A 46,597-nucleotide genomic window follows, 5' to 3' on the forward strand; every position below is an offset into this window, starting at 1 on the left:
TCGTCCGTCGGTCTGACGGACGAGTTCGATTCATCGTCTGCAAGGATCTACAGGAGGCCGACGAAGAAATCGCAGCCTACGGCGATGGCAGTGTGATTCTCTGTACGGATGGCTATACGATCTACGAAGATATCGAGGAAAAGGAGGGGGTGAACGGCCATCTGGCCGTCACCCACTCCGATACCTACGTCATCGGTGACGCTCACACGAACACCTGTGAGAACCGGCATAGCTTCCTTCGCCAGTGGCTGGCGAATTTCAGAGGCGTCTCGAAGCATCATCTGCAGAAATATCTCAACTTCCTTGCACTGAAGCTCAATTCACCCGAAGATTGGTTCGAGAAACTCCTATGTTACAATGTATCGGGATGAGCGTTGATACTACACGCGGTAGTTACTGAACGGCAGTCGGCTACAGCGATCGCCGAGAACCAGAGATAACGCCCAACACCCCGACGACTACACCGACCCCGATCGACGGAAGCCCGGCCTCCGGTGGCATCCAACCGGCGACCCAGAGCAGGCCGGCGGTAATGATGACCACCGCACCACCGGCTGAGGGAGCGACTCGCATAGCACCGCTGCCGAGAACAACGACTGCGAAGATCGACAGCACTGCACGCACCACCTCCTCTCGGCGTTCCTGACGTGTTGGATTCTGGATGGCCTGCTGGCCGCTGATCGTCGCATCGTTCGTGTTCGTCGCCTCGTAGTCGGCGTTCCAGTTCGAGCTGGTGGTGTCGTCTGGCACCGGTACATCCGCGGTCACGTTTTGCCCGTAGGAGCCATTTAAGACTGTATTCGACGCATTGCCCGCTTCCGAGAGCGTCAGCTCAGCGGCACGCACATTCGAGAGGTTGACCGCGAGTTGGTCGCCGCCCTCGGGGCGACGGTACGCCGTCGAGATGTTGATGCCGGCGATCGATTCGGTCGTGGTGTATTCGACCGGATCGATCGGCAGCGCGGTCGGTTCGCTCCGGCGAGGCGTGACAGTGGTGACATGGGTTTGCTGGGCGGTCGGATCGACGATCACCACGCGATACTGCTGGTTGCGCTTGAGTGCGGTCTGAAACCCATCGTCGCCGAGGATATCGCCGGCGACGGTCTGATACTGGGTGCCGGCGGCTGTTGGCACGGGCCGCTGAAGACGGAGTTCGGATCGTTCCGCACCGAATCGGCCAGTTTGATCAGCCAGCTGTAGCCGTGGAGTGACGGCTGCCACCGACTCGTCGGCTGGCAGCAGATACGCCGGCTGTTGGTCGATCCGGGCAGGCAGCCGAACGCGGCGGTCGTAGTAGCCGCCATCCGACGTGAGTTCAGCAGCAAACCGTGTGTTGGCCGGGAGGCCGGTCATGTTGATCGTTCCATCACGCGTCGTCTGCCGGGTGATCGGCTCGCCGGAATCGACAGGTGTGAGCGCCACAGCGGTCTCACTGCCGTCGATCAATGAGCCGTCAGTGACATCCCGGATCGATAGCTCAGAGGGGAGCTCAGCCACGCGAATCGTCTGTTGGCCGCTCGGAAGATCCTGAAACGTCGCTGTCCCACCCGGGTTCGGGGCGGCGTCGGTGGCGACAACCCGGTCGTCAACGACGGCGGCAACGCTGTTGTTGGACGAGACGCCGTTGACCGAGACGGTAACCGGCTCGGGAGCCCGGTAGCTGAAATCAGGGCGGTCGTCGGTCAGATCAACCCCGGAGGTCGTGAACTGGTCGAACTGACCATCCAGCGTGACCGGGGCCATGTCGCTTCGATTGACGGTGACGGGGTTGCGTGTAGCGTCGACCGATTCGATACCGACCTGTGTGGTGTCGAAGGCATCGTCGCTGACGGTGGCCGATGCCGGGCCGCCACTGCTGAGTTCGAGGGGGCCGCTCGTCCAAGAGTCGTTGCCGACGGCCGGTTTCGACTCGACGGCCTTGCTTTCGGTGACCGTGACCGCAAAGCCAGTCTCGGTCTCATAGGTGAGGTCGCTGACGGCCGTGTTTGTAATAACGGAGTATGAGATCACAGAAACCGGAATCGCCAGTAGCGCGACGGCGATCACAACGACCAACAGTTCATCCCGATTCATTAATTGAAACTGACAATAGTGGCGGATGGGTTGCCGTCGAGCTGTACACACACCAATAGCTTGCGAACGCGGTTAACACCGTCTATTAGCCTGCTAACGTGTGAATTGGCTGTCTTTTTTCATCCGTTGTATCCCAAACAGCCCGAACGAATGGTATAATTCACGCAACGCCACCGACTACTCAATAATTTGTCAAAAATAGTCCCGGGCGGATTCGAACCACGGTCGCAGCAAAGCTGCTCCCTGTTCCAAATCCACGTCGGGAGATGACCGCTCGCTATCGCTCGCAGAAGTAGTCCCGGGCGGATTCGAACCGCGAGGACTCGCTACGTTCGCCCTCTGGGTATCAAATCCACTGTAAGTATTCGTTCTCATTTCGTTCGAACAGAATAGTCCCGGGCGGATTCGAACCGCCGTCATAGGCTCCAAAGGCCCACATGATTGGCCACTACACCACGGGACTGCATTAGGATATCAAACCGGCGATTACATTAGTCCTTCCTTTTCGTGACACCCCGGTAGGACGGCGACGCCCACCAGCGATATACGCCATCGGTGTCAGAGACCAGCATGGGACTGCAACGCGTCGGGGTACTTTGTGTCGCCCTTGGGCTCGCAGTGGCGGTGCTGACGGCCGTACTCGTCGGCCCGGCTGCCGGCGGGACTGAGGCGGCCTGCTTCGACCACAACCCAAGCTACGCGCTGGAGGGGGTCGATGTCGACTCGCTAACTATCAGCTACACCGACGGCTGCAACGATTTTACCCTCCAACCATTCATTACCGGCGGCGTCGGGCTGACCGGGGTTGGAGCCCTCGTTGGCCTACTCGGGATCGGGCGGGCACGTGTCAACAGATCGTAGCTGTCGAGGTTCAAGCTGTCACCCAAGTCGGCCGAAAGGGGCGGATTTAAGCGTCAGTCCGTCTCGCGTACACACGTATGCGACTGCATGAGTATCAGGCGAAGGACATCTTCGGGGAGGCCGGGATTCCGGTGCCGGAGTCCCAACTCGCAGACAGCGTCGAGGGCGTCCTCGATGCGGTGTCCACGATCGGCTACCCAGCAGCGATCAAAGCGCAGGTACACGTCGGCGGCCGCGGGAAGGCCGGCGGGATCAAGATCGCCACCAGCGAGGAGGAAGCACGCGACGCCGCTGAGTCAATCCTCGGAATGGATCTCAAAGGCTACACCGTCGACCGCGTCCTCGTCGAGCAGGGCGTCGACTTCGTTGACGAGTACTACGTCGGCGTGACGATGGATCGCGGTGCGGGCGAACCCGTCGCCATGGTCTCGACGAAAGGCGGCGTCGACATCGAGGCCGTCGCCGAGGATGACCCAGAGGCCATCGCCCGAGAGCACATCGACCCCGCCTTCGGCCTCCAGCCGTATCAGGCCCGCAAAGTCGTCTACGACGCCGGCGTCCCCGCCGAGTACGCCCGTGACGTGTCGTCGATTCTCTCTGCGCTCTACGAGCTCTATGAGGCCAACGACGCCAGCGACATCGAGATCAACCCCGTCATGATCACAGGCGACGACGACGTGATCGCCGCCGACGCGGTCATGAACATCGACGAGGACGCCCTCTTTCGGCAGCCCGATCTCGCCGACATGGAGGAGGACGCCTCCCAGAACGACCTCGAACGCAAGGCCGGCGAGTACGGCTTTGACTATGTTCGCCTCTCCGGCAATACGGGCATCATCGGCAACGGCGCGGGCCTCGTGATGGCAACGCTCGATCTCGTCGACTACTACGGCGGCACGCCCGCGAACTTCCTCGATGTTGGCGGCGGCGCGAAAGCCGATCGCATCGGCAACGCCCTCGATATGGTCTTTGCCGACGAGAACGTCGAGAGCGTCGTGTTCAACATCTTCGGCGGGATTACCCGCGGCGACGAGGTCGCGAAGGGGATCAACGAAGCCCTCGAAGATTTCGAGGAGATCCCGAAACCGGTCGTCGTCCGACTGGCTGGCACCAACGCCGAGGAGGGGATGGAAATCCTGAACACTGACCTTGTGCAGGTCGAAGCGACACTTGAGGACGCCGTCCAACGCGCCGTTGCCAACGCCGAGGAGGTGGCTCAATGAGCGTCTTCGTTGACGAGGACACCCGCGTCGTCGTACAGGGAATCACCGGCGGCGAAGGGGAGTTCCACACCGAGCAGATGCTGGCGTACGGCACCAACGTCGTCGCCGGCGCGGTGCCGGGCAAAGGCGGCCAGGAGGTCGCCGGCGTTCCGGTCTACGACACCGTCGACGAGGCCGTCGACGCCGAGGACGCCACCGCCTCGGTCGTCTTCGTCCCGCCGGCGTTCGCCGGCGACGCGGTCTTCGAAGCCCTCGACACCAACCTCGATCTCGTCGTCGCCATCACCGAAGGGGTTCCGACCCAGGACATGGCGACGGTGAACAAGCGACTCTCCGAGGTCGACACGAACCTGATCGGCCCGAACTGCCCGGGGATCATCACGCCGGGCGAAGCCAAACTCGGTATCCTGCCAGGCAACATCTTTGAGGCCGGCAACGTCGGGCTCGTCTCCCGCTCGGGGACGCTGACCTACCAAGTTGTCTCGAATCTGACCGACCGCGGCATCGGCCAGACAACGGCGATCGGCATCGGCGGCGACCCGATTATCGGCACCTCCTTCATCGACGCGCTGGAGGCCTTCGAGGCCGATCCCGAGACCGACGCCATCGCCATGTGCGGGGAGATCGGCGGCGAGGACGAGGAGCAGGCCGCGAAATACATCGCCGAGAACATGGACACACCGGTCGCGGGCTTCATCGCTGGCCGCACCGCGCCGCCGGGCAAGCGGATGGGCCACGCGGGCGCGATCGTGTCGGGTTCCGGTACCGGTACCGCCGACTCGAAGATCACCGCGCTCAACGACGCCGGCGTCCCGGTCGCCGACACGCCGGGCGAAGTTGCCGAAGCGATCGACGACTTCCTGTAGCCGGGGCTGTCGGCGGTTGTATTTTCTGCGACGCGCTATTCGGTAGCCGAGTGGATAGCAGCGTACGACCGCGGTCTGCTGGCGAATACCTGTCACTGAACATAAGATAGTATAATGAACAGTCAGTTGTAACGATATACATATGACAGACGCTTCGCCCCCGGATGACACCGGTGAGAGAAACCCAGTAGCGATCGCCTTCGGCGAGGGCGGCGTCCCGGATGACTGCCAGGTCGCCAGCAACCGGGTTCGCTGTTCGCCGCTGTCCCACCACGCTGGGCTGTTGCCGATCAAGACTGGCCTTGAGATCGGCAAAACGTTCGATCATGACGGACGCCAAGGCGGTGGGATGATGACCGCCAAGCAGATCATTCAACCGGCCTACCAGCTCAAAACTGAGTTTGGCGACCGGGTGATCGGCGGGTTCTTCGCCGACGTGATGACTCCGGATCACGATGCGTACCCGATGACCGTGTACTATGGGTTCCGGCTGAAAACGGTTCGCGATGGGTTCAGGTTCAACAGTTCGGTCAGCCAGCAGATAGAGTCCCACTTCGAGAACGCGGCTGTCGTCAACACCGGGGCAACCGAACTAACCGTTTTGACCACCACCGATCCGTTCCCGCATCAACTGGTTGCATCGCTGCGTGGCTAAGCGGGGAACAAGGGTCTAAACCTGATCACCACCCAACCACGGATGTGACCAGCGAGTCAGATCGAAACTGGGAGCCGTATTTCGGCTTCTCCTCGCCGTACGAAAACCAAGCCGACGCCATCGAGCAGGCCATCGAGACCGTCGGCGACCGTGGCTATCTCGCCATGGAAGGCCCCTGTGGCACCGGGAAGACGATGGCGGCGTTGACCGCGGCGGCAACCCTGTTGCGAGAAACCGACAGCTTCGATAACATCTTCGTCGCTACACCGGTCAAACAGCAGCGCCAGCAGTTCATCGACGACCTACGAACCATCAACCGCGGGATCGAGGAGCCACTCGCCGGCGTTGCCCTTGTCGGCAAAACCGATCTCTGCCCATACGGCCGCGAAGACCTGTTCCCGGACGACGCGAGCGTCCACGATCGGTGTGAGGAGCTCCGAGAGTCGACAGCTGACCTCATTCGCGACGACGACAATGACGGCGCGGGCGAGACGACAACGCAGTCCTCGATCGCCTCACAACTGCTGGGCAGCGTTGCCGGCGGGAGCGGCGATGATACTGACGCCCCCAAGCCAGCAGCGCGCCTCACCGCCGGCCGTGAGGATACCGAACAGTGGTGGGATACTGAGCGGGCGCTTGAACTCGTTCGGACGGCCCAACAGGATCTTCGCGCGGCCCAACAGTCCGGCGGGGATGTCGACACCACGCCACTGGAAACAGCCGGCGCGAGCGCGCCGTACGGCACCGCTCAGCCGGCCGCGCCCGAATCGATGACCGACGGGGAGGCGACACCGCTGTACTGCCCGTTCGAGGCCGACTGGTACGCCCGCGACAAGGGGTCGCCCGTCGGCTTCGAGCAGGGCGTCGATCACGTGCTGTCGGCCGATAAGTTCCTCCCGGCGTCGGTCGAGGCCGGCACCTGTCCCCACCGGGCGATGGGCGTGCTGTTGGAACACGCGGATGTCGTCATCGGCAACTACAACCACCTCTTTGATAGTCGCACGCGCAACCTCACCGAGCCGATCCTTGATGAGCGCACACTTGTGATTCTCGATGAGGCCCACCGGATCGAGGAGCGCGTCCGCGATCTCGTCAGCGACACGGTTGGGCGGGTGACACTCACACAGGCCCAGCGCGATCTCGGCGAACTGCTGGATCGTGCCAGCCAACATCCCGACAACAAGGAACTGATCGAGAAACACCTCGCCGAACACGACGTGCCCTACGAAGCCGTCGAACAGGCCCAAACATTCTACCGCGAGGCGGTCGCGTGGCTGGACGACCACGTCGACAACGCACTCACCGAACGGTTTGAGGGCTACGCCGCCGGCTATCCCGACGATCTGCCGGACGAGCGGGTCGAACTCGAGCTCCGTGATCCGGAAACCGAGGAGCGAGATAGCTTCACCGAGTGGGCTGAAACGGCCGGCTACGACGGGGCGTTCTTCCGAACGCTCGGGACGGTCGGGGGTGCGGTCGAAGACGCGCTCAGCCAACTCGGGATCGATCGCGACTGCGTGTGTACCGCCGTCGGCGCGCGGTTCGGCCAGTGGTGGACGCGGGATCACACCGCCTTTTTCAGAGAGATCACACTGGAGCCGACCGACGCCGACAGAGAGCGTCTCGACCCCGGGTGGCGAACCGCCTACAACGCCTCGCTGGTGATGTACAACTGTATTCCAGCCGAGCAGGTGGGCGAGATCCTCGATGGGTTCGGCGGGGGCGTCCTGATGAGCGCGACGCTGGAACCGCTAGATGTATTCGAGGCGGTCAGCGGGCTGTCGTCGGTCGCAGATGGAAGCAGCACGGCCGGCGACAGCAACAGCCGACCACCTCGTCACGTTGACCGCCGCAGCTATGATCTCCAGTTCCCCGCCGCCAACCGCGAAAGCTGGATCGTCGACGTGGAACCGTTCACCGCCCGCAATCGCGGCGACCCGACCGGCCCCGACAACGCGACCCGTGATCGCTACGCGTACGTCGCCCGCGAGATCGCCCGCAGTCACGGGAATATCCTGCTGTGTTACCCCAACTACGCCGAGGCGAAGTGGGCCGCGGGCCGGCTGCGCGAGGAGATCGACAAACCAGTCTATCTCGATGAATCATCGAGTCACGAGGTGACCCACGCGCTCCGCGAGGGGTTTGTCGACGACGATCACGCGGTGTTGGTAACGAGCACGCGCGGCACGCTAACCGAGGGCGTCGACTACGAGGGCGAGGAGTTACACACCTGTGCGGTCTTTGGGATTCCGCTTGTCAACATCGGCTCGCCGCGCGTGCAAGCGGTACGACACGCCTACGGCGATCGGTTCGGGCGCGACAACGCCTTTGACTACGCGCTGACGGTGCCAGCCGTCCGCCAGGTGCGGCAGGCGATCGGCCGGGTGTTGCGCGGACCGGAGGAACACGGCGTGCGGATCCTTGTCGGCGAGCGGTATCTCCCGGATAAGCCACGGTCGGTCGCGCCGTTTTTTTCCGAACAGGAGCGTACAGAGTTCCGACGGTTGACGCCGGAGTATCTCGGTGGGCAGTTCGGGCAGTTCTGGGGCTGACGCTACCTGTGTGGTAGCATAAAACAAGGAGCAGCCGGTGGTTCCGCAGCGACCGTCGCCGTCGATCAGTGATCGACCCGGTCTGGCGTCGCGCCGCCGCTCACGCGCGCAGTTCGTCGAGCGCCGCTTGCAGATCGGCCTTATCCTGGACGCCGACAACGCGGTCGGCGGCCTCGCCGTTGTGGTAGAACTCGATGGTCGGGACGCTGCGAACCCCCTTCTCGCCAGCCAGTTCCTGTAGCTCGTCGATATCGACCTTCAGGACGGCGGCGTCGGTTTCGGCGGCCAGCTCTTCGACAGTCGGGGCCAGCATCTTACACGGGCCACACCAGTCGGCGTAGTAGTCGACGAGTGCAACCTCATTATCCGTAATCAGTTCCTCGAAGTGGTCGTTGTCGGACACGTGGATCGGCTCGGTAGCTGCTTGACTCATACCATCTTCTTCGGTAGCACTACATATAAGCATGAAGGGCCGATGTTGACAGCACACACAACCGCACCGCTCGACGGCCTGCTCAGGCCTCGACCGTGTATTTCAACACCACGCCGTCGTCCAACTGCTCGATGTCGTCGAGCGTGAGCACGGGGAACTCCTCGGTGAAGCCGTCGCCGTCGGCCAGCGTCGGCGCGTCCCGACCGCCGATGAGCTGTGAGCCAACAAAGACAGAGAGTTCGTCCACAAGCCCAGCGTCGAAGGCTGAAAAGATGAGCTCGCCGCCGCCCTCGATCATCAGCCGTTCGATCCCTTCATCGGCGAGGCGGTCGATCCCGGCGGCGAGATCAACGCGGTCGTCACCGACGACGATGACCTCCGCGCCGGCATCGGCCAGCTTGGTTCGTCGCTCCTCGGATGTCTGTTCGGAGACAAGCAGGTAGGTCGTCGCCTCGTCGTCAAGAATGCGGGCATCGAGTGGGGTTCGGGCCGTCGAGTCGGCGACGACGCGGGCCGGGTTGCCCGGCCGGCCGTGTCGCTGTCGCTGCACGCGGCGGTCAGTCACATCGAGCGTGAGATGCGGATCGTCAGCTACCACGGTGCCGACGCCGACTATGACGCCGTCCGCGGCCGCACGGATTCGGTCGACGCGGTCGAAGTCCTCGGGGCCGCTGATAGCGAGTTGCTCACGGCGATGGGAAGCGAGTTTGCCATCGACGCTCATCGCGGCGTTGACGACGACATGCATACCGGCTATCAGCGCGTGATCGATATCGGGGTTTCGGTCGTGAGGCGTGGCTGCGGCACCAAGCTACTTGCCCGCTGAACCCAAATACGGGGTATGGTTACCCTGTACGCGCTCGATGGGTGTCCGTACTGTGAGGCTGTTCACGATGCCCTCGCCGACCACGGGATCGACTACGAGACGATCTGGACCGACCCGCTTCACTCCGATCGCAACGAGGTCAAACGCGTCAGCGGGCAGCGAAGCGTGCCTGTCATTACCGACGAGGAACACGGTGTGACGATGGCCGAAAGCGAAAACATTCTCAGCTTCATCGAACGGAGCCTCGCATGACGATCTACACCGGCCGCGGTGACGAGGGGCTCACGGATCTACGGGATCGCTCCCGGGTGTCGAAAACGAACGTCCGGATCGAGGCCTACGGCGTTGTCGACGAGGCCAACTCGTTGATCGGCCGGGCGCGACCGACCGGCTACGACGATGTCGACGACTGGCTCGCCGGCGTGCAAAATCACCTCCATATCATCCAAGCGGAGTTCTCAATGCCGGAAGCCGACGATCCCTCGATCGAGGCGGCTCACGTCGAGGCGATCGAAGGCTGGATTGATACCGCCGACGAGGAGCTTGAACCGCTCACCGAGTTCATCCTGCCGGGCGGGGGTGACAGCGGGGCAGCCCTCCATCACGCTCGGTCGGTGACCCGGCGCGCCGAACGGCGGGCGGTCGAACTCGCCAACAGCGAACCGATCAACGCCGAGGCGTTGGTGTATCTCAACCGGCTATCGGACGCGCTGTTTACGTTCGCGCGGCTGGTCAATGCACGCGATGAGATCCCAGAAGAGTCGCCAAGCTACTGAGTATTGCTGATCAGTACTCGCCACACAGTCGAAGAGAACCCCGCGACGACCGACGGGACAGACGGGAGGATGCGGTCGTCGTGGTGCGGATGATGCCAACGATGCCGTCGGTAACACGACGGAGGCGATACGATGCGGTCACAACGGAAGCGGGTGTCCGTTGCCAACCGTATTTTTAGGTTTGCCTAATCCAATGTATATGTTTCGATTTAGGCCGACCTAAATAATGGGCGGCGGATCGGGATCTCAGGCTGTCAGTTTTTATTGGGACGGTAGTAGTCCCGAAAGAAGCTTTTAAGTTCAACCGAGTGCGACTTCCTATTGTCGGGTCGGTGGTCTAGTCTGGTTATGACGGCTCCTTCACACGGAGCAGGCCGACGGTTCAAATCCGTCCTGACCCACTAAATTACTGTAACTCCCAGAATCCACAGACAGCGTAGGGTATGTTATATATGACACCGGTCTACTATCAAGCGGATTCTTCCGTTCACCGTATGGCACTCTGCTCTGTCCGCTGGTTACTCATAATTAACGCGCGGATTTATCTATACACCAGAGTCTAGACCGGACATTGGAACCAAATTATGAGAATTTTCCTCAGTGACTATCATACGGTCTTACCTCGAAAAAGAAGACGTAGCAAGGGGCTGAGTAGGAGAGCATATCTATCCCCTCAATCCACTATGAAATCCTGTATATTCGAAAGGATGGTTCGGAAAATTATATCCCCGGACTCAGGATGGTTTATGTTTGAGTAGGGTGCGAATCAACTCCTCACCGTTTCTTGGATCGGACATTGAAGCTTGGCTTCTTCATTAGAACATAGCTCAAGAGCAGCACCGATTAATCTGCGTCCGAATCGGCTGTATTCTGTTGCTGGTACCACTGATGTTGTTTCACTGCGCAGGGGAGACTGATGGTTTTACCAGTAGTAGAGATTTTGTCTCAATCGAATAGCACTACTCGATTCTCCAGGAGCAGGCCGACGTTCCCGCGAGCGAACGAAGTGAGCGAGTGGGAAGCAGCGAGAGTCGAGCGAAGCGACGACTCTCGCCCGCGTTCAAATCCGTCCTGACCCATTACCGCGTACTGCGTTTTGAAGAGTAGAAATCAACCAATATCGTATCTGGGATTCCTACTCCGACTCCTAAGTATCTACCAGCAGTCCATAGCGTCTCGCGTCGTCCTTCGCTACGAATGCTGTATTGAAAACCGTCTTTGAGCGGCCGCTAAGCCGACAGTACACAGAACCACACGCCGACTGTACCCCATGGAGATCGGTTTTTGCGACAATCGGCTGTCGATAGCGTCTCCACATACCAATTGTGGCGCTATTCTTCCGGTATAAGCTCATTTGCTTGGGTCGTGACCACTGTGATCGTATTTTCCATAGTTTGTGTTGAACGTATGTATGGTATTTCTATATAGATTCAGATATACATTCTTCTCAAATAGAATATTCATTGTTTTTTAACGATGCAAAACGATTATTACGCAAGATTTGAAGTATTCATACCATGGGTGCTCAAACTGGGAACCAAAGCAGTGGGAAGCTACAGCGATTTATCAACAATACCCCGGATGGCAGCCGGATCACAGACGACTCCTTTGAGACCCGTCACCGGAACGTGCTCATTGCGATCGCATTGCAACTACCCTTTATATTCGGGGTGAGCCGTCTGACCGGCGTTGAGTCGGTGACCGGAGCCGAGTTGCCAGCCATCCCGTTGACGCACTCAATCGCTGGCATCGTCTTTCTTGCAATCCCCCTTGGAATCGCTATCGTTTCATCGTTACCACGACGGGTACGAACCTCACTTGCGTCGTTTGCGTTCATGAGTACCGCGGCGATACTCGCATACTTTACCGGCGGCTTCATTGAAGCGCATTTTCTCTACTTTGTTGGTGTTGGCGTTGTCGCACTCTACGAGGACTGGGTTCCGTTTGCGGTTGCGATCGGCTACGTCGCTACACAACACAGCGTCTTTGGGCTCATCGAGTGGTTTACCGTCTACAATCATCCCGCGGCGATGGCGAACCCGGTTGTCTGGGGAGGTGTTCATGCGTTTTTCGTCAGTCTACTCTCGGTGGCAATTTTGGTCAACTGGCAATCACTGGCGATCGCACGCAACGAAATCGAAGCACAAATGTCGGAAGTTGAGCAGGCAAAGGAGACTGTTGAGCAGAAACGTGCGGAAGCAGAAAAGCAGCGAAAACAGGCTGAAACCCAGCGTGAGCGCATGGCTGAGCTCAACACGCAGTTGGCTGATTCCTACGGTAGTGTGATCGAAGCCTGCGCACAGGGCGATCTGACACAACGGCTCGATACGGATGTCGACAACGAAGCGATGGCTGAGATCGCGACCTCGTTTAACGCCATGGTCGACCAGTGGGAAGACACCGTAGAGGAGATCCAATCGTTTGGCGTCGCCGTCTCGGAGGCAAGTGAGGAGGTGTCGACAAGCGTGACTGAGATCGAAACAGCAGGCGAGGGCGTTGCCCGCTCGGTCGAGGATGTGTCCCGTCGAAGCGATACCCAAAATGAGCAACTCCAGAGCGTTGCCGGCGAGATGAGCGATATGTCGGCGACAATCCAAGAGATCGCCTCCTCAGCCGAGGAGGTGTCGACGACAGCAGCGGAGGCGGTCGATCTGAGCGACACCGGTCGCGAACGGGCCGCAGACGCCACAGCACAGGTCGATGCGATCGAACAACAGGCGGAGGCGGTGGCCGCACAGGTGAACACACTCGATGAAAAGATGGCAGAGATCGACGCGATCGTCGATATGATCGACGAGATCGCCGATCAAACAAACCTACTCGCGCTCAACGCCTCAATCGAGGCGGCGCGAGCCGGCGAGGCCGGCGAAGGGTTTGCGGTCGTTGCCAACGAGGTGAAATCGCTAGCTGAGGCAGCCTCCGACGCAACCGACGATATCGAACAGCAGATCGCCGAAGCGCAGTCGGTGACCGATGACACGGTGACAGGAATCGAAACGATGACCGAACAGGTCGCCGAGGGTGCCGACACGATCGACGCGACGATCGACATCTTCGATGAGATCGCCGACAAGATCGAGGAATCCGGGAGTGGCATCGCCGAGATCTCCAGTGCGACTGACGATCAGGCAGCGTCATCAACGGAGGTCGCGTCGATGGTCGATGAGGCGGTGACGCTGAGCGACGAGACAGCGGGCGATGCCGCGGATGTGTCGGCAGCAACCGAAGAGCAAGCAGCCTCGCTGGCTGAGGTCACAGACAGGGTACAAGACCTCTCGGAGCGAGCCGGTGACCTTCGCGATGAGATCGCCACCTTTGAGACATCGAGCATGGTCGATGCGCCGAGTCCAACCGCGAGTGCGCCAGCCCCCAGGGCTGCTGACGGCGGCCACCCCAGTTCACAGGGCTGATCAGCGAAGGTATTGCCAAGCGCAACCGTAAAACACACGTTGCACGCACCGGCCTCGTTTCGCGTGCCCGCACAACCGACCCGCAGAAGCAGCCGTTTACTGCACCCCCGTCACGGTGTGAGGAGACGATTCATCCCTGATTTCTCCGAGTAGAGCCGATCTACCCGAAGATTTTTAATTGTTGAGGACGTGGTAACTGTTGTCATGTGCCACCACGTCGACATGGACATTGACTGGGAAGAGGCCGTCACCGAACAGGATGCTGACGCACAAACAGAGACACCTGCTGCCGACGCCGAGGAGCCGGAACTCGACGCCGAAGAGTCGCCCCAAGAGGTCGCACCACCGGCTGACGATTAGGTAGCCCGCGGTCGCCCGCGAGGGTGGCGATCGTTCCGGTAGCAGCGTCGTCGGTGTATTCCGACGCCGTTTGCCGTCGTCGTCCATTTTTACCGTGGATCGCGCTGTCCAGAGATCGACTCACTCAGGAGCGATGGCTTTATTACTGGGGTAGACACTTAGTGCAGGTACATGTCTTACCACGACACGGAGGACACGTCGGACTCCCCGGCGGATCGAGTTCTTCGAGGGCACATTGACTAACACTGACGAATTAGAGTCAGTACGACTTTTCGACACGACGCTGCGTGATGGCGAGCAGTCACCACGCACCTCGTTTGATTACAACGACAAACGCGCCATCGCCGAGCTGCTCGACGAGATGGGCACCCACGTCATCGAAGCCGGGTTCCCCGTCAACTCCGACCCCGAGTTCGAGGCCGTCTCGGACATCGCGGCGGCGACCGATGCGACGACCTGCGGGCTTGCCCGCGTTGTCGAGACGGACGTTCAGGCGGCGATCGACGCTGGCGTGGACATGGTACACGTCTTCGTTTCGACGAGCGACGTGCAGCTCCAGGATTCGATGCATGCGAGCCGCGAGGAGGCGGTCACCCGCGCGGTCAAAAGCGTCGAGCAGGTTCGCGATGCGGGCTTGGAGGTCATGTTCTCCCCGATGGATGCGACTCGCACCAACGAGGCGTTTCTCGTCGAGGTCGTCGAGGCGGTCAGCGAGGCCGGCGTCGACTGGATCAACATCCCCGACACCTGTGGCGTCGCAACCCCCTCACGGTTTGCGAAGCTCATCAGGCTCGTCGGCGAACACACCGACGCCCGGATCGACGTCCACACCCACGATGACTTTGGGCTGGCGACCGCTAACGCGATGTCCGGCTTCGAGGCCGGTGCCCACCAGGCACAGGTCTCGGTCAACGGCATCGGCGAACGCGCGGGCAACGCGGCCTTCGAGGAGGTCGTGATGTCCGCCGAGAGTCTCTACGACGTTGACACGGACATCGATACGACCCGGATCACCGAGCTGGCGAAACTCGTCGAGGAGAAATCGACGATCCCGATACCGGTGAATAAGGCCGTCGTCGGCGACAACGCCTTCGCCCACGAGAGCGGCATCCACGCCGCGGGCGTCATGGAGAACACCGATACCTTCGAACCCGGCGTGATGACCCCCGAGATGGTCGGGGCCTCCCGGGAGTTCGTCCTCGGCAAACACACCGGCACCCACTCGGTGCGGAAGCGGTTAGAGGAGCTCAACTACGAGCCCAGCGATTCCGAGGTGCGGGCGGTCACCAAACTCGTCAAGGAGTTCGGGGCCGAGAAGGAGCAGGTCACCGACAGCGTAATCGCACGCTTCGCCGAGGAGGTCGGTGTCAGCGGGGTCGACTCAGAGGAGGTACGGGTCTAATGTCCGTTCCCTGCTCGTTTGCAGCCGGTGAGCGGCAGCCCCAGCCAGCCGAGCGGGCAACTGCATCCTCGTGGTCGATGACAAGCCTGGCACCGGGAACACGCAACTATTATTATGAACCGTGTCATTCCTACGGATATGATGCCACGGCAACTCCCGCTCGGCGCGTCGGTCGACCGAGTCGGTGCTGTCGGCGTACGCGGTATTGTAGGGGTCTAACCCCGACTCCACCTTTTACTCCTACCCCCGGCGTTCGATACACACCCCTAGTAGGTGTCGAACTCACACAAACCCGACAGCAAACCATGCATTCACAACCACACACAGCACGCGACCGACCGACCACAGCAGCAGGCCAATGAGCGAAACAGCCAAATCACACCCCGACGCCGACGAGGAATCGACAACTGAGAAACCGCCCGCCGAAGCGGCAAGCGAGGCCGACGACAACGCCACGCCCGTCACTGATGGCTCGACAGCTATCGTCCGCGCGCTCGAAAACGGCGGCGTGGAACATGCTTTCGGCGTTCAGGGCGGGGCGATCATGCCCGTCTACGACGCGCTGTGGGATTCCGATATCGAACACATCACCATGGCTCACGAGCAGGGCGCGGCCCACGCGGCTGACGCCTACGGCGTCGTCGCCAACGAGCCCGGCATCGCACTGGCCACCTCGGGCCCCGGCGCGACCAACCTCGTTACCGGCATCGCCGACGCCAACATGGATTCGGACGCGATGGTCGCCCTCACCGGCCAAGTCCCCAGCGATATGGTCGGCTCCGACGCCTTCCAAGAGACCGACACCACCGGCGTCACGATGCCGATCACCAAGCACAACTGGTTTGCGGCCTCCGCCGACAGCATCGGCGACACCGTCGGCGAGGCGTTCGCGCTCGCGGAGTCCGGCCGCCCTGGCCCGACGCTTGTCGACCTTCCGAAGGACGTGAGTTTCGAGGAAACCGACGTTGAGCCGGGTGAGCCAGCGCTTCCTGCCGGCTCCGAACCGCCGACGACAGCCGATCAAGAGAGTGTTGCGGCGGCCGCCAGCACGATCGAGCGCGCAGAAAAACCGCTGTTGTTGCTCGGCGGCGGCGTCATCAAGGCCGAAGCCACCGACACCGCCCGCGAGTTCGCGCGCGAACACGGCATCCCTGTCGTGACGACGATGCCGGGCATCGGAACCTACCCCGAGGACGACGAACTCTGTCTTTCGTGGGCTGGCATGCACGGAACCGGGTACGCCAACATGGCGATCACCCACACCGACTGCCTGATCGGCGTCGGCACCCGCTTTGACGACCGGCTGACCGGCGGTATCGACACCTTCGCGCCGGAGGCTGAGGTCGTCCACATTGATATCGACCCTGCCGAAATCAGCAAGAATATTCACGCTGATTATCCCTGTATCGGCGATGCGGGGACGGTGCTCGATCAACTCACCGAAGCGATGGATCGAGAGCCTGACGCCCGCGAGTGGCGCGAGCAGTGTCAGACGTGGAAAGACGAGTATCCGATGGATTACTCGATCGACAAGGACGCCCCGCTGCGCCCGGAGTTCGTTGTCGAGGCCTTCGACGAGGCGACCGACGACAACACCATCGTCACCAGCGGTGTCGGCCAACATCAGATGTGGGCCTCTCAGTACTGGGAGTTCACCGAGCCGCGAACGTGGGTGTCCTCCCACGGTCTCGGCACGATGGGGTACGGGCTGCCCAGTGCGATCGGCGCACGGTTCGCCGCTGACGACGATCAAGGTGTGGTCTGTTTCGACGGCGACGGCTCCTTTTTGATGACGATCCAGGAGCTGTCGGTCGCGGTTCGGGAAAACCTCGATATCACGGTTGCCGTCCTCAACAACGAGTACGTCGGGATGGTTCGACAGTGGCAGGACGCCTTCTTCGAGGGCCGCCACATGGCCTCCGAGTACAACTGGATGCCCGAATTCGACAAGCTCGCGGAGGCCTTCGGCGCGAAAGGCTGGCGCGTCAACGATTACGACGAAGTTGCCGACAGCGTCGAGGCCGCCCTCGAATACGACGGCCCCTCGGTCATCGACTTCCATATCGACCCCGACGCCAACGTCTACCCGATGGTCGCAAGCGGCGCCCCAAATGGCAAATTCGCTCTCTCGGAGGAACAGCTATGAGCGAGAACCAACAGGGCCTGCAAGGGCCACCGCCGGAGGAACGCCCACACCCGGATGGTCGGCGCAACAGCCAGGGGATTCGGATCGACCCCGAGGTCGAAGCCGAACCCGACACACAGACCGCGATGATCTCCGCGCTGGTCGAACACGAGCCCGGTGTGTTGGCTCGCGTAGCGGGGCTGTTCTCGCGGCGGCAGTTCAACATCGAGAGCCTGACGGTCGGCCCGACGACCGTCGAGGGCAACGCCAGACTCACTCTCATTGTCGAGGAACCCGAACCTGGTATCGATCAGGCAAAAAAGCAGCTCGCCAAGCTCAAGCCGGTCATCTCGGTCGGCGAGCTTGAGGGCCGGCCGGTTCGCTCGGAGCTCGTCCTGCTGAAGGTCAACGGCGACGACCCCGACAGGGTGCAAGCGGTCACCGAGATGTACGATGGCACAACGCTGGATGCCGGCCCGGAAACGATCACCGTCCAGCTGACCGGCGAATACAACGAGATCGAGGACGCCCTCGACGCCTACCGGCAGTTCGGCATTATCGAGATCGCTCGGACTGGCCCGACCGCACTCGCCCGCGGCAGTACACCCACAACGCCAGGCGAGAAGCCCGCTGCGGAGGCAACCGCCGTTGGCGTCGAAGCCGACGGCGGGGGCGACGCTGGTGGCGATTCGGCTGAAAGCCAAGCCGAAACCACCAACTAAGGGGGGCGTCTTTCCGGAGATACAATGGCAGACGAACTCGACGCCACGATCTACTACGACGACGACGCAGACACCGGCTATCTGGACGACGCCACGGTCGCGGTCATCGGCTACGGCAGCCAGGGCCACGCCCACGCCCAGAACCTCAACGACAGTGGGATCGACGTTGTCGTCGGTCTCCGCGAGGGCTCATCCTCGCGGGACGCCGCCAAGAGCGACGGGCTCAGTGTGGCAACGCCACCCGAGGCGGCCGCGCAGGCCGATGTTGTCTCGATTCTGGTTCCCGATACGATCCAGCCGACGGTCTACGACCAGATCGAAAACGAACTCGACGCCGGCGACACGCTGCAGTTCGCCCATGGGTTCAACATCCACTACAACCAGATCCAGCCCAGCGACGATGTCGATGTGACGCTCGTTGCCCCGAAATCACCGGGCCACCTCGTCCGGCGGAACTACGAGGCCGACGAGGGGACGCCAGGCCTCGTCGCCGTCTATCAGGACGTGACGGGTGACGCCAAAGACCAGGCACTGGCCTACGCGAAAGCCATTGGGTGTACGCGGGCGGGCACCATCGAAACGACGTTCCGCGAGGAGACCGAGACCGACCTGTTCGGCGAGCAGGCCGTTCTCTGTGGCGGCGTCACCAGCCTCGTCAAACAGGGGTATGAGACGCTTGTCGAGGCGGGCTACAGCGAGGAGATGGCCTACTTCGAGTGTATGAACGAGCTGAAACTGATTGTCGACCTCATGTACGAGGGCGGCCTCGGCGAGATGTGGCACTCGGTGTCAGATACCGCCGAGTACGGCGGGCTGACCCGCGGCGACCGCGTCGTCGACGACCACGCCCGCGAGCAGATGGAGGCAGTTCTCGAAGAGGTACAGGACGGCACCTTCGCCCGGCAGTGGATCACCGAGAATCAGGCGGGCCGACCGAACTACGACCAGATAAAAACCGCCGAGGAGAACCACGAGATCGAGGCTATCGGCGAGGAACTGCGCGGCCTCTTCTCGTGGGCCGACGAGTAAATACGGTTGCGGATACACGAGCCACTATACGAATGGAACACGATATCGACACTAACGGAGCGATCACATGAGCAACGGAACGCTGTACGACAAGGTATGGGAGAAACACAAGGTAGCCGAGCTGCCGAGCGGACAGGATCAGCTGTTCATCGGCCTGCATCTCGTCCACGAGGTGACGAGCCCGCAGGCATTCGGCATGCTCCGGGAGCGCGATCTCGATGTCGCCTACCCGAATCAGACCTTCGCAACAACCGATCACATCGCGCCCACCGAGGCCGAAAAGCGGGAGCGACCGCTGACCGACGAGCAAAGCGAGGAGATGCTGTCGGCGCTGGAGCGCAACACCAGCGAGAACGGCATCACGTTCTTTGGCTTCGAGTCCGGCAAACAGGGCATCACCCACGTGGTCGCCCCCGAACTCGGCCTCTCGCAGCCGGGGATGACCGTCGCCTGCGGTGACAGCCACACGGCGACTCACGGCGCCTTCGGCTCTATCGGCGTCGGGATCGGCACCAGCCAGATCCGCGACGTGCTGGCAACTGGCTGTATCGCCGCCGACAAACAGAACGTTCGCCGGATCAACGTTGAGGGCGAACTCGGCGAGGGCGTCTACGCCAAGGACATCATTCTGAAAATTATTCAGGATCTCGGCGTCGACGGCGGCGTCGGCCACGTCTACGAGTACAGCGGGCCGGCCATCGAAGCCCTCGATATGGAGGGCCGGCTGGCGGTCTGTAACATGTCGATCGAGGGCGGCGCTCGCGCGGGCTACATCAACCCCGACGAAACCACCTACGAGTACCTGCAGGGACGGGAGTACGTCCCCGAAGGCGAGGCCTTCGAGGAGCGCAAGGAGTACTGGGAGTCGGTCAAATCCGACGACGACGCCGAATACGACGATGTTGTCACCGTCGATGCCGACGACATCGACCCGCTGCTCACATGGGGGATCAACCCCGGACAGGTCATCGAGATCACCGACAGCGTCCCACACCCCGAGGACTTCGAGGCCCGAACGGATCGGGAGGCCGCCGAGCAGGCCCTCGATCACATGGATATCGAGCCCGGCCAGTCGATGCTGGGCTACGATGTCGACGTGGCGTTCCTCGGCACCTGTACGAACGGCCGCGTCACTGACTTTGCGGAGGCTGCGAAGATTCTGGAGGGCCACACCGTCGACGACGACGTGCGCGCACTCGCTGTCCCCGGCTCCGAGACCGTCCGCGAGGAGTGTGAGGCCCGCGGCATCGACGAGACGTTCATCAACGCCGGCTTCCAGTGGCGCAGGGCCGGCTGTTCGATGTGTCTGGCGATGAACGACGATTCCCTTGAGGGCGACGAGGTCTGTGCCTCCTCGTCGAACCGGAACTTCATCGGCCGCCAGGGCAGCAAAGAGGGTCGCACCGTGCTGATGAGTCCCGCGATGGTCGCCGCGGCGGCCGTCGAGGGCGAGGTCGCCGACGCACGCGAGTTCCTGAGCGACGATCCGGCTGGCGGTGCCAGCGGCGTCGAGGAGGCGGCTGACTGATGTCGGGCGAAAACCACATCACGGAAGTCGGCGGCACCGGCGTCCCGATTCCCGGTGACGATATCGACACCGACCAGATCCTGCCGGCGCGGTTTATGAAGGAGGTCACCTTCGACAACATGGCCGACTACCTCTTCTATGACGCCCGGCGGGACGACGGCGAGTTCAACGACCACCCGCTTAACCGATTCGATGGCGCGTCGATCGCGGTCATCAACTCCAATTTCGGCTGTGGCTCCTCCCGGGAGCACGCCCCGCAGGCGATGATGCGCTGGGGCGTCGACGGCATCGTCGGCGAGTCCTACGCCGAGATCTTCCGCGACAACTGCAAATCGCTGGGGATTCCGGCGGTCACGACCGACCACGAGACGGTCGTCGAACTGCAGGAATGGATTGAGGACAACCCTGACGGCGAGATCGACATCGATGTCGAAAACGAGGAAGTTAGCTACGGCGACACCACCATCGACGTCGAGATCGACGACGCGATGAAGGAAGCCCTCGTTGAGGGCATCTGGGATACGACCGCGCTGATGTACTCGAATCGAAGCAAGGTCGAGGAAACGACGGCCGATCTGCCGTACGTCGAAGGCGACGACTAAGCCGATAGCAGATTCCTATTTTACTCAGCCAGTGTCCGCTTCACGGAGGACTTTCGAGTAGAGCCGATCCGAGATCCAGAACCCTGCGTCACGAAGTGCGTCGAGTTCCGTTTGTAACGCAACATTGCCATTGTTGGCTCCGCGTAGCAAAATCCCGATGACACCAGTTACAGTGAGGTCGTGTCTTCGAGCAACACGACGGCCATCACTCTCGTCGATGAGGACGAGATCAGCATCCTGGTTGATAGCGTGACAGATTGCGGCTGTTTCACCGCTATCCAACTCGTGACCGATTTCAGTGAACAGTTCCGATTCTTCGACTTCCACGATTGAGAGAAAGTCCTTGTCACGTAACGCGACCAGCGCGTCCACACCTGCGTCTCCCTCGGTGAGCTCTGTCCAGACGTGGGTCGGAGCGGTAATACTGGAAAACTGTGCTTCGAGAAGGTCAAGCCGGTCGATCAAGGCGAGATTGAGGAGTGGAGAAGTATCCGAAACGACGAGTTCGTCATTCGGCATAATCGAGGTCTTCGGCTAACTCGGCGTCGCCGTAGTGTCGTAGTATCTCTCGCTCGCCGAGGAGGTCGTGAAACTCGCGTTTCGACAAGCCTGCCAAAGAGCGAGCCTTCCCGAACGAGAGGATGTCGCGGGCGTACAGGGAAACGGCAAGCTCCTCTTTCAACGCGTCCGACCGCTCTCCCTCGGGGAGCTGTAACGCCTCGTATACTTCGTCGTCGATTTCGATGGTAGCCATTGGTGACTATGTGGGACACTTTCGTATTGAGTGTTTGGCAGCGACCTACGCCCCGTCAGCCCCGGAATCAGTGTACCAGTAGGCCCACAGAATCAATACGCCCTGCAGCGGCAGCCGTCCCCAGCGAATCAGCGGTGAGGGGTCGCCCCCGCTGATTCCATCGACAGCGACCATCGACGTCGCCATATAGATGTTCGCCGGAAAGATCGCGATTAACACAGCGATCGTCGCCCACGCCGCGTAGCGTCGCGTCCGTGGAATCAACACCCCGACACCGACGGCGATTTCGGCGACGCCGGAGAGATAGACCAACACCAGCGGCGCGGGCAGAAACGGCGGGATAATCTGGGCGTACAAATCCGGGACGACAAAATGCAGGACGCCCGCGACGACATAGAGCGGCCCCATCACGTAGAGCAGCGGGCGTTTGAACCGCGCCAAGCGATCTCGCATTGCCTCTTGCTATGGCAACCGCATGGAAGCGGTTTGGGGTTGCTCCGTTCGACGACGTAGATCGCCACTACCTCCACACATCGACATGCTCTTTTCAGTGCTGGCAAGAAAACGCGTATGAGTCACCAGATCGCCGTCATCGAAGGCGACGGCATCGGACAGGAAGTAATCCCAGCCGCCGTCGAGGTGCTCGAATCGCTCGATCTCGGTCTCGAATTCGTCGCAGGCGACGCTGGCGACGCCGTCGAAGCCGAAACCGGTGAGGCACTCCCACAGGAGACCTACGACCTCGCGGCCGAATCCGACGCCACGTTGTTTGGCGCGGCCGGTGAGACCGCCGCCGACGTGATCCTCCCGCTGCGCGAGGCCGTCGATTCGTTCGTCAACATCCGCCCCGCGAGGGCGTACCCCGGCGTCGATGCCGTCCGCCCCGAAACCGACCTCGTCTTTCTTCGCGAGAATACCGAAGGCGTCTACTCGGGTCACGAGGACGATCTCTCCGACGACATGTCGACGCTGACCCGCGTCGTCACGACCGCAGCCTCCGAGAAGCTCGCCGAGTTCGCCTGCGAGTACGTCGACGGCGAGGGCTTCAGCGTTGTCCACAAGGCCAACGTGATGCGGAAGACCGACGGCCGGTTCCGCGATGCGGTCGTCCGCGTTGCCGACGAGCACGGCGTCGACACTGACGAGGTCCTGATGGACGCGTTTGCGACGCGGGTCTGTCTCGATCCCACGCAGTTCGACACCATCGTCTGTCCGAACCTCGCGGGCGACGTGCTCTCGGATCTCGCGGCCGGCCTCGTCGGTGGGCTTGGACTCCTGCCCTCGGCGAACATCGGCGACGACAACGCCCTCTTCGAGCCGGTGCACGGCACCGCACCCGATATCGCCGGCGAGGGCGTCGCCAACCCGCTGGCGACGGTGCTCTCAGCGGCGATGCTGCTGGATCATCTCAGCTACAGCGAGGAATCCGAGCGCGTCGAGACTGCCGTCGAGACCGTGCTGGCCGAGGGGCCGCGGACAGCCGATCTCGGCGGCGATGCCAACACAGAGGCCGTAACGCAGGCGGTCATCAACGAGCTGTAACGCGGCGGGGACGGTAGCAGCCGGGCTGTTCACACAAACAGCTGCGTGAGTCTCCCAGAACGTTTCAGCTTCTGGTCGCCCGGGGGGATTCATTTTCAGATCCGCCAGGTGGTTGGGATCCCCGCGATCAAAACCGTCATAGGAGCACAGAGTCCGTCACACCGGGAGCACAGATCACGCCGAGTAGTAGTATTCGCCGTCGCGTTTCTGCTGGCTGTCCTTCTGGCTGCCCGGTTTGTTGATTCGCGGTCGACCTGTTCCTTCATCACGGCGGAATGTGATATCGAGATCCGCGAGGAAGTCGTTCATCCCGGCGCGCATCTCCTGTGGCGCAGCGGCGTGGCCGTGTTGGGCTGGCTCGCCGTCGAAGACCATCAGCCGGTCGGCCAACAGGTCAATCATGTAGATGTCGTGGTCGATAACGAGGGCGGTCGCATCGTGGTTCTCGGCGTAGCGGCGGATCGCCGAGGTGGCTTGAACGCGCTGTTCGACATCGAGGTGGGCGGACGGTTCGTCTAAGACGTAGAGATCAGCGGGCTCCGAGAGGCAAGCCGCGATAGCGACCCGCTGGCGCTCACCACCGGAGAGATCCGTCAGCTGCTGTTCCATGATCGAGTTCAACTGGAGCGGTTTGGCGACCTCCGTATCCCAGTAGGAGGTGCCGAACTCGTCAGTGATCGACGAGAGGAAGCTATCGACTCGCATCGGCTGGTCGATCTCGATGTACTGCGGTTTATACGAGATGTCGAGATCGAAGCCCAACCCACCGCTGTCGGGCTCAACCGAGCCGGCAAACAGCTTGGCGAGTGTCGATTTCCCGATTCCGTTGGGGCCGACGACACCCAACACCTCACCCTCATAGATCATGCCGCTGTCCACATCGAGAGAGAACTCGCCGTCACCGTAGGATTTTGAGATTTCGGGGTACTCCACCAGCGGCGTGCCGCGAGTACTCTCCCGTGGGGCGTGTTCCTCGAAGGTGATCGACTCCGGTCGGATACGCATGTTCTCATTGTTGAGATAGCCCTCAAGATACTCGTTGATCCCGTTGCGGACGGATTTCGGATCAGTCATCACGCCGAAAACGCCGGCTTCACCGTAGGCTACGTGCAGTGTGTCAGCCAGGAGATCGAGAATCGCCAGATCGTGTTCGACAACAAGCATCGATCGCTCGGCGTCGGGATCGTCGGCGAGTTCGCGGATGAGTCGGGCGACGACCATCCGCTGGCCGATGTCGAGATACGGGGTGATCTCATCAAGGAAGTAGAAGTCGGCGTCCCGTGCCAGCGTCGCCGCGATGGCGACCCGCTGGAGTTCGCCGCCACTGATCGAGTCGATAGGCTGATCCATGATCGGCTGGATCGAGAGCCGTTCGACCAACTCGTCGAGCGCGCCGCGTTCGTCGGTCTGCTCAAGCAGTTGGCGGGTGTTACCGTCGAACTGTTTGGGGATCTGGTCGACGTACTGGGGTTTCCGGGCGACCGTGATCTCCTCGTCGATCAGTTGGGTGAGATAGTTCTGGAGTTCGGAGCCCCGGTAGCGATCCAAAACGGCCTCCCAGTCGGCGTCGCCGCCGTATTCGCCGAGATTCGGCACGAGTTCGTCAGCCAGCGCCTTGACCGCCGTCGATTTCCCGATCCCGTTGGGGCCGAGGATGCCGGTCACGTTGCCCGGTGCGGGAACGGGGAGCCCATACAGCGCAAAGGCGTTGTCGCCGTAACGGTGGGTCGGCTCGTCGTCGAGTTCTTGGGGGAGATTGATGATCTCGATGGCGTCAAAGGGGCATTTCTCGACGCAGATACCGCAGGTCTCACCGAGACACAGCTCCTCGGAGATGCGGATCTGCTCGGGGTCGCCCTCGATGGGGTCGCCGTCGTCAGCCATCTCACCGCGTTTGGTGATACATTCCTCACCGGTGCGGTTTGGCGGGCAGTAGTTGGCACACTCGTAGTTGCAGCGGTCAGGTTGACAGCGGTCGAGGTCGACAACTGCGATGCTGTCGTCGGCCATCTACGCTCCCACCGCCGACGTGAGCAACACCGTATAGGTGATAAACCAGAGACAGAACGTCATGAACGCGACATAGAGGTTGTCCTTGATCCCGAAGTCGCCGATGTCGACGCCGACGATCTTGAGAATCGGAAACTGGATGAGAACCGCTGTCGCCACGAGGAGAGCCTGCCCCGTGCCGACCGCGGCGGCGGCTGTGGTGCCGAAGATTGTCGCCGATCCGAGCGCGGCCCCCAGCCCGGCCAGACAGGCGAGCGTCGTGACCGTTACCCCCCGCATATGCTCGGAGAGCCCGGTCGTTGTGTCAGTTGCCATACGCACCGTTCTGAGAGCCGTCATCAAAAGGAGTTCGCTTGGCCCTGAGCACCAGCGTCGATGACCTTGGTATGTGTTGCTGCCTGTCGACGACGACCAACACTGTTGGGTCGCGGCTCATCGCAGTGCCACAGACCGACAGCCACGCCGTTGTCTTCGTGTTATGAGTCGGGCTCTTCGACCGCCTCGTCGTCGACACGGTCGAGATACCGCGAGAGAAACTCCGTCTCCGAGAGGCCATCGTCCTCGATGTCGACCAAGAGCGATTCAAGCCCCGACCGCGGCTGGTGGGAAAGCTCTCGGAAACAGTCCTTACAGACGTGTTCGAACTCCTTGTCGTGTCGCTCCCAGCGGTCGCCGGTTTTGTCGTACTCCCGGGCCGCCGAACGCGGCACCGACTCCCCGCAAGCGATGCAGACAACAGTTGTATCACCACCGCCGGAGCCTAACATACCACCCCGCTATGACTGCAACCCACTTAGCGTTTGTTTCAGCACACAAAGAGGTCTGCTAGCTAAACGCTCCGACGGTGGTAGCAACCGCAAGAGCGATTAGATCGTCCACCACATGCCGGCCCACGGAGCGGGCGCGTTAAGTCGGTCGAAGCCGTGCCTGTGGTATGAACTATGTTGTCACCGCATCGACTCGTTCGCGCTGCTCTCGGGTGATCGATCGCCGATGAGCCGCGATGTCATCGAGGTTCGTGGCGCGGAGGAGCACAATCTGAAGGAAGTCGACGCGGAGATCCCACGCGAGGAGCTCACCGTCGTCACCGGTCTTTCGGGGTCGGGCAAATCCTCGCTGGCCTTTGATACGGTCTACGCCGAGGGACAGCGACGCTACATCGAGTCGTTGTCGGCGTACGCCCGCAATTTCCTCGGGCAGATGGACAAGCCGAAAGTCGAGGCTGTCGAGGGATTGTCGCCGGCGATCTCGATCGATCAGAAAAACGCCGCCAACAACCCCCGGTCGACGGTCGGCACCGTCACAGAGCTTCACGACTACCTGCGGCTGCTCTACGCCCGTACTGGCACCCAGTACGACCCGATTACCGGCGAGGAAGTCGGCGAGCAGAGCCCCCAGGCGATGATCGAGCAACTGCTGGAGTTCCCGGAGGGAACCCGAGCAAAGATCGCCGCGCCGATCGTCCGCGACCAGAAGGGGGCCTTCGAGGAGCTGTTCGACAATCTTGTTAGCGAAGGCTACGCCCGCGTCGAGGTCGACGGCGAGCAGTTCGACCTGACGATGGAGACGCCTGACCTCGACAAGAACTACGACCACACGATCGACGTGATCGTCGACCGCGTGAAACTCACTGCCGACGCGCGCTCGCGGCTCACCGACAGCGTTGAAACCGCACTTGAGGAAGCTGATGGCGTCCTCAAGGTGATCATTCCTGATCCACCAGCGGAGCCGCCAATCGGATCGAACACGCGCTCGACGGGCGATCTGGCCGGCGACGGTGACGACCGCCTGACCGTCGAGTTCTCCGAGACGCTTGGCAACCCGAACAGCGAGTTCCAGTTCTCCGAGATCGAAACCCGCTCGTTCTCGTTTAACAGCCCGTACGGTGCCTGTCCGGAGTGTGAGGGCATCGGCCAAGCAAAGGAAGTCGACGAGGGGCTGGTGATTCAGGATCCGAGCAAGCCACTAAAACACGTCTTTGAGGCCTGGAGCTACAACCGGTCGTACTACCGCACGCGAATCGACGCAGTGGCCGCCCACTTCGGTCTCAGCCTTGAGACACCGTGGGAAGAGATCGACGACGACATCCAACGCCAGTTCCTCTACGGGACGGATCGGCAGGTCGTCTTCGAGCGGTCGACGCGCAACGGCACCCGCCGGAAGGAAAAACGCTTCGAGGGTGTGATTCCGAACCTGAGTCGTCGCCACGTCGAAACCGACTCCGAGGGCACCCGCGAGCACATCGAGGAGTACATGGCCGTCACCGAGTGTCCCGAGTGCGACGGCACGCGGCTCAAAGAGCAGTCCCGCCACGTTCTCGTTGACGGCACATCAATCACCGAGGTCAATCAGCTGTCGATCGGCGAGGCGCGGCGTCACTTCGAGGGCATGGAAGAGAACCTCTCGGCGCGCGACCGCACTATCGCCGAGGAGATCCTCAAGGAGATTCGCGCCCGACTCGGCTTCATGGAGGAGGTCGGGCTGGAGTATCTCACCCTCGACCGCGAAGCCTCGACGCTCTCCGGTGGCGAGAGCCAGCGGATCCGCCTCGCCACACAGGTCGGTTCCGGCCTCGTCGGCGTGCTCTACGTGCTCGACGAACCCTCAATTGGGCTCCACCAACGCGACAACGACCGCCTGCTCAACACCTTGGAGGGCTTGCGCGATCTCGGCAACACGCTCGTTGTCGTCGAGCACGACGAGGAAACGATGCGGCGGGCCGACACCATCATCGACATGGGGCCTGGCCCGGGCAAGCGCGGCGGCGAGATCGTTGTCCAGGGTGATTTCGACGACGTGTGCGACGCTGAGGACTCGACGACCGGTGACTATCTTGCTGGCCGCAAGGAGATCCCCGTTCCCGACGAGCGACGCGACCGCGACGACGAACTCCGGGTGCGTGGCGCGCGCCAGCACAACCTCAAAGATCTCGATGTGCCGATCCCGCTGGGCGTCTTTACCGCGATTACGGGCGTTTCGGGTTCGGGCAAATCAACGCTGATGCACGAAATCCTCTACAAGGGGCTGGCCCGCGAGATGAACGACAACACCTCGGTCGATCCGGGTGAGCACGACACATTGGAGGGCGTCGAGGAGATCGAAACGGTTCGGCTGATCGACCAGAGTCCCATCGGTCGAACGCCGCGATCGAACCCCGCGACCTACACCGGGGTCTTCGACTACATCCGCGACCTGTTCGCCGAGACAAAACTCGCCAAACAGCGCGGCTACAAGAAGGGCCGCTTCTCGTTCAACGTCAAAGGCGGCCGGTGTGAGTCCTGCGGCGGGCAGGGAACGGTCACCATCGAGATGAACTTCCTCTCGGATGTGCAGGTGCCCTGCGAGGAGTGCGACGGCGCGCGCTACAACGACGAAACGCTGGACGTGACCTACAAGGACAAGACGATCGCCGACGTGCTCAACATGGAGGTCGCCGAAGCCTACGAGTTCTTCGAGGCGAACTCCCAGATCCGCCGCCGGCTGAAGCTCCTCAAAGACGTTGGCCTCGGCTACATGTCGCTCGGCCAGCCGTCGACAACGCTATCGGGTGGCGAGGCCCAGCGTGTGAAACTCGCCGAGGAACTCGGCAAAAGACAGACCGGCGACACGCTCTACCTGCTTGATGAGCCAACCACGGGCCTCCACAAGGAGGACGAACGCAAACTGATCGAGGTGCTCCAGCGGCTCGTCGACAACGGCAACAGCGTCGTTGTCGTGGAACACGAACTCGACCTGGTGAAAAACGCCGACCACATCATCGACCTCGGCCCGGAGGGCGGCGAGGGCGGCGGCGACGTTGTCGCCAGCGGCACCCCCGAATCGGTCGCCCGAACCGATGAGTCGCATACGGGTCGCTATCTGCGTGATTATCTTCCCGACGTCGATATTGAGGGGCCACGCGCGGATCGACGCAAGCCCGCGAAAGTCGCCGGCGACGACTGATTGATCTGGCCTCTTTTTCGCTCGGCCGAACAGCTGAACCCCTGGCGGACTGAAAGGGCGAGACGCTCCCGACGAACCCGGACGTTCACGAGAGCAAGCTCTCGTGAGCCAACCAGAAATCTCTGATTTCTGGTGACGACGCAAGCATCGCAGTGAGCGAAGCGAACGAGGAGCGCAGCGAGTCCCGGGAGTTCTGCGAGCGCAACGAGCAGAACCTCGAAAGCCGAGCACAGCGAGGCTTTCGACGGTCGAGAGAGCCGAGGGCTTTCTGGAACGTATCGACCTCAGAAACGCCTTCTCGAAAACAAACAAGCTAAACACACGCTTCCGTAAACTAACAGTAATGTACGATTTCGTCGTTGTCGGCGTCGGCCCTGCTGGCGCGCGGTTCGCCCGCCGTGCCGCGGAGTCAGGCTACAGCGTGCTCGGTCTTGAAAAAGGAACGATCGGCACCCCATTGGCCTGCTCGGGCCACGTCAGCACCGACATCTGGGACTATCTCCCCGACGCCGCCGAGGACAACCTCCTACAGAACCGCGTCTACGGCGCAAACTTCTACACTGGCGGCCCCGACAGTGATGCCAATCTGTTCTACACAACCGACGAGATCTCAAACGTCATCGACCGCGTCGAACTTGACCACACGCTCGCCGACGCCGCCCGCAACGCCGGCGCGGAGATCCGCGAAGGTCATACCGTCACCGGTGTCGACGAGCGCGACGATCGGGTCGTGCTTACCGCCAGCGTCGCCGATAAAAACGATCCAGTAGAGATCGAGGCCCACATGGTCGCGGGCTGCGATGGGCCCGTGTCCCGCGTTCGGCAGGCCGTCGAACTCCCTGAGCCGGAAGAAAAGCTCCACGGCGTCCTCGCGTTCACCGATGAGGAGGATCACGGCGACCACGTCGATGTCCACCTCACGGTTCCGCGATTTTTCGCGTGGCGCATCCCCCGCGGCGAGGCCGGCGTCGAGTACGGGCTCGCGGCCGCGCCGGGTGCGGATGTCAACGACCGCTTCGAGGTTCTCACCGAACAGTACGATGTTGAGACCGACCACTTCTGCTCGGGCGCGATCCCGATTGGGCCACCGGAGACGGTGACGACCGACCGCGTGTTCCTCATTGGCGACGCCGCCGCACAGACAAAGCCCTTCACCGGCGGCGGAATCCTTTACGGGATGACCGCTGCCGACTGCGCGGCCCGCCATATCCAACCGGATCGCCCCGACTCACTCGGGATCTACGAATCGGCGTGGCGCGAAACGCTCTCAAGCGAAATTCGCCTCGGTCACCTGATCCGGCGTGGCTACTCGCTGCCGGAGCCAGTTCAACGGCTCGGCCTCCGCGTGCTGTCGGGCGAAATCGGCGTCCACATGGACAAGCCGACCTCGCTGTTCTCGAAGCAACATCTCAAGCGGGTATTCTCCTAACGTGTTATAGCTGCGCCGTTATCACTGCGGCCACTGCCACGTGCTGAGTGTGTTTGCCGACTGACCTGATGGGTTTTGCCAGATGACCCGCACGGTGTCACCACCATCCGCATCAGTGTGCTCGATATCGACCGTATCGCCGGCCTCAATCGGGCTGGCCCACCCGGTTTTCGAGACCGCCGAACCGGAGTCATCGGGATACACTTCGTCACCGTCGACGGTGATCCGAACCCGGTTGTTGTCGATCTGGTCGCCGCTGACATGGGTGATCGTGATCTCATCGGCGTCGGTGCGTTCGTATCCGAAGGCCGCCTGCGGCGGCTGTTCGGAGAGCCCACTGGCAAAATCAAGCACCACTGTTCCAAGTACCGTTGCCAGAATCACTGTTAGTGCGACCATCAGGATCACGCCGATCACCGGCGAGACGCCACGGCTGTCGGTCGGAAACGAGGGATCGACCATCGGTATCCCGCCGTGGCCGCGGCTTCGTACTTGAAACTACGGCGTGAGCGGCCGGCCTACACAGCGTCGACGGCTTCGTCGTCCTCGAAGGCTGCCAGTTGCCGCACTGTCAACACCGGTGCCGGACAGATCCGGACGACGTGCTCGGCAACACTCCCAAGCAGAAACCGGTCTTCGCCGTGGCGACCGCGGGTGCCGGTGGTGACCAGATCAGCGTCAATCTCCTCGGCGTAGGCGTTGATCACCTCGGCTGGCTCACCCTCGCGGACGGTTGTCACGACGGGCTGGTTGGTTTCAGCGTCGACCGCGGTGAGTGCGTCCTTGGCGTGGGCGGTCAGTTTGTCGTGTTGGTCGGTGTCACCCTCGCCGGCGTCGGTGTCGACCACCGACAGCGCGTGGACGGTTGCATCGAACCGGTCGGCGACGTCGAGGGCAACCGTGACCGCTCGGCTGACGCTGTCGGAGCCGTCAGTCGCCACGACAATCGTCTCAAACATAGCCGGCGGTTCGACCGCGGCGGTGATAAATTGGTGGTGTTCAACAACAAGCGGGAGTCGACGGCGGAGGGGAGTGTTTTTGTGGTCGCCGGGAAACAGGTGGGGTATGGCCGATCTGGATATCGAGCTCGTTGTCGTCCCGGTCGACGGGAGCCCGGAGTCGACGACCGCCGTCGAGTACGCGGTGGCGATCGCCGACCGCTACAACGCAGCCGTCCACGCTGTCTATGTTCTTGGTGAGCCGCGGGTGCGCGGGCTGGCCGACGGGACGGTCACCGACGCCGAGATCGCCACCGATACCGAATCATTCACCGGGACGCTCGATGCGATCGCTGCCGACGCCGGGGTCAAGCTCTCAACCTCGATCACCCGTGGCTTTTCGACGGAGATCAAGACGCTCCACCCGGGCAGCGTTGTCCTCGACACAGCCGAGGATCTTGGGGCAGATTTCGTCGTTGTCCCGCGAGAGCCAGCCGGTGACAGCGACACCGATGTGTTGGAGAAAGCCGCCGAATACGTCCTGCTGTACGCGAGTCAGCCGGTACTATCGGTCTAAGTTAGCCGTCCTCGGCGAGCCGGATCGCCATCTCAAGCTCGAAGCTTTCGGCCCCTGTTGTTTCGAAGCCGACCTTCTCATACAGCGAGACGGCGGCGTGGTTCCACCGTTCGACGGTGAGCCAAACGCAGTTGATTCCCTCGCTGTAGCCGTAGCCGAGCAGCGACTCGATCAGGTGAGTGCCGATCCCGGCCTCCTGATAGTCTTGGAGGACGAAGATCGCCAACTCGTAGTCGTCGTCGCCGTCGGGGACGAGTGTTGAGTGGCCGGCGGCGGTGTCGCCGTCCCACGCGATCAGATTGTAGCAGTCGTCGGCGAGGATGCCGTCAAGCCAGGTTCGCACCCGCGACTCCCGTCCCGGGGGAATGCCTTGGGCGCGATCTGCGGGGTCGAACTCGACGTACATCTCCACTAGTGCCTCGTACTCCGGTTCAGAGCTATCATACGGGCGGATCTCGATGTCACGACCGTCCCGATCGTTGAACTGGATGGGCGGTTCCTCAAACGGGCCCGACACGGTCTCAGGGTAGCGACGTTCTGAATTCATCGGACGAGCGTCACCGTGGTGTGTGCGTTGAGAACGACGAACTCAACGGTTTTGTCGATCGTAATCTTTCCCATCGGACTCGTTCGGCCGCCGGCAAGGACGATCTCGTCGAACCCCTCTGATTCGGCGATATCGACAAGTTCGCTGCCCGGTTGGCCTGAAACGTGGCGTGTCGCGGCTGTGATATCATGCTCTTCTAGTGTTGTCGTCACAGTCGCCGCAAGCGACTCATCCGTGGCGGCATCGGGGGTGCAGATGGCGACGGTCAGCTCGTCGGCGATCCTTGCCGCCCGCCGGATGGTTCGTTCGATGGCGGCCGGCGAGTCGTTTGAGCCGCCGACCCCCACGAGTACGTTCATACAAGTGATAGTTGCGGCGACTCAGTAAAAGCGTTGTCCGTCCAACCGCCGTGCAACCGCCATCGCGGCTGTGGTGGCACCCACGACAACGTTTTTCAGGTGGCCGTTCGGAGTGGAAATATGGATGACGACGCAGCCGACGCCGAGTCTCACTCCCGTTCCGGCGACGGCGATCAGCCGGCCGGTGACGACGGCCAGCCACACGAGGAGCGCGACCGGCCGGCCGGCGATGAGCCCACGACGGCTCCAACTGCGGGACAAGCGGCCGACGCTGAGACGGAGATCCCAGCCGATGTCCGCAAATACGAGCGGTTCACAAAGATGGATGGCGCCCAGTACGACCGTGTCAACGAGTTTCTGCGCGACCGTACCTATATCACCGCCCGTGAGTGGGCCATCGCCCGGCTCTGTGCGGATTTCCGCACCGAAACCGGCGTCGAGATGACGAAGATCGGCGAGAACCTCCCGGAGTTAGTCCCGTTTATGACCGATACCTACAGCCCCCAAGCGGTCAACCAGGCCCGGTCATCATTTGAGGAGAAGGTGACACAGGCCGGTGCGACGTTTCTCTACGGGGCGATGTCGGGCTTCTTTAGCGCCGACGAGCTTGACGACCAGATGTACGAGGTGACCGAGGTGGCAAAATTCCTCTTGGAGGTCGAAGGCGTTGACCTCGCGGTCGCCGATGAACTCGACGCCGAAGAACGGATCTCCTCGGTGATGCGGGATGTCCGCCAGCAGAGCGCGGCACTCCGCAGCGAGGACGTTGAGTGTCCCAACTGCGGCCACACCCACACACCCGACGCCTCGGAGTGACTCCCCGCGCCCGTGATGCTGTGGTGAACCGGCGGACACACTGCGTCGGCCGACAGTTTAATTATCACATTAAGATATTATAATGTATGACCACCAATGCATCGTTGGATGAGTCTGCAAACCAACAGCAGTCCGAGCAGACGGAGATCGTCCTCCTCGATGATGATACCGAACAGGAGATCGGTGCTGTCTCGGGCCGTTCGCCCCCGGTTCCGGCTGTTGGCGACCTCGTCAGCCTCCAAAACTTCCAGATCGACGACGGCACCGACACCGAGCGACCCCGCAGCGAGGAGGATATGAGCTTCCGTGTCGTCGACCGCGCGATCCACTACTCGATCGTCGATGCGGAAGCCGACGACGAAGGGCTCACCACCGAGGTGTTGCTGTACGTTGTCTCAAAAGAGGAGTGGGCTGTTCGGCGACAACGCGGCAAGTAACGTGTTGTTCATCTCACATCCCGCTCACGGCTGACGACGCTGCTGTCGTGTGGATACTGACGCGGCGAGCAAACGATGCTTACTGGTGTGCTAGCGGTGCGGCAGCCTGCCGGACGGTGATATCATCAAGCTGACCAAGCAGCCGGTCACGGGCATCGAATCCGGTCGTCGGAGGCTGAGCTTCGCCGATCATGTGGTTGTGACTGTCGTGACGCCCAGCGTCGGGGGTGTCGTCTGCTGTGTGTGCGTTTAGTCCATCCATACGTCTCTGTAGGTGGTAATTCAGTATAAGCGGTCGCCAAGCGGAGTGAAAGTAAACCACGCCCCAAGAAACGTGGGACTGTCGCTGTCGATAGTGACTGACTGCTCTCTACCGTTTTCGGTGACCGGCGGCTGGGTGCTTGTTCGGTTGAGAGTCGGGTAACGACAACTGGAGGGGGCAGTATTTCTCTGGGGTTGTTGCCGACGAGGGCTAGTCTCACCCCCCGACAGGTGGGCTATAGATCCTCGGTCGGACAGCTCTGATCGGTGAATGCGTCGGGATTGCTGTAGGTCGCATCCCATTTTGCTCGGATATGTTGATGCACATCACGCTCGGTGCCCGAGCGCAGAAAGATCCAAAACTCGTCGTCTACAGGTGTTTTGACCGCCCAAGCGCCATCCTCCGCTTGGCGATACTCAACGAGCTTTGGATTTTGGCGGTGAGGACCGCGGGTGATCATGAGTGAGCCGGTGGTGCGATCAGCGTCGGTGTCGTGCGTTTCGTCGCTATCGACCTCTGTGGGCGTAGTAGCGACCGGTGTGATCGTGAGCCGCACAACCACAAGCTGATCTTCTGGGCGATCCAGCTGATCGGCAACCGCGGCCAGCTTCTCGGCTGCCGCTTCGCGGCTCTCGCCGAGTACGACACCATCGTCGGTGTGGCAGATATCGTCTCTCTCGCGGTCGTAGACTGCATACTGTTCATCCTGTGTCTCGGTGCGACCTTGCTGAACCGGCTGTGAGCTTGCAGGCATTGGTTTCGTCCTCTGGTGGAACATCGTCAACCGCATCGATTACTCCGGGTGCGGTACGATCAGTCAGATCGGTTCGGGTTCAACGTTAGAATTCCAGCAAATTAATCATACGGAATAGCCAGCCGGGGGATCGTCGTGAGCGGTCGAAACTGGTGTCAGATAAATTGGTCGCATTGTGATGAGAACCACGAGAAGAGATGCTTGAGGGCAAACACTACCTGACCACCGCTTGCTGACGCTGCGTGCTGCTGTAGCAACAGCACAGGCGATACAACGAAGTAGGATCCACCGCTTGATTCACTCAGTATGGCGACACAGTGGGAGGAGTACGAATCCGAGCTACGCGCTGGTGATGCTGACCGGGTCAATGCGGTCGTTGACGAGATCAGAGAGATGAACATCATGGAGCGTACTGAGGCATTTGAGGGGTGGTTTGCGGGTGCGACCGATCTTTACCGCAGCCACGAGGATGGGTACGTTCGGCAGTCCTGTGTCCGAGTTGTCCAGCAGTTTGCGCCGAGACTCCCGGCGGCAGTCACGCTTCAGTCATCGGATGTTGCGAGTCCGCCGGCGGAAACCGTCCACGATCAAACCGATGCTGTCTGTGGGTTTTTACTCGAGGCGATAACCGACGAAGACGGTCGTGTCAGGCAATCTGCCAAGCGTGCGCTCAAAGATTGTATCCGAGCGTACGACGCACTCGAAGAGACAGCAACAATCGAGGGGCTCATCAGAGAGTTAGAGACGATGGCCGCCGGTGCCTCCGGCAAACAAGCAAAGCACCTGCGAGAGGCCAAGGAAGACGCCGAGTTCTTCATGCAATCCGGGCTCGGACGTCTCATTGAGGGGTTCGAAAAGGAGTTCGGCGACGCTCTCGACTCTTGAGTTTCTGTGAAATCCTCCATCGTCTTCATCATGCTCCAGCGCGTACCCATGGTAATGACTGACGAGATGCCCGCCGATGTCCGATCAACTCTTGGACAACTGCTTGCGGAAGCCCGCAACTATGCCACAACGGGCGACAGTGACACCGCAGCCTCACTCTTAGAGAGCACCCACACGGTTGCAACGAACAAACTGCCTGAAGGCACGCGACGTGATCGCCTTCGGCATGGGTGTCTGTCTGCTTGCGAAGCACTGCCAGACGGAGCACTTGCGACAGCCTACATTGTAGCGATGGAACGGCGACTGCCTGAGCGATAACAACAGCGACCGGTACGAAGCCCCAACGACATTCCACAGGCAACTGTGCTGCAGTGAGATGCGTTTGCTCGCTCCGAGATGAGAGGTGCTATTTTTGAAGCTTGATCACACACCCTCTGTATGGAGATTTCGGATAACTTAGCATGTCTCTTCACGGCGCAAATACAAGACCACGAGGACACATATCGGATTCAGGTTCCGACCCAAGAGATCGAACTTGGTGAGATAGAACCGGAAGGAACCTACCGTGTTGCAGTGATGCCAGCTGAGACACAGACAGAGCACACGACAGCCAACGACACGGTAAGTGATTCGGCTGACACGGCGGGGCTCTCACAGAGTCGAAGCCAGCGTGCAAATCAGGAGCCACCGGTCGACGTTGGGGAAACACGAACTGTCGAAATTGATAGCATCGGCGATCAGGGCGATGGGATCGCACGGGTTGACCGCGGCTATGTCCTCATCATTCCAGAGACAGAGGTCGGCGACAGCGTCACGGTTCGGATTGAGAACACCACAGAGAATGTTGCGTTCGCTGAGGTGGTTGATCGACACCAACGACCGCAACACGACTGATGCCGACGCTGATGGGTAGTCGGAACGGTTTGAACGTAAAAACGAACGAGAGTAGATAATCACAGTGGGTACCGTAGGCATATCCACCGGTCAGGCGAACCGTCCTCACGTCCCAACCAGCGAATGAACGTCTCCGTTTGCGTATCCGATGAATGACCTTTTCCAGAGCAATCTTCCTCCTGTAGGCCTTGTGGAGCGACATGGACGACAAGCTCGTAGAAGAGATGCTCAGGGATCACTCACGGAATCCACGCCACTACGGTGAACTCAACTCACCTGATGTCGAAGCCGAAGTGACGAATCCGCAGTGTGTTGGCCCAACGCATCCCGACGGCGACCGTGTCTCACTGCAGGTTACCCTCAGCGATGATGGGAACACCGTCAAGAACGTTCGCTTTACCGGAGACGGATGCACGCTGTCACAGGCTGGTGCGTCGTTGTTGTCCGAACAGATGGTTGGTACCGCCGTTTCTGAGATCCTTGGGTGGGATAACGAATACATCGAAGCGTGTGTTGGAATGGAGTTGATACCCAGCCGACTCCAGTGTGCAGAATTGCTCATTTCGGCGTTCCGCCAAGCCGTTGAAAACCAACAATAGTTCACGAGAACCGTCGCCACTGTGCGTCGCTTCTCACCACTCACCAGCGGTCACAGTGAAGCCAACATCCCGCAGTCGGTCACCGAGTGGATCGCCAATCCCCGAGGCAGGCGTCAGAATCCCACCGTCCAACGGTGATGCCGTCTCATCTCGTAGCAAACACATCCCAGCCTCTCCGAGCATCCGGGCGGTTGCGCCATAGCCAGGATCCAGTTCGGCTCCGATCTCGCTCATCACGGTGAACGGCCCGTCGGTCGCTGTCCCGCGACCGATAGCGCGAACAGAGAAGTGCCCCGATTCTATCTCTTCTTGTGAGGGCCCTGACCCCGGCTCGGGGAAGACGAACCGGCGCAATCCGCGTCGAAGCAGGCTACTTTTCATCGCAGCCGTTCCAACGCCCAAGCCGAGTGCGATCCCGCCAGCTGCTGTGGCACCACTGATTCCAAAACCGGTTGGGATACCCTCTGTACATCGAAACTCGCGGCCCCATGGGTACGATAAGAGGGCATTGCTCCGTCTGATTACCCGCTCGTTGACGGCTGCCATCGGCGAGGGCGCAGTCCATATCGAGCGGATGGAATCTCGCCGTGGGCGTCGTTGTTCGCCTGTATCGACACCGTAGCGTTCGCCCGGTGGAGCCAGTGAGTACGGATTTGTCAGGGTTTCTCGGGCGATCGGATCAGTTGCGGCCGCTTCGAATAACTCGGCTGCACTGGCGAGGGTACCGCCGCTTACCCCACCCTCTCCATCTTCCAGATAGATACGAACGAACTCACAAGCTGCTCCAAACTCCTCGGTAGCGTACGATTGCAGCAGTTTGACCCCGAGGTCGGCTGGGATCGAATCGAACCCACAGCTGTGGACGATTTTCACGTCGGCTTCCACGGCTTCGTCGTGATAGCGGTCAATCATCTCCCGAACCCAGTTGATCTCCCCGGTGAGATCACAGTAGTCGGTTCCGGCGTCGATACAGGCTTCGACGAGTTCCGTCCCGTATGTTGTATAGGGCCCAACGGTCGTGCAGACAACCGCTGTTTGGGCAGCCATCTCACGGAGGCTCGCCAGGGCGGTGGCATCAGCAACAACGATGGGGATCTCTGCCCGATCGGTCTCGTCTGTAAGCTCTTTTCTGAGTCGCTGAAGCTTGGATTCATTTCGACCACCAAGCGCAACAGACAGCTCAGCAGCGGGGTAGCGGCCGGTGAGATGCTCAGCGACGAGTTGGCCAGCGAAACCGGTGGCTCCCCAGACGACGATGTCGTAGCGATTTGTAGTTGCTGACACGAGTTTCTCCTGTTAGTAGGACACCCAGACCCTCAACTGTTCGGGCCGGTTCCAACGACAGTGTTCACCTGTGAGAGTAGTACTACACCCCTGTTTAGCTAAATGTACTTCGGCCGGCACTCCCTGAGACTTCGGCGAGATCGGCGTACACCTCGGCGATACGGTCGCGAATATCCCGACCGGCGACACGCGGGTCAAAGCGATCCTTGTTTGGGGCCCACTCCACATCGTTGAAAAACGTATTCCGGTGATCCTCGACGCCCGCCGGTGGAACGATCTCGTCGGGTGCCTCGCGGTAGAGATCGAGGGCGGTGCGGGTGTACTCGTATTGGTAGCGGGTGTCCTTGTTGACCTTACAGATCCCGTGGGTCAGCATCTCCTGGAGTTGGTCGGGCTGGACACCTGAGGAGCCGTGCAGGACGAGCGGTGTATCGAGGCCGTGATCGCGCAGGGCGGTGCGGATCTCCTCGGTCAGGTCAGGTTTGAGTTCGAGATCTTTCCCCTTGGCGACGCCGTGTTGGGTGCCGACTGAGATCGCCAGCAGGTCACAGCCTGTGCGGTCGACAAACTCGACGGCCTGTTCGGGATCGGTGTAGAAGGCGTTCTCAGAGACGATCTCGTCTTCGACGCCCTTGATCTTCCCGAGTTCGGCCTCGACGAGGATGTCGGCGTCGGCGTCGTCGATCATCTCAACGACCTGCTTGCTGCGGGCGACATTGTCCTCGAACTCCTCGTGGGAGGCGTCGATCATGATCGAGGAGGGGATCTCCAGTTCGACCTGTCGCTGAATGGTGTCAAGGTCGGTCTGATGATCCATGTTGAGGAAGACACCGATATCGTACTGGGCGGCGATGCGTTCGATGTAGTTGCTCATAACGCGCAGGCCAGCGATGGGGTCGCCGTTGCCGGCGAACGTACAGGCCCCGTTGCTCATCTGGAGGAGAAGATCGGAGTCGACGCTGGCCGCGCCCTGAATCAGTCCGATCATCGTGTTCGGCTCGGCGATGTTGCTTGCGATCAGCCCGAATCCGGAGTCAAGTGCAGCGTCGTAGACTGATGCCAGTTCAGTGCCACCGTAGAAGGTCATATCGACGGTATTCTACAGGGAATGGCATAAATCCCGCCGTCTCCTGAACCGATCGTTACAGGTAGAATCGGCAGCGTAACACCGAGGAGGAGCGCAACGATTGAGCCTGCCGATGAGCAGCGATGTCACTGTATGGAACCTATATGTCGCCCGGAACACTAACGCCCGACCGCATCCTGTGGCGGCGTGCCTTGTCGGTCGGGAAACCCTCGTGCCGGGCGGCTGTCGTTGCGGCCGACAGCGGGCCGTCTGTTCCGTGCCTGGGTTCGCCGGACTGTCATCGCTCCCGAAAGAGGATCGCTCGGCCGGGGACTTGTGGCACGTACTACAGCGTCGGGACGCGCTTGGCTTACACCTTCCGTTGCCGTCGGCCGTGGGCGTGAGCAACTATGGAAGCCGAAACATAGTTACGAGTCCCTCCCACAGCACGTTTTGTGCCGCGTTTGCCCTCCATACCGACGCAGTGGCTCGGCCTCCTCGCGGTTGTCGCCGGCAATCTCTTTCCCCTACTCGGCGTTTCTGTCTGGGGGTGGAGCCTCACGTCGCTGCTTGTCATCTACTGGTTTGAAGCCCTCACAACCGCCCTATTGGCCGCGATCAAGGCACTCTTCGCAAAACAGGGCTCCCCGGAGCTGTACGTGCTGGAGCCGATGACGAATCTACGCGCCAAGCGCGGCGGGCTACAGCCACGATCGGGGTGGCCACCGATCTATCCACGGAACCTCCCGTTTGCGGTCTCGATTCTTGGCGTGTGGTGTATCGCGGTGCTGCCGATGAGTCTGCTCGCTTGGCTCTCGCTTGATCTCACTCCGACGGTGTCGGGTGGACTCCTCGTTGCCCTTGTCGCGCTCGTTGCCTCGCATCTTACGGACTTCCGGGTCGACTACATCGGTACCGAGCGATACACCAACGTGTCGGCTCAAGAACTGACCCGCACACCGGCCCAGCAGGTGCTGGTGTTGTTCTGCTTGCTCCCGTTTATTACAGGTGAGACAGCAAGTGGGGCCGTACTGATAGGCGGGGTTGTCCTTGCGAAAACGGCCGGTGAGGCGTATCGCTTCTATGTCGACCACATGGGGCAGCCGCTGGTTGTGGTCACCGACTGGCTGCGGCAGAGCACGCTGATCGAGACTGAGTCGCTTCAGGAACCGCCGCCGGAGATCGAGCTACCTGACAGCCCTGTCGATGGCCGGGTCACGACTGACACAGCGGCGATTATCCTCGGCAGTATCCCGGACATCATGCTGGGGTTGGTAAGCGACGGTGGTATACTGTTAGGGGCGGTGCTCATATTCGGTATCGCCATCGATTCCCCGCTGGTCGTTGGGTTCGCTGTCGCTGTTTTGCTCGCGATTGTCGCGGTCGCTGTTCTGAGTCGATGGCTGCGGTTCGGCACCATCGAGTACCAGCGGCGCGACCACGAGATCGTGGCCTACGATCGTCTGCTGGCCGAGCCACAGTGGGTCACCCCTGTGTATCGCGGCGATATCGAGGTCAAAAACGCGATCCCCGATCGGCTGCTTGGGACAGGAACGGTCACGCTGTCGACACCCAACGACGATGATAAGCCGGTCACACTCGGCCCGGTGCCGGATCTTGACGCTGCGGTTGATGAGCTTGCGTTACCGATCAGACAGCCGCGTCGCCCTGAGACGGAGTATACCGTCGTCGCTGCCGCTGCCGGCCTGTTGGCTGTGTTTGCCGTGCTTCCGGTTGTCGTACTGACGGCCGGTGATCTCGACACCGGAACCGCGATTGCGGTACTCGTTTTCGCCGCGCCACTGTTGTTTCCGCTGGTAGGGGGGCTGCTGTTGAGCGGCCTCTCACGTCTCTGATCCCCCGTGTCGAAAACGCGCGTTTGAGGCTTCACCGGGTATATACGGCTTGTGTCACAACCGGTGGTTGTGATGGAGCTTGACGAATTCACGCAGGCCAACGCCCCGAAATCCGGTGGCGATGGCTTCCAGTTGGAGAACGCAAAACTGCTCGACATCGCGGTCGAGGGCACCGCCATGGTCAAAGCCGGCTCGATGGTCGCCTACACCGGCGATCTCACGTTCACCGGGAAGTCCTCCGCCGAGGGCGGGATCACCGGCCTCGTCAAAGACGCTGTCTCCAGTGAGGGAACGCCGATCATGGAGGCCGACGGCTCGGGGCATCTCTACGTCGCCGATCAGGAAAAAAAGATCCAGGTGCTCTCACTCGACGCTGACGACTCGATCTCGGTCAACGGCAACGATATCCTCGCCTTTGAGTCCCGTGTCGACTACGAGATCAACACCGTTGGCGGGCTCTCGGAGGCTATCGCCGGCGGCCTCACAAACGTGTACCTCAGCGGCCCGGGGACGGTGGCGCTGACGACTCACGGCGATCCGTTGGTGGCGACGCCACCGATAACAACCGATCCCGATGCGACCGTTGCGTGGAGTACGAACCTCTCGCCGTCGATCGAGACGAACAAGACAATCGAGATCGGCCAACAGTCCGGCGAATCCTTCCAGATGGCGTTCACCGGCAGCGAGGGGTTCGTCGTCGTCCAGCCCTACGAGGAAGGCGGTCAACCGGCCCAACAGTAGCACCGTCGGTTCTCAGCGGCGGCCGTGTGAGTATCACCAACGATTTGGATAGATCGACACACGGCACCGGGAATCCGACCGACTTATATATGTGAGACGGCTTCGCACGGCAATGACAGTTTCTGTCGGTATCCTCGGCGCAACGGGCGCGGTTGGACAGCGGTTCATCCAACTGCTCGATGGCCATCCAACCTTTGAGATCGACGCACTCACCGCCAGCGAGTCGAGTGCAGGCAAGTCGTATCAGGCGGCCGCCAAATGGCGCGCGAACACGCCGATCCCCCGGGATGTCGCCGATATCGAGGTCGGCGAAACGCATCCGGACGCTGTTAGCGATGACATCGATCTCCTGTTTTCATCGTTGCCGTCAGGCGTCGCCAGCGAAGTCGAACCCAAGTTCCTCGAAGCCGGCTATGTTGTCTCCTCAAACTCCTCGAACGATCGCATGGCGGAAGATGTCCCGCTGACCATCCCTGAGATCAACCCTGGTCACCTCGATCTCATCGAGGTGCAACGCGATAACCGCGGCTGGGACGGCGCGCTTATCAAAAACCCCAACTGCTCGACGATCACGATGGTGCCGACGCTGGCCGCCCTTGATGCAGGCTTTGGGATCGAACGCGCCGACGTGACGACGCTGCAGGCCGTCTCCGGCGCAGGTTACTCCGGGGTCACGTCGATGGAGATCATCGACAACGCGATCCCGCATATCGGCGGCGAGGAAAACAAGATGGAGACCGAATCCCGCAAGCTGCTCGGGGAGTTCGACGGCGCGGAGCTCTCCCTGCACGACGCCGAGGTCAACGCCTCCTGTAACCGGATTCCAACGCTTGATGGCCACCTCGAAAGCGTCTTTGTCGATCTCGCCGACGACCCCTCACCGGCTGCGGCGCGGGAAGCGCTGGAATCGTTCCCCGGAATCGACCTTCCGAGCGCGCCAGACCAGCTCATCCACGTTTTCGGCGACGACCAACCTGAGCGACCACAGCCACGGCGTGATCGGAACCGTGACAACGGGATGGCGATCTCCGTCGGCGGCGTCAGCGAAACCCCCAGCGGGCTCAAATACAACTGTCTCGCTCACAACACTCTCCGCGGGGCAGCCGGCGCGAGCCTGCTGAACGGCGAACTGCTCGTCGAAGAAGGCTGGATCTAAGAGCGAAAATCGCCCATCGGCTGACACCCACAAGCGGTGTCAGGAACCTGATCTACGTCTCGTCGTCCGTGTGGTCGTCGTTATCGGTGCTATCGCCGTCGGCCTGCTCATCAAGCTGCGCCTCGATCGCCTCGGTTTTTGCTTCCAACGTCTCGGTCGCCGCTGACACCTCCTCGCTGACCGTCTCCTCGACGGCCGCTTCGACTGTCTCTTCGACGCGTTTGGCGACCTCCTCACCAACGGTCTCCTCGACAGTTTTCTCAACTTCATCGCCAACCGTGGCTTCGACGGTTTTGGCGACCTCGTCGCCGACTGTTTCCTCGACGGTCTCCTCGACGGTTTCGGTAACGCCGTCGTCGACGGTTTTACCGACCGTCTCCTCGACAGTTGCCTCAACGGTGTCGCCGACCTCCTTTTCAACCGTGTCGCCGACGGTCTGTTCGACGGTCGCAACGACCTCCTTGTCGACGGTCTCCTCAACAGTTTTCTCGACGGTGTCGCCGACTTCCTGCTCGACCGTTTCGCCGACGGTCTGTTCGACCGCCTCGCCGACCTCCTTGTCGACGGTTTCCTCGACAGTTTTCTCGACGGCCTCGGCGACCTCCTGGCTCATCCAGTCGGGATCGAACCGCGACATCTTCCAGACGACGTGGACAGTGTAGGACAACAGCACCCCGAGACCGAAGGCGATCCCCGTTTGGGTGCCGACAACCACGAGTAGGGCGACAGCCAGCGAGATCAACAGCCCGAACGCCATATCGACGATAAAATCGACGCGATTCGGCTTCATTCCCTCACTCCAGCGTGATGAGTACAGATCTGCATATCGGTGTTACTTGACCGGCCGGTTTAGTCCTCCCGTCGTGGCCCCACGGTTTACGTCGATGCGACCGGTACGAGCGGGTATGTATGTCCGCGATGGCAAAAGCCGGGATGAGACGTGGCTTCGTGATGGGATCGGGGCGATGGGCCTCGGCGAGGCGGTCGGCGAGCCACAGGAGTACGTGATCGCGGTTGAGGAAGATTCCGACGAACGGGCCGGATTTGGTCGGCTATGCGTCCACACAGACGGGTCGACTGTCTGTGAACTGATACATATCGGCGTTCACCAATCATGGCGCGATCAGGGTATCGGTGCCCACATTATCGAGCGGCTGCTCACCAAAACTGGTGACGCCGGCGTCGAGACGGCGTACATACTGACTGACGAGCCCGGCTATCCGACTCAGTTGGGATTCGAGCGTGTCGACGATCTCCCTACGCCACTGGCTGATCGGCGGAGAAAAAAAGCGGCAGGAGGAGACGACGAGGTTGTTGGCCTCGCTATCGACATCGACGACTTCGAGATGCCATCGCGGCTGCGAGATGCGTTCAAAACCGCCAGCGGGGCTGCCGAGGAGCCCACCGTTGATGCCGAGGAGTTTGGGATCGACGCCGACGGCGCGACCTACAAATACGACACCGGTGGTTGAACGAGCGGCCGCCGTGCGTGGTTGGAATAATACGAGTACGTATCCCGGTGGATCGCATTTAAACCAGTTGCCCAATACGAGTAATCTATCTACACTTTGGGCACCACACGCATGAACTCAGCAATTACTCTAATGAAAAATATAATTGACCGAAACGAACCAGGTCTCGGTCATGTTTGTCCGGATCATCAACCCGAAACCGAAGGAACTGGTTTCGCATGTCCATGATCATACGCATTAGCTCATGGATCACGTCCGGTTGATCATCGAAACACGAGTCACATTCCTCCCGATGAATCGAGCGAAGCTGTGCGTCGCTGCAATGCCCTATTGACGTTGGTGAGTATTCCTTGTTGAACGTTTCAGCCAACTGCTCTGTCAATGAATCATCGGTTATGAGCCGAAGAGAAGCGATCTTTCTTCAAGGCGAGAATCCCGCCGTTTACCACGGGCGTGAAACCGACAACTACTGACCGTCCCACCGTTGGTCGAAGGCCGAATACCCCACATAGAAAAACGTTTATTGAGATTGGCTGTATAGAAATTAGCACGGCCTAATGAAGTATAACCTCGAAAAAGGATCTCACACGGTGTATGCGCTTCAATATCACTTTGTGACCGTCACAAAGTATCGGAGCGACATCCTCACCGACGAGATCGCAGAACGGCTTGGTGAGATTGCCAGTGACATCGCCGCAGATTTCGGTGTGAACATCCAGAACGTCAATGGCGGTTCTGACCACGTTCACATCCTGTTCACGGCAGAACCGACCACTGAGCTTACCAAGTTCATCAACTCGCTCAAGGGTGTCTCGTCCCGAAAAATTCGGGACG

49 protein-coding genes and 2 tRNA genes are annotated in these 46,597 nt (G+C 60.9%); 32 read left to right on the forward strand and 19 right to left on the reverse strand.

Annotation, left to right across the window (positions count from 1 at the left end):
* Nucleotides 1–371 (forward strand): transposase (locus DP106_RS11585; RefSeq protein ID WP_165857881.1); only part of this gene is annotated, 371 nt, incomplete at its 5' end.
* Nucleotides 372–411: 40 nt separating this feature from the next.
* Here DP106_RS11585 and DP106_RS11590 read toward each other — a convergent pair.
* Both DP106_RS11590 and DP106_RS11595 read right to left on the reverse strand, forming a co-directional pair.
* Nucleotides 412–2,073: a hypothetical protein gene (locus tag DP106_RS11590; RefSeq protein WP_120085465.1), complete on the reverse strand. Its 1,662-nt coding sequence runs from the start codon at nt 2,071–2,073 to the stop codon at nt 412–414.
* Nucleotides 2,074–2,463: 390 nt separating this feature from the next.
* Nucleotides 2,464–2,536: transfer RNA gene (locus DP106_RS11595), tRNA-Gln, on the reverse strand.
* 107 nt (nt 2,537–2,643) lie between these two features.
* On the opposite strand from DP106_RS11595, the gene DP106_RS11600 reads away from it, so the two are divergent.
* The 5 genes from DP106_RS11600 (at nt 2,644) to DP106_RS11620 (ending at nt 8,230) form a co-directional block, all read left to right on the forward strand.
* Nucleotides 2,644–2,934: a hypothetical protein gene (locus tag DP106_RS11600; RefSeq protein WP_120085467.1), complete on the forward strand. Its 291-nt coding sequence runs from the start codon at nt 2,644–2,646 to the stop codon at nt 2,932–2,934.
* A 77-nt stretch (nt 2,935–3,011) separates the two neighbouring features.
* Entirely contained in the window at nt 3,012–4,157 is a 1,146-nt protein-coding gene (gene sucC, locus DP106_RS11605; RefSeq protein ID WP_120085468.1) for an ADP-forming succinate--CoA ligase subunit beta, read from the forward strand.
* On the forward strand, nt 4,154–5,023 hold the full coding sequence (gene sucD / locus DP106_RS11610) for a succinate--CoA ligase subunit alpha (RefSeq protein WP_120085470.1): 870 nt from the start codon (nt 4,154–4,156) through the stop codon (nt 5,021–5,023). The genes sucC and sucD overlap by 4 nt, the downstream gene beginning before the upstream one ends.
* Before the next feature lie 142 nt (nt 5,024–5,165).
* Nucleotides 5,166–5,678 carry a hypothetical protein gene (locus DP106_RS11615; protein WP_120085472.1) on the forward strand — a complete coding sequence of 171 codons (513 nt, stop codon included), beginning with the start codon at nt 5,166–5,168 and terminating at the stop codon, nt 5,676–5,678.
* 44 nt (nt 5,679–5,722) lie between these two features.
* Entirely contained in the window at nt 5,723–8,230 is a 2,508-nt protein-coding gene (locus tag DP106_RS11620; protein ID WP_120085474.1) for an ATP-dependent DNA helicase, read from the forward strand.
* A gap of 100 nt (nt 8,231–8,330) precedes the next feature.
* On the opposite strand, the gene trxA is transcribed toward DP106_RS11620, so the two are convergent.
* Nucleotides 8,331–8,663: a thioredoxin gene (gene trxA, locus DP106_RS11625; RefSeq protein WP_120085475.1), complete on the reverse strand. Its 333-nt coding sequence runs from the start codon at nt 8,661–8,663 to the stop codon at nt 8,331–8,333.
* A gap of 82 nt (nt 8,664–8,745) precedes the next feature.
* Complete coding sequence (locus DP106_RS11630) at nt 8,746–9,411, reverse strand: 2,5-diamino-6-(ribosylamino)-4(3H)-pyrimidinone 5'-phosphate reductase (RefSeq protein ID WP_120085477.1); 666 nt, start codon at nt 9,409–9,411, stop codon at nt 8,746–8,748.
* Nucleotides 9,412–9,504: 93 nt separating this feature from the next.
* On the opposite strand from DP106_RS11630, the gene DP106_RS11635 reads away from it, so the two are divergent.
* The 11 genes from DP106_RS11635 (at nt 9,505) to DP106_RS11680 (ending at nt 21,443) form a co-directional block, all read left to right on the forward strand.
* Complete coding sequence (locus DP106_RS11635; RefSeq protein WP_120085479.1) at nt 9,505–9,741, forward strand: glutaredoxin family protein; 237 nt, start codon at nt 9,505–9,507, stop codon at nt 9,739–9,741.
* A complete protein-coding gene (locus DP106_RS11640) occupies nt 9,738–10,265 on the forward strand; it encodes a cob(I)yrinic acid a,c-diamide adenosyltransferase (protein WP_120085481.1) in 528 nt (175 codons plus the stop codon). Before DP106_RS11635 ends, DP106_RS11640 begins: the two co-directional genes overlap by 4 nt.
* A gap of 326 nt (nt 10,266–10,591) precedes the next feature.
* A tRNA-Val gene (locus DP106_RS11645) sits at nt 10,592–10,666 on the forward strand.
* A gap of 1,116 nt (nt 10,667–11,782) precedes the next feature.
* Complete coding sequence (locus tag DP106_RS11650) at nt 11,783–13,675, forward strand: methyl-accepting chemotaxis protein (RefSeq protein WP_120085483.1); 1,893 nt, start codon at nt 11,783–11,785, stop codon at nt 13,673–13,675.
* Between the two features lie 204 nt (nt 13,676–13,879).
* Nucleotides 13,880–14,035, forward strand: coding sequence for a hypothetical protein (locus DP106_RS15900; RefSeq protein ID WP_165857882.1), 156 nt, complete (start codon nt 13,880–13,882; stop codon nt 14,033–14,035).
* Between the two features lie 214 nt (nt 14,036–14,249).
* On the forward strand, nt 14,250–15,437 hold the full coding sequence (locus DP106_RS11655) for a LeuA family protein (RefSeq protein ID WP_120085485.1): 1,188 nt from the start codon (nt 14,250–14,252) through the stop codon (nt 15,435–15,437).
* Between the two features lie 358 nt (nt 15,438–15,795).
* Nucleotides 15,796–17,583, forward strand: coding sequence for a biosynthetic-type acetolactate synthase large subunit (gene ilvB / locus DP106_RS11660; protein WP_120085487.1), 1,788 nt, complete (start codon nt 15,796–15,798; stop codon nt 17,581–17,583).
* Complete coding sequence (gene ilvN, locus DP106_RS11665; protein WP_120085489.1) at nt 17,580–18,284, forward strand: acetolactate synthase small subunit; 705 nt, start codon at nt 17,580–17,582, stop codon at nt 18,282–18,284. Before ilvB ends, ilvN begins: the two co-directional genes overlap by 4 nt.
* 24 nt (nt 18,285–18,308) lie before the next feature.
* Complete coding sequence (gene ilvC / locus DP106_RS11670) at nt 18,309–19,313, forward strand: ketol-acid reductoisomerase (protein ID WP_120085490.1); 1,005 nt, start codon at nt 18,309–18,311, stop codon at nt 19,311–19,313.
* A 67-nt stretch (nt 19,314–19,380) separates the two neighbouring features.
* Nucleotides 19,381–20,841: a 3-isopropylmalate dehydratase large subunit gene (leuC, locus tag DP106_RS11675; protein ID WP_120085492.1), complete on the forward strand. Its 1,461-nt coding sequence runs from the start codon at nt 19,381–19,383 to the stop codon at nt 20,839–20,841.
* Nucleotides 20,841–21,443: a 3-isopropylmalate dehydratase small subunit gene (locus DP106_RS11680; protein WP_120085494.1), complete on the forward strand. Its 603-nt coding sequence runs from the start codon at nt 20,841–20,843 to the stop codon at nt 21,441–21,443. Before leuC ends, DP106_RS11680 begins: the two co-directional genes overlap by 1 nt.
* A 24-nt stretch (nt 21,444–21,467) precedes the next feature.
* Here DP106_RS11680 and DP106_RS16250 read toward each other — a convergent pair whose 3' ends face one another.
* From DP106_RS16250 to DP106_RS11695, 3 genes are read right to left on the reverse strand one after another with little or no spacing between them, the layout of a single operon-like run.
* Nucleotides 21,468–21,962 carry a DUF3368 domain-containing protein gene (locus DP106_RS16250; RefSeq protein ID WP_120085496.1) on the reverse strand — a complete coding sequence of 165 codons (495 nt, stop codon included), beginning with the start codon at nt 21,960–21,962 and terminating at the stop codon, nt 21,468–21,470.
* Nucleotides 21,952–22,197, reverse strand: coding sequence for a UPF0175 family protein (locus tag DP106_RS11690; RefSeq protein WP_120085498.1), 246 nt, complete (start codon nt 22,195–22,197; stop codon nt 21,952–21,954). The genes DP106_RS16250 and DP106_RS11690 overlap by 11 nt, the downstream gene beginning before the upstream one ends.
* A gap of 45 nt (nt 22,198–22,242) precedes the next feature.
* Nucleotides 22,243–22,650 carry a DoxX family protein gene (locus DP106_RS11695; RefSeq protein WP_205738933.1) on the reverse strand — a complete coding sequence of 136 codons (408 nt, stop codon included), beginning with the start codon at nt 22,648–22,650 and terminating at the stop codon, nt 22,243–22,245.
* 117 nt (nt 22,651–22,767) lie between these two features.
* Here DP106_RS11695 and DP106_RS11700 point away from each other — a divergent pair, with 117 nt between their 5' ends.
* Nucleotides 22,768–23,739, forward strand: a complete 972-nt coding sequence (locus DP106_RS11700; RefSeq protein ID WP_120085500.1) for an isocitrate/isopropylmalate dehydrogenase family protein — start codon at nt 22,768–22,770, stop codon at nt 23,737–23,739.
* Between the two features lie 174 nt (nt 23,740–23,913).
* Here DP106_RS11700 and DP106_RS11705 read toward each other — a convergent pair whose 3' ends face one another.
* The 3 genes from DP106_RS11705 to DP106_RS11715 form a co-directional block, all read right to left on the reverse strand.
* A complete protein-coding gene (locus DP106_RS11705) occupies nt 23,914–25,749 on the reverse strand; it encodes a ribosome biogenesis/translation initiation ATPase RLI (protein WP_120085502.1) in 1,836 nt (611 codons plus the stop codon).
* Nucleotides 25,750–26,064: an EMC6-like membrane protein gene (locus tag DP106_RS11710; RefSeq protein ID WP_120085504.1), complete on the reverse strand. Its 315-nt coding sequence runs from the start codon at nt 26,062–26,064 to the stop codon at nt 25,750–25,752.
* Between the two features lie 161 nt (nt 26,065–26,225).
* Nucleotides 26,226–26,516 carry a DUF7562 family protein gene (locus DP106_RS11715; protein ID WP_120085506.1) on the reverse strand — a complete coding sequence of 97 codons (291 nt, stop codon included), beginning with the start codon at nt 26,514–26,516 and terminating at the stop codon, nt 26,226–26,228.
* Between the two features lie 226 nt (nt 26,517–26,742).
* Between DP106_RS11715 and uvrA the strand changes: the two genes are divergently transcribed.
* Entirely contained in the window at nt 26,743–29,691 is a 2,949-nt protein-coding gene (gene uvrA / locus DP106_RS11720) for an excinuclease ABC subunit UvrA (protein ID WP_120085508.1), read from the forward strand.
* A gap of 343 nt (nt 29,692–30,034) precedes the next feature.
* A complete protein-coding gene (locus DP106_RS11725; protein ID WP_120085510.1) occupies nt 30,035–31,120 on the forward strand; it encodes a geranylgeranyl reductase family protein in 1,086 nt (361 codons plus the stop codon).
* 21 nt (nt 31,121–31,141) lie between these two features.
* On the opposite strand, the gene DP106_RS11730 is transcribed toward DP106_RS11725, so the two are convergent.
* Together DP106_RS11730 and DP106_RS11735 are read right to left on the reverse strand one after the other, a co-directional pair.
* Nucleotides 31,142–31,582, reverse strand: a complete 441-nt coding sequence (locus DP106_RS11730; RefSeq protein ID WP_120085511.1) for a type IV pilin — start codon at nt 31,580–31,582, stop codon at nt 31,142–31,144.
* A gap of 56 nt (nt 31,583–31,638) precedes the next feature.
* On the reverse strand, nt 31,639–32,079 hold the full coding sequence (locus DP106_RS11735; protein WP_120085513.1) for a universal stress protein: 441 nt from the start codon (nt 32,077–32,079) through the stop codon (nt 31,639–31,641).
* Between the two features lie 106 nt (nt 32,080–32,185).
* Here DP106_RS11735 and DP106_RS11740 point away from each other — a divergent pair, with 106 nt between their 5' ends.
* Complete coding sequence (locus DP106_RS11740) at nt 32,186–32,635, forward strand: universal stress protein (protein WP_120085515.1); 450 nt, start codon at nt 32,186–32,188, stop codon at nt 32,633–32,635.
* Nucleotide 32,636: 1 nt separating this feature from the next.
* On the opposite strand, the gene DP106_RS11745 is transcribed toward DP106_RS11740, so the two are convergent.
* Together DP106_RS11745 and DP106_RS11750 are read right to left on the reverse strand one after the other, a co-directional pair.
* Nucleotides 32,637–33,182 (reverse strand): GNAT family N-acetyltransferase, encoded by a 546-nt coding sequence (locus DP106_RS11745; RefSeq protein ID WP_120085517.1) that lies wholly within the window; start codon nt 33,180–33,182, stop codon nt 32,637–32,639.
* Nucleotides 33,179–33,541, reverse strand: a complete 363-nt coding sequence (locus DP106_RS11750) for a universal stress protein (protein ID WP_120085519.1) — start codon at nt 33,539–33,541, stop codon at nt 33,179–33,181. Before DP106_RS11750 ends, DP106_RS11745 begins: the two co-directional genes overlap by 4 nt.
* A gap of 120 nt (nt 33,542–33,661) precedes the next feature.
* On the opposite strand from DP106_RS11750, the gene DP106_RS11755 reads away from it, so the two are divergent.
* Together DP106_RS11755 and DP106_RS11760 are read left to right on the forward strand one after the other, a co-directional pair.
* Entirely contained in the window at nt 33,662–34,357 is a 696-nt protein-coding gene (locus DP106_RS11755; RefSeq protein WP_120085521.1) for a DUF5806 family protein, read from the forward strand.
* A gap of 86 nt (nt 34,358–34,443) precedes the next feature.
* Nucleotides 34,444–34,794 carry a hypothetical protein gene (locus tag DP106_RS11760; RefSeq protein ID WP_120085523.1) on the forward strand — a complete coding sequence of 117 codons (351 nt, stop codon included), beginning with the start codon at nt 34,444–34,446 and terminating at the stop codon, nt 34,792–34,794.
* Nucleotides 34,795–34,873: 79 nt separating this feature from the next.
* Here DP106_RS11760 and DP106_RS11765 read toward each other — a convergent pair whose 3' ends face one another.
* Both DP106_RS11765 and DP106_RS11770 read right to left on the reverse strand, forming a co-directional pair.
* On the reverse strand, nt 34,874–35,056 hold the full coding sequence (locus DP106_RS11765; protein ID WP_120085525.1) for a hypothetical protein: 183 nt from the start codon (nt 35,054–35,056) through the stop codon (nt 34,874–34,876).
* A 235-nt stretch (nt 35,057–35,291) separates the two neighbouring features.
* Nucleotides 35,292–35,810: a hypothetical protein gene (locus DP106_RS11770; protein ID WP_133305137.1), complete on the reverse strand. Its 519-nt coding sequence runs from the start codon at nt 35,808–35,810 to the stop codon at nt 35,292–35,294.
* 306 nt (nt 35,811–36,116) lie between these two features.
* Here DP106_RS11770 and DP106_RS11775 point away from each other — a divergent pair, with 306 nt between their 5' ends.
* The 4 genes from DP106_RS11775 to DP106_RS11790 all read left to right on the forward strand — a co-directional run bounded on the left by DP106_RS11775 (nt 36,117) and on the right by DP106_RS11790 (nt 38,188).
* Complete coding sequence (locus DP106_RS11775) at nt 36,117–36,695, forward strand: hypothetical protein (protein ID WP_120085528.1); 579 nt, start codon at nt 36,117–36,119, stop codon at nt 36,693–36,695.
* 6 nt (nt 36,696–36,701) lie between these two features.
* Nucleotides 36,702–37,013, forward strand: coding sequence for a hypothetical protein (locus DP106_RS11780; RefSeq protein ID WP_321167551.1), 312 nt, complete (start codon nt 36,702–36,704; stop codon nt 37,011–37,013).
* Nucleotides 37,014–37,133: 120 nt separating this feature from the next.
* A complete protein-coding gene (locus DP106_RS11785; RefSeq protein WP_120085532.1) occupies nt 37,134–37,589 on the forward strand; it encodes a TRAM domain-containing protein in 456 nt (151 codons plus the stop codon).
* A 200-nt stretch (nt 37,590–37,789) separates the two neighbouring features.
* The gene (locus DP106_RS11790) at nt 37,790–38,188 is read left to right on the forward strand and encodes an iron-sulfur cluster assembly scaffold protein (RefSeq protein ID WP_120085534.1); all 399 of its coding nucleotides are present in this window, start codon (nt 37,790–37,792) and stop codon (nt 38,186–38,188) included.
* Between the two features lie 33 nt (nt 38,189–38,221).
* On the opposite strand, the gene DP106_RS11795 is transcribed toward DP106_RS11790, so the two are convergent.
* On the reverse strand, nt 38,222–39,472 hold the full coding sequence (locus DP106_RS11795; RefSeq protein WP_120085535.1) for a saccharopine dehydrogenase family protein: 1,251 nt from the start codon (nt 39,470–39,472) through the stop codon (nt 38,222–38,224).
* A gap of 94 nt (nt 39,473–39,566) precedes the next feature.
* Nucleotides 39,567–40,559: a class II fructose-bisphosphate aldolase gene (gene fba / locus DP106_RS11800; protein ID WP_120085537.1), complete on the reverse strand. Its 993-nt coding sequence runs from the start codon at nt 40,557–40,559 to the stop codon at nt 39,567–39,569.
* 434 nt (nt 40,560–40,993) lie between these two features.
* On the opposite strand from fba, the gene DP106_RS11805 reads away from it, so the two are divergent.
* From DP106_RS11805 to asd, 3 genes are all read left to right on the forward strand, one after another.
* Complete coding sequence (locus DP106_RS11805; protein ID WP_120085539.1) at nt 40,994–42,394, forward strand: DUF6498-containing protein; 1,401 nt, start codon at nt 40,994–40,996, stop codon at nt 42,392–42,394.
* Nucleotides 42,395–42,466: 72 nt separating this feature from the next.
* Nucleotides 42,467–43,135, forward strand: coding sequence for an AIM24 family protein (locus tag DP106_RS11810; protein WP_120085540.1), 669 nt, complete (start codon nt 42,467–42,469; stop codon nt 43,133–43,135).
* A 112-nt stretch (nt 43,136–43,247) separates the two neighbouring features.
* Entirely contained in the window at nt 43,248–44,291 is a 1,044-nt protein-coding gene (asd, locus tag DP106_RS11815; protein ID WP_120085542.1) for an aspartate-semialdehyde dehydrogenase, read from the forward strand.
* A 52-nt stretch (nt 44,292–44,343) separates the two neighbouring features.
* On the opposite strand, the gene DP106_RS15905 is transcribed toward asd, so the two are convergent.
* Nucleotides 44,344–45,081: a hypothetical protein gene (locus DP106_RS15905; RefSeq protein ID WP_165857883.1), complete on the reverse strand. Its 738-nt coding sequence runs from the start codon at nt 45,079–45,081 to the stop codon at nt 44,344–44,346.
* Between the two features lie 115 nt (nt 45,082–45,196).
* Between DP106_RS15905 and DP106_RS11825 the strand changes: the two genes are divergently transcribed.
* Together DP106_RS11825 and tnpA are read left to right on the forward strand one after the other, a co-directional pair.
* A complete protein-coding gene (locus DP106_RS11825) occupies nt 45,197–45,763 on the forward strand; it encodes a GNAT family N-acetyltransferase (protein ID WP_120085544.1) in 567 nt (188 codons plus the stop codon).
* 557 nt (nt 45,764–46,320) lie between these two features.
* A partial coding sequence (gene tnpA / locus DP106_RS11830; RefSeq protein WP_120085546.1) for an IS200/IS605 family transposase occupies nt 46,321–46,597 on the forward strand: 277 nt, incomplete at its 3' end.

The sequence above is a fragment of the Halonotius pteroides genome (genome assembly GCF_003605635.1).
Lineage (GTDB): Archaea > Halobacteriota > Halobacteria > Halobacteriales > Haloferacaceae > Halonotius > Halonotius pteroides.

Coding starts and splice junctions, on each gene's coding strand:
- DP106_RS11810 (WP_120085540.1), top strand. CDS start 42,467: ATGGAGCTTGACGAATTCACGCAGGCCAACGCCCCGAAATCCGGTGGC.
- DP106_RS11725 (WP_120085510.1), top strand. CDS start 30,035: ATGTACGATTTCGTCGTTGTCGGCGTCGGCCCTGCTGGCGCGCGGTTC.
- DP106_RS11750 (WP_120085519.1), bottom strand. CDS start 33,541: ATGAACGTACTCGTGGGGGTCGGCGGCTCAAACGACTCGCCGGCCGCC.
- DP106_RS11600 (WP_120085467.1), top strand. CDS start 2,644: ATGGGACTGCAACGCGTCGGGGTACTTTGTGTCGCCCTTGGGCTCGCA.
- ilvB (WP_120085487.1), top strand. CDS start 15,796: ATGAGCGAAACAGCCAAATCACACCCCGACGCCGACGAGGAATCGACA.
- DP106_RS11710 (WP_120085504.1), bottom strand. CDS start 26,064: ATGGCAACTGACACAACGACCGGGCTCTCCGAGCATATGCGGGGGGTA.
- ilvC (WP_120085490.1), top strand. CDS start 18,309: ATGGCAGACGAACTCGACGCCACGATCTACTACGACGACGACGCAGAC.
- DP106_RS11690 (WP_120085498.1), bottom strand. CDS start 22,197: ATGGCTACCATCGAAATCGACGACGAAGTATACGAGGCGTTACAGCTC.
- DP106_RS11680 (WP_120085494.1), top strand. CDS start 20,841: ATGTCGGGCGAAAACCACATCACGGAAGTCGGCGGCACCGGCGTCCCG.
- fba (WP_120085537.1), bottom strand. CDS start 40,559: ATGACCTTCTACGGTGGCACTGAACTGGCATCAGTCTACGACGCTGCA.
- DP106_RS11650 (WP_120085483.1), top strand. CDS start 11,783: ATGGGTGCTCAAACTGGGAACCAAAGCAGTGGGAAGCTACAGCGATTT.
- asd (WP_120085542.1), top strand. CDS start 43,248: ATGACAGTTTCTGTCGGTATCCTCGGCGCAACGGGCGCGGTTGGACAG.
- DP106_RS11635 (WP_120085479.1), top strand. CDS start 9,505: ATGGTTACCCTGTACGCGCTCGATGGGTGTCCGTACTGTGAGGCTGTT.
- DP106_RS11590 (WP_120085465.1), bottom strand. CDS start 2,073: ATGAATCGGGATGAACTGTTGGTCGTTGTGATCGCCGTCGCGCTACTG.
- DP106_RS11705 (WP_120085502.1), bottom strand. CDS start 25,749: ATGGCCGACGACAGCATCGCAGTTGTCGACCTCGACCGCTGTCAACCT.
- DP106_RS11700 (WP_120085500.1), top strand. CDS start 22,768: ATGAGTCACCAGATCGCCGTCATCGAAGGCGACGGCATCGGACAGGAA.
- ilvN (WP_120085489.1), top strand. CDS start 17,580: ATGAGCGAGAACCAACAGGGCCTGCAAGGGCCACCGCCGGAGGAACGC.
- DP106_RS11825 (WP_120085544.1), top strand. CDS start 45,197: ATGTATGTCCGCGATGGCAAAAGCCGGGATGAGACGTGGCTTCGTGAT.
- leuC (WP_120085492.1), top strand. CDS start 19,381: ATGAGCAACGGAACGCTGTACGACAAGGTATGGGAGAAACACAAGGTA.
- DP106_RS11775 (WP_120085528.1), top strand. CDS start 36,117: ATGGCGACACAGTGGGAGGAGTACGAATCCGAGCTACGCGCTGGTGAT.
- DP106_RS11770 (WP_133305137.1), bottom strand. CDS start 35,810: ATGCCTGCAAGCTCACAGCCGGTTCAGCAAGGTCGCACCGAGACACAG.
- DP106_RS15905 (WP_165857883.1), bottom strand. CDS start 45,081: ATGAAGCCGAATCGCGTCGATTTTATCGTCGATATGGCGTTCGGGCTG.
- DP106_RS11765 (WP_120085525.1), bottom strand. CDS start 35,056: ATGGATGGACTAAACGCACACACAGCAGACGACACCCCCGACGCTGGG.
- DP106_RS11715 (WP_120085506.1), bottom strand. CDS start 26,516: ATGTTAGGCTCCGGCGGTGGTGATACAACTGTTGTCTGCATCGCTTGC.
- DP106_RS11695 (WP_205738933.1), bottom strand. CDS start 22,650: ATGCGAGATCGCTTGGCGCGGTTCAAACGCCCGCTGCTCTACGTGATG.
- DP106_RS11785 (WP_120085532.1), top strand. CDS start 37,134: ATGGAGATTTCGGATAACTTAGCATGTCTCTTCACGGCGCAAATACAA.
- DP106_RS15900 (WP_165857882.1), top strand. CDS start 13,880: ATGTGCCACCACGTCGACATGGACATTGACTGGGAAGAGGCCGTCACC.
- DP106_RS11745 (WP_120085517.1), bottom strand. CDS start 33,182: ATGAATTCAGAACGTCGCTACCCTGAGACCGTGTCGGGCCCGTTTGAG.
- DP106_RS11760 (WP_120085523.1), top strand. CDS start 34,444: ATGACCACCAATGCATCGTTGGATGAGTCTGCAAACCAACAGCAGTCC.
- sucC (WP_120085468.1), top strand. CDS start 3,012: ATGCGACTGCATGAGTATCAGGCGAAGGACATCTTCGGGGAGGCCGGG.
- DP106_RS11740 (WP_120085515.1), top strand. CDS start 32,186: ATGGCCGATCTGGATATCGAGCTCGTTGTCGTCCCGGTCGACGGGAGC.
- uvrA (WP_120085508.1), top strand. CDS start 26,743: ATGAGCCGCGATGTCATCGAGGTTCGTGGCGCGGAGGAGCACAATCTG.
- trxA (WP_120085475.1), bottom strand. CDS start 8,663: ATGAGTCAAGCAGCTACCGAGCCGATCCACGTGTCCGACAACGACCAC.
- DP106_RS11755 (WP_120085521.1), top strand. CDS start 33,662: ATGGATGACGACGCAGCCGACGCCGAGTCTCACTCCCGTTCCGGCGAC.
- DP106_RS11630 (WP_120085477.1), bottom strand. CDS start 9,411: ATGCATGTCGTCGTCAACGCCGCGATGAGCGTCGATGGCAAACTCGCT.
- sucD (WP_120085470.1), top strand. CDS start 4,154: ATGAGCGTCTTCGTTGACGAGGACACCCGCGTCGTCGTACAGGGAATC.
- DP106_RS11790 (WP_120085534.1), top strand. CDS start 37,790: ATGGACGACAAGCTCGTAGAAGAGATGCTCAGGGATCACTCACGGAAT.
- DP106_RS11640 (WP_120085481.1), top strand. CDS start 9,738: ATGACGATCTACACCGGCCGCGGTGACGAGGGGCTCACGGATCTACGG.
- DP106_RS11730 (WP_120085511.1), bottom strand. CDS start 31,582: ATGGTCGATCCCTCGTTTCCGACCGACAGCCGTGGCGTCTCGCCGGTG.
- DP106_RS16250 (WP_120085496.1), bottom strand. CDS start 21,962: ATGCCGAATGACGAACTCGTCGTTTCGGATACTTCTCCACTCCTCAAT.
- DP106_RS11615 (WP_120085472.1), top strand. CDS start 5,166: ATGACAGACGCTTCGCCCCCGGATGACACCGGTGAGAGAAACCCAGTA.
- DP106_RS11735 (WP_120085513.1), bottom strand. CDS start 32,079: ATGTTTGAGACGATTGTCGTGGCGACTGACGGCTCCGACAGCGTCAGC.